This is a genomic window from Paraburkholderia rhizosphaerae, from assembly GCF_004366595.1.
In the GTDB taxonomy this organism is placed as follows: domain Bacteria; phylum Pseudomonadota; class Gammaproteobacteria; order Burkholderiales; family Burkholderiaceae; genus Paraburkholderia; species Paraburkholderia rhizosphaerae.
The window spans coordinates 1-55,002 of record NZ_SORE01000037.1 but is presented as its reverse complement, the minus strand read 5'-3'; the positions used below and the strand labels follow the sequence as shown (position 1 = coordinate 55,002).

46 protein-coding genes and 5 pseudogenes are annotated in these 55,002 nt (G+C 61.1%); 25 read left to right on the top strand and 26 right to left on the bottom strand.

Features of this window, described 5'->3' with window-relative positions; translation table 11 throughout:
- Positions 1-526: 526 nt before the first annotated feature.
- The 5 genes and pseudogenes from BX592_RS30980 to BX592_RS30960 all read right to left on the bottom strand — a co-directional run bounded on the left by BX592_RS30980 (position 527) and on the right by BX592_RS30960 (position 8,750).
- On the bottom strand, positions 527-2,833 hold the full coding sequence (locus BX592_RS30980) for an ATP-binding protein (RefSeq protein WP_208328002.1): 2,307 nt from the start codon (positions 2,831-2,833) through the stop codon (positions 527-529).
- A gap of 822 nt (positions 2,834-3,655) precedes the next feature.
- Complete coding sequence (locus BX592_RS30975; protein ID WP_134197100.1) at positions 3,656-4,300, bottom strand: hypothetical protein; 645 nt, start codon at positions 4,298-4,300, stop codon at positions 3,656-3,658.
- A gap of 176 nt (positions 4,301-4,476) precedes the next feature.
- Positions 4,477-6,576 carry a putative bifunctional diguanylate cyclase/phosphodiesterase gene (locus tag BX592_RS30970; protein ID WP_134197099.1) on the bottom strand — a complete coding sequence of 700 codons (2,100 nt, stop codon included), beginning with the start codon at positions 6,574-6,576 and terminating at the stop codon, positions 4,477-4,479.
- Between the two features lie 267 nt (positions 6,577-6,843).
- Positions 6,844-7,137, bottom strand: a pseudogene (locus BX592_RS30965) (carboxymuconolactone decarboxylase family protein); the annotation flags it as partial.
- A gap of 167 nt (positions 7,138-7,304) precedes the next feature.
- Positions 7,305-8,750, bottom strand: coding sequence for a DEAD/DEAH box helicase (locus BX592_RS30960; protein ID WP_134197097.1), 1,446 nt, complete (start codon positions 8,748-8,750; stop codon positions 7,305-7,307).
- A 101-nt stretch (positions 8,751-8,851) separates the two neighbouring features.
- Between BX592_RS30960 and BX592_RS35070 the strand changes: the two genes are divergently transcribed.
- Positions 8,852-8,929, top strand: coding sequence for a hypothetical protein (locus tag BX592_RS35070; protein WP_341804909.1), 78 nt, complete (start codon positions 8,852-8,854; stop codon positions 8,927-8,929).
- Between the two features lie 135 nt (positions 8,930-9,064).
- Here the strand turns inward: BX592_RS35070 and BX592_RS34965 are convergent.
- A pseudogene (locus tag BX592_RS34965) lies at positions 9,065-9,229 on the bottom strand (FAD-dependent oxidoreductase); the annotation flags it as partial.
- A 234-nt stretch (positions 9,230-9,463) separates the two neighbouring features.
- Between BX592_RS34965 and BX592_RS30945 the strand changes: the two are divergent.
- Positions 9,464-10,459 (top strand): flippase-like domain-containing protein, encoded by a 996-nt coding sequence (locus tag BX592_RS30945; RefSeq protein WP_134197096.1) that lies wholly within the window; start codon positions 9,464-9,466, stop codon positions 10,457-10,459.
- Positions 10,460-10,533: 74 nt separating this feature from the next.
- Here the strand turns inward: BX592_RS30945 and hpnJ are convergent, their stop codons facing one another.
- On the bottom strand, positions 10,534-11,958 hold the full coding sequence (gene hpnJ / locus BX592_RS30940; RefSeq protein ID WP_134197095.1) for a hopanoid biosynthesis associated radical SAM protein HpnJ: 1,425 nt from the start codon (positions 11,956-11,958) through the stop codon (positions 10,534-10,536).
- Positions 11,959-12,388: 430 nt separating this feature from the next.
- Here hpnJ and BX592_RS30935 point away from each other — a divergent pair, with 430 nt between their 5' ends.
- On the top strand, positions 12,389-12,859 hold the full coding sequence (locus BX592_RS30935) for a ribonuclease (RefSeq protein WP_134197094.1): 471 nt from the start codon (positions 12,389-12,391) through the stop codon (positions 12,857-12,859).
- A 194-nt stretch (positions 12,860-13,053) separates the two neighbouring features.
- Here BX592_RS30935 and BX592_RS30930 read toward each other — a convergent pair whose 3' ends face one another.
- Positions 13,054-13,968: an AraC family transcriptional regulator gene (locus BX592_RS30930; protein ID WP_134197093.1), complete on the bottom strand. Its 915-nt coding sequence runs from the start codon at positions 13,966-13,968 to the stop codon at positions 13,054-13,056.
- Between the two features lie 100 nt (positions 13,969-14,068).
- Between BX592_RS30930 and BX592_RS30925 the strand changes: the two genes are divergently transcribed.
- The gene (locus BX592_RS30925) at positions 14,069-14,812 is read left to right on the top strand and encodes an SDR family oxidoreductase (RefSeq protein ID WP_134197105.1); all 744 of its coding nucleotides are present in this window, start codon (positions 14,069-14,071) and stop codon (positions 14,810-14,812) included.
- Positions 14,813-14,842: 30 nt separating this feature from the next.
- Here BX592_RS30925 and BX592_RS34690 read toward each other — a convergent pair.
- Positions 14,843-14,995, bottom strand: a pseudogene (locus BX592_RS34690) (MerR family transcriptional regulator); the annotation flags it as partial.
- 4 nt (positions 14,996-14,999) lie between these two features.
- Between BX592_RS34690 and BX592_RS30915 the strand changes: the two are divergent.
- The 5 genes and pseudogenes from BX592_RS30915 to BX592_RS30895 form a co-directional block, all read left to right on the top strand.
- Positions 15,000-15,143, top strand: a pseudogene (locus BX592_RS30915) (3-oxoacyl-ACP reductase); the annotation flags it as partial.
- A gap of 141 nt (positions 15,144-15,284) precedes the next feature.
- Entirely contained in the window at positions 15,285-16,889 is a 1,605-nt protein-coding gene (locus BX592_RS30910) for a Na+/H+ antiporter (RefSeq protein ID WP_134197092.1), read from the top strand.
- A 137-nt stretch (positions 16,890-17,026) separates the two neighbouring features.
- Positions 17,027-17,983 carry a LysR family transcriptional regulator gene (locus BX592_RS30905; RefSeq protein WP_134197091.1) on the top strand — a complete coding sequence of 319 codons (957 nt, stop codon included), beginning with the start codon at positions 17,027-17,029 and terminating at the stop codon, positions 17,981-17,983.
- Positions 17,984-18,085: 102 nt separating this feature from the next.
- The gene (locus BX592_RS30900; protein WP_134197090.1) at positions 18,086-18,841 is read left to right on the top strand and encodes an SDR family oxidoreductase; all 756 of its coding nucleotides are present in this window, start codon (positions 18,086-18,088) and stop codon (positions 18,839-18,841) included.
- 166 nt (positions 18,842-19,007) lie between these two features.
- Positions 19,008-20,726 carry a tetratricopeptide repeat protein gene (locus BX592_RS30895; protein WP_166676516.1) on the top strand — a complete coding sequence of 573 codons (1,719 nt, stop codon included), beginning with the start codon at positions 19,008-19,010 and terminating at the stop codon, positions 20,724-20,726.
- Positions 20,727-20,895: 169 nt separating this feature from the next.
- On the opposite strand, the gene BX592_RS30890 is transcribed toward BX592_RS30895, so the two are convergent.
- The 4 genes from BX592_RS30890 to BX592_RS30875 all read right to left on the bottom strand — a co-directional run bounded on the left by BX592_RS30890 (position 20,896) and on the right by BX592_RS30875 (position 23,576).
- Positions 20,896-21,357, bottom strand: a complete 462-nt coding sequence (locus tag BX592_RS30890; protein ID WP_134197089.1) for a MarR family winged helix-turn-helix transcriptional regulator — start codon at positions 21,355-21,357, stop codon at positions 20,896-20,898.
- 146 nt (positions 21,358-21,503) lie between these two features.
- On the bottom strand, positions 21,504-22,217 hold the full coding sequence (locus BX592_RS30885) for an SDR family oxidoreductase (RefSeq protein WP_134197088.1): 714 nt from the start codon (positions 22,215-22,217) through the stop codon (positions 21,504-21,506).
- A 14-nt stretch (positions 22,218-22,231) separates the two neighbouring features.
- Complete coding sequence (locus BX592_RS30880; protein ID WP_243849813.1) at positions 22,232-22,663, bottom strand: hypothetical protein; 432 nt, start codon at positions 22,661-22,663, stop codon at positions 22,232-22,234.
- Positions 22,664-22,694: 31 nt separating this feature from the next.
- Entirely contained in the window at positions 22,695-23,576 is an 882-nt protein-coding gene (locus tag BX592_RS30875) for an NmrA family NAD(P)-binding protein (RefSeq protein ID WP_134197087.1), read from the bottom strand.
- A gap of 425 nt (positions 23,577-24,001) precedes the next feature.
- On the opposite strand from BX592_RS30875, the gene BX592_RS30870 reads away from it, so the two are divergent.
- Positions 24,002-24,676 (top strand): nitroreductase family protein, encoded by a 675-nt coding sequence (locus tag BX592_RS30870; protein WP_243849812.1) that lies wholly within the window; start codon positions 24,002-24,004, stop codon positions 24,674-24,676.
- A gap of 117 nt (positions 24,677-24,793) precedes the next feature.
- Here the strand turns inward: BX592_RS30870 and BX592_RS30865 are convergent, their stop codons facing one another.
- From BX592_RS30865 to BX592_RS30855, 3 genes are all read right to left on the bottom strand, one after another.
- Entirely contained in the window at positions 24,794-26,452 is a 1,659-nt protein-coding gene (locus BX592_RS30865) for an MFS transporter (protein WP_134197086.1), read from the bottom strand.
- A 289-nt stretch (positions 26,453-26,741) separates the two neighbouring features.
- The gene (locus tag BX592_RS30860) at positions 26,742-28,397 is read right to left on the bottom strand and encodes a methyl-accepting chemotaxis protein (RefSeq protein WP_134197085.1); all 1,656 of its coding nucleotides are present in this window, start codon (positions 28,395-28,397) and stop codon (positions 26,742-26,744) included.
- A 390-nt stretch (positions 28,398-28,787) separates the two neighbouring features.
- Entirely contained in the window at positions 28,788-30,368 is a 1,581-nt protein-coding gene (locus BX592_RS30855) for a complex I subunit 4 family protein (RefSeq protein ID WP_134197084.1), read from the bottom strand.
- A 455-nt stretch (positions 30,369-30,823) separates the two neighbouring features.
- On the opposite strand from BX592_RS30855, the gene BX592_RS30850 reads away from it, so the two are divergent.
- From BX592_RS30850 to oxlT, 3 genes are all read left to right on the top strand, one after another.
- Positions 30,824-31,072: a hypothetical protein gene (locus BX592_RS30850; RefSeq protein WP_134197083.1), complete on the top strand. Its 249-nt coding sequence runs from the start codon at positions 30,824-30,826 to the stop codon at positions 31,070-31,072.
- Positions 31,073-31,327: 255 nt separating this feature from the next.
- Positions 31,328-32,245: a S66 peptidase family protein gene (locus BX592_RS30845; RefSeq protein WP_134197082.1), complete on the top strand. Its 918-nt coding sequence runs from the start codon at positions 31,328-31,330 to the stop codon at positions 32,243-32,245.
- A gap of 310 nt (positions 32,246-32,555) precedes the next feature.
- Positions 32,556-33,848 carry an oxalate/formate MFS antiporter gene (gene oxlT, locus BX592_RS30840; RefSeq protein WP_208328001.1) on the top strand — a complete coding sequence of 431 codons (1,293 nt, stop codon included), beginning with the start codon at positions 32,556-32,558 and terminating at the stop codon, positions 33,846-33,848.
- A 138-nt stretch (positions 33,849-33,986) separates the two neighbouring features.
- Here oxlT and BX592_RS30835 read toward each other — a convergent pair whose 3' ends face one another.
- A complete protein-coding gene (locus BX592_RS30835; protein WP_134197081.1) occupies positions 33,987-34,322 on the bottom strand; it encodes a DUF4148 domain-containing protein in 336 nt (111 codons plus the stop codon).
- Positions 34,323-34,544: 222 nt separating this feature from the next.
- On the opposite strand from BX592_RS30835, the gene BX592_RS30830 reads away from it, so the two are divergent.
- From BX592_RS30830 to BX592_RS30810, 5 genes are all read left to right on the top strand, one after another.
- On the top strand, positions 34,545-34,919 hold the full coding sequence (locus BX592_RS30830; RefSeq protein ID WP_134197080.1) for a hypothetical protein: 375 nt from the start codon (positions 34,545-34,547) through the stop codon (positions 34,917-34,919).
- A 249-nt stretch (positions 34,920-35,168) separates the two neighbouring features.
- On the top strand, positions 35,169-36,092 hold the full coding sequence (locus tag BX592_RS30825; RefSeq protein ID WP_134197079.1) for a LysR family transcriptional regulator: 924 nt from the start codon (positions 35,169-35,171) through the stop codon (positions 36,090-36,092).
- A 32-nt stretch (positions 36,093-36,124) separates the two neighbouring features.
- On the top strand, positions 36,125-36,799 hold the full coding sequence (locus BX592_RS30820) for a response regulator transcription factor (protein WP_134197078.1): 675 nt from the start codon (positions 36,125-36,127) through the stop codon (positions 36,797-36,799).
- Between the two features lie 113 nt (positions 36,800-36,912).
- A complete protein-coding gene (locus BX592_RS30815) occupies positions 36,913-37,239 on the top strand; it encodes a hypothetical protein (protein WP_208328000.1) in 327 nt (108 codons plus the stop codon).
- A 202-nt stretch (positions 37,240-37,441) separates the two neighbouring features.
- Positions 37,442-37,714, top strand: a complete 273-nt coding sequence (locus tag BX592_RS30810; RefSeq protein ID WP_134197077.1) for a DUF4148 domain-containing protein — start codon at positions 37,442-37,444, stop codon at positions 37,712-37,714.
- 41 nt (positions 37,715-37,755) lie between these two features.
- Here the strand turns inward: BX592_RS30810 and BX592_RS30805 are convergent, their stop codons facing one another.
- From BX592_RS30805 to BX592_RS30795, 3 genes are read right to left on the bottom strand one after another with little or no spacing between them, the layout of a single operon-like run.
- Positions 37,756-38,445 carry a response regulator transcription factor gene (locus tag BX592_RS30805; protein WP_134197076.1) on the bottom strand — a complete coding sequence of 230 codons (690 nt, stop codon included), beginning with the start codon at positions 38,443-38,445 and terminating at the stop codon, positions 37,756-37,758.
- Positions 38,446-38,502: 57 nt separating this feature from the next.
- Positions 38,503-39,882: a sensor histidine kinase gene (locus BX592_RS30800; protein ID WP_134197075.1), complete on the bottom strand. Its 1,380-nt coding sequence runs from the start codon at positions 39,880-39,882 to the stop codon at positions 38,503-38,505.
- A gap of 43 nt (positions 39,883-39,925) precedes the next feature.
- Complete coding sequence (locus tag BX592_RS30795; RefSeq protein WP_134197074.1) at positions 39,926-40,603, bottom strand: response regulator transcription factor; 678 nt, start codon at positions 40,601-40,603, stop codon at positions 39,926-39,928.
- A gap of 327 nt (positions 40,604-40,930) precedes the next feature.
- Here BX592_RS30795 and BX592_RS30790 point away from each other — a divergent pair, with 327 nt between their 5' ends.
- Positions 40,931-42,205 carry a porin gene (locus BX592_RS30790; protein WP_134197073.1) on the top strand — a complete coding sequence of 425 codons (1,275 nt, stop codon included), beginning with the start codon at positions 40,931-40,933 and terminating at the stop codon, positions 42,203-42,205.
- Positions 42,206-42,217: 12 nt separating this feature from the next.
- Here BX592_RS30790 and BX592_RS30785 read toward each other — a convergent pair whose 3' ends face one another.
- Entirely contained in the window at positions 42,218-43,426 is a 1,209-nt protein-coding gene (locus BX592_RS30785) for a hypothetical protein (protein WP_166676515.1), read from the bottom strand.
- 168 nt (positions 43,427-43,594) lie between these two features.
- Positions 43,595-43,861 (bottom strand): DUF4148 domain-containing protein, encoded by a 267-nt coding sequence (locus BX592_RS30780; protein ID WP_134197071.1) that lies wholly within the window; start codon positions 43,859-43,861, stop codon positions 43,595-43,597.
- Positions 43,862-44,347: 486 nt separating this feature from the next.
- On the opposite strand from BX592_RS30780, the gene BX592_RS30775 reads away from it, so the two are divergent.
- From BX592_RS30775 to BX592_RS30750, 6 genes are all read left to right on the top strand, one after another.
- Positions 44,348-45,262: a carbohydrate ABC transporter permease gene (locus BX592_RS30775; protein WP_134197070.1), complete on the top strand. Its 915-nt coding sequence runs from the start codon at positions 44,348-44,350 to the stop codon at positions 45,260-45,262.
- A gap of 9 nt (positions 45,263-45,271) precedes the next feature.
- Positions 45,272-46,123, top strand: a complete 852-nt coding sequence (locus tag BX592_RS30770; RefSeq protein ID WP_134197069.1) for a carbohydrate ABC transporter permease — start codon at positions 45,272-45,274, stop codon at positions 46,121-46,123.
- A gap of 194 nt (positions 46,124-46,317) precedes the next feature.
- A complete protein-coding gene (locus BX592_RS30765; protein ID WP_134197068.1) occupies positions 46,318-47,607 on the top strand; it encodes a sugar efflux transporter in 1,290 nt (429 codons plus the stop codon).
- Positions 47,608-47,826: 219 nt separating this feature from the next.
- Entirely contained in the window at positions 47,827-48,690 is an 864-nt protein-coding gene (locus BX592_RS30760) for an MBL fold metallo-hydrolase (RefSeq protein WP_243849811.1), read from the top strand.
- Positions 48,691-49,155: 465 nt separating this feature from the next.
- Positions 49,156-50,277 (top strand): TIGR03118 family protein, encoded by a 1,122-nt coding sequence (locus BX592_RS30755; protein WP_134197066.1) that lies wholly within the window; start codon positions 49,156-49,158, stop codon positions 50,275-50,277.
- 467 nt (positions 50,278-50,744) lie between these two features.
- Positions 50,745-51,311, top strand: coding sequence for a VOC family protein (locus BX592_RS30750; RefSeq protein ID WP_134197065.1), 567 nt, complete (start codon positions 50,745-50,747; stop codon positions 51,309-51,311).
- 327 nt (positions 51,312-51,638) lie between these two features.
- Here the strand turns inward: BX592_RS30750 and BX592_RS30745 are convergent, their stop codons facing one another.
- The 4 genes and pseudogenes from BX592_RS30745 to BX592_RS30730 form a co-directional block, all read right to left on the bottom strand.
- Entirely contained in the window at positions 51,639-52,613 is a 975-nt protein-coding gene (locus BX592_RS30745; RefSeq protein WP_134197064.1) for an anti-sigma factor family protein, read from the bottom strand.
- 11 nt (positions 52,614-52,624) lie between these two features.
- A complete protein-coding gene (locus tag BX592_RS30740; RefSeq protein ID WP_075160886.1) occupies positions 52,625-53,158 on the bottom strand; it encodes an RNA polymerase sigma factor in 534 nt (177 codons plus the stop codon).
- 823 nt (positions 53,159-53,981) lie between these two features.
- The gene (locus tag BX592_RS30735; protein ID WP_134197063.1) at positions 53,982-54,680 is read right to left on the bottom strand and encodes a response regulator transcription factor; all 699 of its coding nucleotides are present in this window, start codon (positions 54,678-54,680) and stop codon (positions 53,982-53,984) included.
- Between the two features lie 138 nt (positions 54,681-54,818).
- Positions 54,819-55,002, bottom strand: a pseudogene (locus BX592_RS30730) (ketol-acid reductoisomerase); the annotation flags it as partial.

The window sequence follows — 55,002 nt, the reverse complement described above, 5'->3', positions numbered from 1 at the left end:
TGCGCATGGCATGGAATAACTGGGGTAAAAAGTAACCGTCTTTAGTTCCCAATGCAGCACAGGCAGCGATCCAGTGTGCTCAAATTAGCGCTTACTTTCATCTCGTCCCGTTGATGACCGGCGTAATGTGTCGCCGGCGATCGCGGTCATTGCCCCGGTACGGGTGTTCGCGCTTAGTCTCGGGTGCACGATTGAGCGCAACATCCGGCCGTTGACGATGGGTGTTGTAATCTCCACCGCGTTTCCCGTTTCGGTCGTGGTCTTGATGTTCTCAGGTAAGTCGCCCGTTCTGCTGATCCTTTTAGCCTGGCGCAGATGCCTGCGGTCGATGGTGGATAGACCTCTTCGCTTTGAAGCCAGACTGGCAAATCGCAAATTTGCCGTGGGGCGTGGAAACCTAAACGATCGAGAATGGATGCACTCGCAACGTTTTGCAAGGTGCCTCCCTGCTACACGCGGCGTGAACTCTAGTGCGATGCCGAAGGCGCATTGGACAAGTGAGCCTCTGTTCCGCCGACGCCTGATCTCAATCATGGCCCTTTTGTTTTTGCGGTCTCAACCCTTCATTGGACCTTACATCCGCCGCGTCAGGTCCAATTGTGCTGCACGGATGCACAGGGAGGGCAAGCTCAAACACAGCGCCGCAAAATACATTGGATCTTGCCGTTATCCGGCCGCCATGTGCCTCGACGATCGAGTGGCAAATCGACAAACCCATGCCTAAACCGCTGGCCTTGGTGGTATAGAACGGATCGAAGATTTGTTCGATCGCGTCTGACGGTAGTCCCGGACCGGAGTCCGCGACGGCGATCAACACGCTCTGCGTCGAATCCAGGCCCGTGCTAATCAGCAAGTCGCGCGGCGCTTTGTCTGTTGCGCTCATCGCCTCGATCGCGTTGATGATCAAATTAAGCATCACCTGCTGCAGTTGCACGCGATCTCCGTAGACTCGAGGCAAGTCCTTGCCCAGCTCCACATGCACCGAGACTCCCTGCTTTGCGGCTTCCGCACGCGTGAGCTCAATGACTTCACGCATCGCGTCGTTGATGTCCACCTCATCCTTGTGCGGCGGTACTTTCGCGATCAGCTCACGAATCCGGCCGATAATATCGCCGGCTCGCATCGCATCATTGACGATGCGATCAAGCGCCTGCCTCACCTGCTGCAAATTGGCCGGTTGCGCATCGAGCCAGCGCAAGGCCGCCGCGGCATTGACCGCCGCCGCGCTAATCGGCTGCTTCACTTCATGCGCAATCGAGGCCGTGAGTTGCCCCATTGTCGCAACGCGGTTCGCGTGTGCCAGCTCCGTTTGCATGTCACGCAGCGCCCCTTCGGCGCGTCTTTGTTCGGAGACGTCCTGCACTGTACCGAACAAGCTTCGGGCAGCGCCCGTCTCATCGCGCTTCAGGTCGCCCCGACTGCTGACAATACGCACTTCGCCGGTGGGCCGAATAACGCGATACTCGATGTCATAGAGGCAGGTGCCATCGATTGCCTTTGCCACCGCATTGATCCACTTTGGCCGATCCTCCGGGTGTATCCGATCCAGGATGGTGGCAGGCGTGAGCGGGTCGGCACCGGGAGTGATCCCGAAGATGCGATAAGTTTCGTCGGACCACGTTACGGTTTTCGTGTCGAGATTGCGTTCCCAGTATCCGACGTGCGCGACGCGCTGAGCGTCTTCCAGCTTGGCCTCGCTGCGGCGCAAACCTTCCAGCGTCTCCTTGAGGCGGACAGTCATCAGCGTGAAGGCCCGCGCGAGCAGCCCGATCTCGTCATTTCGCCGTATCTCCGGGATGTCCCCCCATTCGCCTCGGGCGACCGCTTGCGCGGTCTGCGTCAGAGTGCCAAGGGGCCGCAGAATACGTTTGACCACGAGGGAGCCGACGACGACGAGGAAAACGACGAGAACGGAGCCGATGCCGATAGACAGGGAGGCGGCACGATACACCGGGCCCAGAAAATCTGACGCCGGCAGCGCTGAAACGACGATCCAGTCAACCGGTATTTGAATATGATCGACAGCCGCGTAGACGCGCCCGATTTTCGGCGCGCTGAAGGAAAATATGCGTGGCCCTGGCGCCGATAAATGGGTGAGCTCGGGATGCCGATCGAGAAAGCCGGCTGTTTCACGAACGATCGGATCGGCAGCGTCGGGGGCGCGCACGCGCTTCTGTTTGCCATCCGAGTCAAAGGTGATGGGTGACACGCCTCCCGACGCGCCGACAAGTTGTCCGGAGGCATCGATGATGAAGACCCGCCCGTTTTGACTGACCTCGAGTGTTTGCAGGAATTCTGAAAGCTGAGTTAACAGGACATCCGTCCCACATACGCCGACAAAATTGCCGTCTTTGTCGAAGACAGGGGCTGCCAGTGACATGCCTAGGACAGGCTCGATGGCACCCATATAGACACCGGTCCATTGCCGTTTACGCGTCTCTTTCGCCCGCTGGTACCAGACCTTTCCACGAAAATCGACCGTATCCCCCGATTTACGTAACTTTCCGACCCTACCAGCTGGCAACGCTTCAAATTCCCGTATCACACCGGCCCGGAAGTCATCCGTCATCAGGAAGACGGTACTGTGGTCTGTCAGCGTTCCTGCGGACACCAGCCCGCCGGATTCGTTACCGAAGAACAACCAGTCGCCATCGGCGCCCTTATTCAAGGATGCGTACAGTTCCCTCGCGACGGCTTGCGGGTCGCCGAGCGGCACATTTCGTTGGACAAGCTCATTGCTTAATCGGGTGACAGCTCTTTCGGTGCTGCCGACGAAATGATTGAGTTCACGATGCACGCTCTGCGTCACTTCACGCAGAAGACGCTCGGACATAAGCGAGACAATGACTGTGCCTCCCCATATGCCCAAGCCGGTCAGCACAAGGCTTAAGACAATTGCGACCGCGGCCGCGGAGATAATTAAGCGACGCCGTAACATGAACAATCGTCCTATGGCGGAAGTCCGCCACGCTGGCCGGACGAACTACGGAGCTAATGCTACTACCCGGCATGACGGCACGCCGTAAGCGCCTCACGGACGGCAGGAAGCGCCTCGCCGTCGCCAGGTGTTCGACCCCGCCACCCCTTCCAGACGTTGTCATCGTCCTCCAATTACATCGATCAGATCCCCGGGATTCCCGACACCGACCTCAGAGGCCTGCCGCTTATCGCGATCCGGCATGTCGTGAGTGGACCTCGAAGATTATGTGCGGCGCGGCAACCTGCCACGCCAGCCACCGCAGTAACCGGTTCACGTGTGCGGGAAACCATTCGATCAGTTTCGACACGATCATTGCCGGTCGCACACGCGTCCAGACGACGTACGCTGTCCCGAAGCCGCTACCCGTCGAGCAGGCTGACGCCATCGACTGATGCCGACGCTAAGGTGGCTGACAACAGAGTCGGTTTCCTCTCCATTGCAGCTACCGCTGGCCGCCGCCCCTTACCGCGCGAGCGGTTTACTCCTCTGGCCGAACCCACCAGTCCGGTCACCGCTGACGGTCGTCGATAACACCGCTTCGCTGACTTGCTTTGACCGACTCCGACGTCGCTAGACAGGTCGATCGTGGAAGCGGCAACGAGGCATAGACCCCTGCATTCGATTCCCTCAGCTGCCTGATTAATTTGCCTCAGGAACAACGCCTTCCAAAGTAAATCAACTCCGGATGTTCTCCTCGCAATCTTCCCAGTATCGCAACGGATCACAATGCTGTGGATAGCGTAAGTTAAGCCACGCCGACAGCCTGCTCCAATCTGGATGATTTGTACCGGTCTGAGCGGACCAGATCGATGACCGCTCAAGAATTCGACCGTTGCCACGATCACGGACAAGCAGGCTGCCTAATCCGCTCGAACTGTTCGCCTGTGATTCGACCAGATACCGCGGCAGAATCTTGAGTTCAGCATCTGCAGCCCATCCGTACAACGCGCGGACCACGCCGGACGGATCGCGCAGCTCGATGGGTCCGCTTTCCGGGCGAACGGCTTTCCATCCTTCCGGGAATTCAGTGACAACCTCGTTTTCAGTTTCTCTGATCCACTTCACGCGCCATGCCCGGACCATTGCCTCGCGCATGTGAGACACCGACTCGTAGCCAGCAGGCAACGCGATCGCCTTCGGAAGCGTAATGAGGTTGTCTTTCCAGAGTTTCGTTTCGTCGTCGACGCGCTCGACCACGTCGAACGCTCCTGCTTCGAATGGATTCTCGGGGCGGCGCGATACTTTTACGTTCCCGCCGGGCAACCCCTCGAAGAGGCGCTCAGCATCATGGCGGGTAAGTTTTGTCTTCCCTTTCTTCATCAGTCTTCCTGCAATAAAGTTGTCTCGCTAGCACCTCGGTCCTGGCGACCGAAGCCGGCAGGCCGCTTCCGCCTAACCCTGTTTTAAGGTGTGCAATCGTATTCTGCCCTACCGCTCGCTACCGACCTCGCGAGCGACAATAGCGCCGCCTGTTCCGGATGACCAAGTCGCCCACCTTACCCTACGAACGTGGCGGGGGGACCGGCAGTCGCGACGATCCGGTCGGCGGCACGACGCAGGAATTCAAGACATTCGGCGGCAGGCAACGGCCGACTCAACAGGAAGCCCTGCATCTGATCGCAGCAAAGGCCGCTGAGCGTGCGGACTTGCGACTCCGACTCGACGCCCTCCGCGACGACATCGATCTGCAACGCGCGCGCGAGTGTCACAATAGCGGAGAGTAATGCGCTGCTGCGCTGGCCGCCAGTATCGAGATCACGCGTAAATGCCCCGTCAATCTTGATCTGGTCGAACCTGAAGCGCTGCAGATAACCGAGACTCGAATATCCGGTGCCAAAGTCGTCCATGGCGATGGTATAACCGCGCGACTGCAGGGCTTCGATCGTACTGCTCGTCCTCTCGATGCTCTGCATTGCGGTCGTCTCCGTGATTTCGAACATCAAGCGGCTCGGATCGACACCGGCTGCGCCGATCAGCGCGTCGATCCGGGCTATCAGGTCTGGTACGTTGAACTGGACCGGAGAAAGATTCACCGCGACAGAAATCGCAGGGAGCCCGTGCGTGTCCCATATAGCGATGTTGCGACAGACCTCGCGAAGCACCCAATCGCCGATCTCAACGATGAGGCCCGCGCGTTCCGCAATAGGGATGAATTCGAGCGGCGGGATCTCTCCGAGATCCGGATGATGCCAGCGAATCAGCGCCTCGACGCCCGTCACCGATTGCGATACGACACTGAACTTCGGCTGGAACGACACGCTCAGTTCGCCATCGCTCAACGCACGATGCAGATCGCGTTGCAGGGTCAGCGACCTGAGCGCCGTGTGATTCATTTGAGGCTCGAATACACGAAATGTATTGCGCCCGTTCTGCTTCGCGTTGTACATCGCGGCGTCCGCGCTATGCAGAAGTTCGTCGGCATTGCTGCCGTCACGAGGGTAAAACGCGATGCCGATACTCGCACCAACACGTAGCGGCAATTCGTTGACGACGATCTCTTCGCTCAGTCGTCGCAGCACGTCATTGGCGACCGCTTCAGCGGACGATGCCGCGACCCGATCCGCGAGCACGATTACGAATTCATCGCCACCGAGCCGGGCAACCATGTCGGTTGGACGCAAATTCTGGCGCAGACGTTCGGCGCACACTTGCAGCAAGTCGTCGCCCACGCCGTGGCCGAGCGAATCGTTGATCGACTTGAAACCGTCGAGGTCGATGAAAATCACAGCAAACAGCGATTCCGTGCGAGAGCATTCCGCAACCGACTGCGCGATACGCAACGAAAGCTGCTGGCGGTTGGGGAGATTCGTCAATGCGTCATGCGTACCCAGATAATGCAGTTGGCGGTTCGCGCGCTTAAGCGAGATGGATAGACTGCTCGTGTGGAAGCCGAGCAAGGCAAGCGTGCCGACCAGCATGACGAATGATGTCGCCGTGACGACGAGCGCAAGCCAGTTCGCATCAAGCTTATCGCCCGAGAGGCAAATGCTGCCAGCGGCGAAGTTCGCTGCGCTCATGCCCAGATAGTGCATGCCGGTGATCGCGAGCGCCATGATGCAAGCCGCGCCGAGCCGCTTGATGACGAGATTCTCCACATCTGGCATGCGCAGCGTGAAGGCAAGCCAGAGCGCCGCTATCGAGGCGGCGATCGCCACGCCCACCGAGAGCATGACTTTCCAATCTGTGTACTCGATTTCCGGGAACATTTGCATCGCGTGCATGCCGGTGAAGTGCATCGCAGCCACGCCGCCCCCCATGATCGTCCCGGCGACGCAAAGACGCGTGCGCGAAAGCGCGCCTCGGCTCGCGGTAGCAAGCGCGATCAGCGACACACTGATCGCAAGAAAGAGCGATGCTGCGGTGGTGGGGAAATCGTAGCCGACGGCGATCGGGAGCGAGAAAGCGAGCATGCCGATGAAGTGCATCGACCAGATGCCGACGCCCATGGATAGTGCGCCACCGACGAGCCATAGCGGCTTCCGTTTTGTGCTCGCGAGCGCATTCAGGCCACCAGACAGTTCGACGGCCGTGTAAGAGGCAAGGAATGCGACGACTAACGAAAGGCAGACCAGCAGCGGGTTGTAGACACCAGTCATCGGCTATCTCTTGTTTTTTGCATCAGTCTCGTTCGACCGGTTCTTTTTCTGTTGAGCCGGTTTTGGCATGTGCGCCGGGTCAGCGCGAGGGGCAACTTCCCGCTGTTCTATCGACAAAACAATCAAATAACTTTATGCGTCGGCCGGCAGTGGGTCCGTTATGACAAGCGGTTGCGCGCGGCGGCGGCCTCGGACTTCTATAGACCAGCAAGCGGTCGCCTCCGGTGATACCACGAGGCCGGCTGCAGTCCGATGCATCCAGCATCATCAGACTGCTGCCAGGCAGCCGCGTCGTCGAAAGCGATCACTCGTTTCCCGACAGGTCTCGGCACGCGTCCATTGCACAACCAGATATGCGAGCGCCGCTCCCGCGTTCATAGCAACCGCGACGCCGAGTGATTCTGCCATTTCCGCTTCCGTGACTCTCAGGTCCGTGGCTTTTTTGGCATGTTTCGCGATGCAGCTATCGCATCGGTTCGTGACGGCGACCGCGAGGGCGATAAGCTCCCGAGTCTTTGCACCCAGATGTCCCATCTGCGTGCCGGCCTCGTGAAGCATCCGTTTCGCTGATCGTCGGAACCCGCGACGGTGCACGCCGTTACGAGGTCCAGGCAATGCGCACTTGACGACCCGCAGCGGTAGTTCGTGATGAACCGATCAAATGACGGTTTCGTGCGAGAAGCGGACAGCCGGCCTGTTTCGGGACTTGCGTTACTCATCCCCAAAGATCAGGGTTCGCTTCTGCCGCGGCCACCAGCGGGTTTGCCAGTCGGCCTACGTGAACCCGCAGTTGGCTTGCTGGCGGGCTTGCTGCGTGGCTTTTGCACGCTGAATGGGCTACCGCTGGAAAAGCTCGTGCCTTTACCCGCGGCCACAGCGTGTTGCGCCGCAGGCTTGCTTCTATTTTCACCGTCTTGCGAGCGCGGTTTTTTGCTGAGCACCGGCAAGGGGTTCGGCGCAGCGTGCGGCACTTTAGGCTTCTTCGGTTTCTTAGGTTTCTTGATGATCTCGCCCGTCGCGCTAGTTTGCGGCACGCGGTGTTCGGCTTCAAAACCCGGCTGTTCTTCACGGGGCAGCGTTCGCCGGATCAGCGCTTCAATCGCGGCCAGTTGCGGCGCTTCGTCGGCACACACCAGGGACACCGCCACGCCGCTGGCGCCCGCGCGGCCGGTACGGCCAATACGGTGCACATAGTCTTGCGCCACGATCGGCAGATCAACGTTGATCACCAGCGGTAGGTCGTCGATATCCAGCCCACGCGCAGCCACGTCGGTGGCTACCAGCATTTGTACTTCACCCGTCTTGAAGCGCTCCAGCGCACGCAGGCGCGCGGGTTGCGGTTTATCGCCGTGGATGGTGTCGACCGCATAACCCGCTTCATCCAGCATGGCCGCCAGGTAATCTACGCCATTGCGGGTTTTGACAAACACAAGCGCGTGCTCCCAGTTGTTCTCAGCCACAAGATGCATGAAGAGGTCTGGCTTGTTCCTTTTATCCACCGGCACCACCCACTGCTTGATCTTGCTGGCCGTGCCATTGGGCGGGCTGACGCTGATATTGACCGGGGATCGTAAAACACCAGCCGCCATCGCGCGGATATCATCGGTAAACGTCGCGGAGAACAGCAGGGTCTGGCGCCGATCGGGTAAGGCAGCAAAGACGGTGTTGAGTTCGCGCGCAAAGCCCAGATCCAGCATGCGGTCGGCTTCATCCAGCACCAGCGTCTGTACCTGATCAAACTGTACGGCGTTCTGGCGATTGAGATCTAGCAAACGGCCCGGCGTGGCAACGAGCACGTCCACGCCTTTGCGCAACGTCATCATCTGCGGGTTGATACTCACACCGCCGTAGGCGGCAAGAAAGCGCAAGTCGAGGCCTTTGCCATATTTGATAAAGCTTTGCAGCACTTGTTCGGCCAGCTCACGCGTGGGCACCAGTACCAGAACACGCGCGCGGTTGCTGGACACCGCGGGGCCGTGTTGCACAAGCCGTTGCAACAGCGGTAACGCAAAACCTGCCGTTTTGCCTGTGCCGGTCTGTGCGGCCGCCATGACGTCCTTGCCACTCAGCACAGCAGGAATCGCCTTGGCCTGCACTGGTGTAGGCCTCTGGTAATTGAGATCGTGCACATTACGCAGCAAGGGATCGATCAGGCCAAGCGAGGCAAAAGGCATTCGTGTATTCCGGGCTAAAGTCGCAATTCTAGCGGTTACCACGTGAATCGTCGGTTTCCGGGCTACGAGGGATCTATTCCACCCCATTAAACGATAGGCTTTTGGGCGCCCTGCTTCGTCTTCTGGAGACGCTTGGCTCGCCGCTGGAGGCGCGGATTGTCGCGCCCCTCGCCTGTTGACACGGCCAGTGCGCCGCTCGTCACACGGTAAAGCATTCGGTATAGCGCTGCGGATAGGCTGACTTGAAATTGAAGGGGCTGGAAAACGAGGCATCGTGGTTGTGCAGCGGCTGCTGCCGGGCCGGTGGCTTGCGGGAACATCGGAATACGCATCGCGCCGAGTGCGAAAACGGTGTGCTGTCCGTCGACCGGTTGTGAGCGCAACCGTCCACCGATGCGCTCGGACGCCTCGTAAATGTCGAGGTTCGTCACCCCGCAACGGAACAGTTCGTGCGCGGCACCGACCGGCAGCAGGAACACGCAACGTCAGGGACATTGCGAACTCTGGCTGTCGCCCCTGTGCGATATAGTCTGATTTGCGACATTCGTCGCGAGTTTCTGGGTCATCTCGTGTGACGTGGCGCGGCTTGCGTTTCGAAGTCGACCGTGACGGCCTGTTGTCGGCCGTTCAGGACAAACAGGTAATCGGCTGATGAAGCAAAAGCGATTTGCGCGCACGAGCCGCGCTGTGCAGCACCTCTCATGGGCACTGGCATGATGAAGCATTTTGGCCGCATCGCGGCGCTCGTCGGCCTGATCGCGTCGCTGTGGCTCGTTTTGCGCGACAATCCCGCCGCCGTGCTCCACGCGCTGCAAACTGCTGGCGCCGGCTTGTTGCTGGCGGCGCTGGTGCACGTGCTGCCGATGCTCGTCAACGCTATCGATTGGCGCACACTGATCCGCCGCGGGCATCGTCCCTCCATGCTGACGATGCTGCATCTGGTGTGGGTACGCGAATCGGTAAATTGCATGCTGCCGGTCGCGCGCGTCGGCGGCGAGGTGGTCTCATTCCGGATGCTGCGGCTGCGAGGCGTACGGTCGTCGACTGCCGCAGCCAGCCTGATCGTCGATATGCAGTTGACAGTGATCAGCCATTTGCTTTTCACGATGTTCGGGATCGGTTTTCTGCTCACCAATGCGCAATCTGGCGCGGCGCGGTTCGCCGGTCAACTGGCGTGGGGGGTGGCGCTCCTCGCGCCGCTACTGGTGCTGTTCGCTCTGGTTCAGCATGCGAGTCCGTTCGAACGGATCACGCGCGTGCTCAACCGGATAACTAGCGGCAAGCTCGCCGCGCTGATCGGGCGATCGGCGCAAATCGATCAGACGATCAAGCTGATCTGGCGTCGGCGAGGTGTCGTGTTGCGTTACCTGTTCTTCTGGCAGCCGCTTCAATGCGTGCTGACTTCGCTGGAAATCTGGCTCGCGCTCTACTTTCTCGGTGCGCGGGTCAGCCTCGTCGAAGCGGTGGTCATCGAATCGCTGATCCAGGCGGTGAGCAGCGCGGCGTTTTTCGTGCCCGGCGGCCTGGGTGTGCAGGAGGGTGGCTTCATTCTGATTGGCGGCGCCCTTGGCCTCGATCCTTCGACATGTCTCGCGCTCGCGGGCGCGAGACGGATTCGCGACCTGCTGATTTACATTCCTGGACTTCTTGCGTGGCAGCGTGCCGAATCATCGAACTGGCTTGCCACGCGCCCTACGCGTCCAGGCTAAGCCGCACCGATGCGGAACCGGCGGTCGACATGCGGTCACGCCGCCGTTAGCGCTGTGCCTCGGAGCATAGTGGCTCATGCCTTGTGTTCCCTGAGAAATTTGAAGAACTGCGCGCCTTCTTGCAAGCGTCGTTTCATCATCTCCCAGCTGACCAGCATCTCGCGGACGATTTCCCAGATCTTCGTCGGCCTGAAATAGAAGCGTTTGTAGAAATCCTCCACGCCTAGATAGATCTCTTCGCGCGACAGATGCGGGTAGCCGATCGTTGAAAGCTGCGTCCCGTTGGAAGAATTGACAAGGGCGATGACCTTGCTTTCGCTCAGCCAGCCATTCTCGACCGCCTGTTTATGAAGGACCGTGCCCGGATAGGGCGCAGCGAGTGACACCTGGATCGTGTGGGGATTGATCTCTTTTGCAAACTGGATCGTCTTCTTGATCGTTTCGTGGGTCTCGCCGGGAAGCCCGAGAATGAAGGTGCCGTGGATCTTGATGCCGAGCTTGCGGCAATCGTCACTGAACTTGCGCGCCATATCGGTCCGCAACCCCTTTTTGACATTTACCAAAATCTGGTCGTCGCCGGATTCGTAGCCCACGAGCAAGAGCCGCAAGCCGTTATCTTTCATCACCTTGAGGGTCGAATAAGGCACATTCGCTTTCGCGTTGCACGACCACGTCACGCCTAGTTTGCCGAGACCGCGAGCGATCTCTTCGGCTCTCGGTCTCAGGTCGGTAAAGGTATCGTCGTCGAACATGATCTCCTTGATCTCGGGCATGTTGTCCCTGATCCACTTCACCTCTTCAAGAACGTTCTCGACCGAACGCGTGCGATAGCGATGCCCCCCGACCGTATGCGGCCAGAGACAAAACGTGCACCGGGATTTGCAGCCTCGCCCCGTGTAGAGCGACACATACGGATGCTTGAGGTAGCCGCTGAAGTAATTTTTGGTCGTCAGGTCGCGCTTGTAGACCGGCGCGACGAACGGCAACTGGTCCATGTCTTCGAGAATGGGCCGGGCTTCGTTGTGCACGATTTCGCCGTCGGGCCGACGATAGCTGAGACCGAGAATCGACTCAAACGGGAGCCCCTGCGCGATGTCTCGACAGGTGAAATCGAATTCTTCACGGCACACGAAGTCGATCGCCTCGCTCGCGGTCAGCGAGCCCTGAGGATCGACGGCGACTTTTGCCCCGACCATCCCGACGAGGATAGTGGGTCGACGTCGTTTTAAATGCTCCGCGAATCGGGCATCGCTCGCGAATGACGGTGAGCTTGTATGAATGATGACCAACTCGTACTGCTGCGCAATGTCAAGAGACGCCTCCAGAGACAGCCCATCTGCGGGAGCATCCAGCACGCGGCTATCCTCGACCAGCGCAGCGGGCTGGGCAAGCCACGTTGGATACCAGAATGATCGAATCTCGCGCTTCGTCTGGAAGCGTGAGCCCGCTCCGCCGTCGAAGCCGTCAAACGAAGGTGCCTGCAGGAACAGCGCTTTCATGGATGCCCTCGCAGAAAATGGTCCGTCTATGCGAGATCAGGTCACCCGCAGGGAGTTGCCGGGCGTCGCTTGTTTGCGATCTGATTCACGCTTCCGAAGATATGGCGGGTGCTGGATAGCTGGGGTGAATACCGCCTCTGCCGGGAATTCAGGCGACAGACAAGCAGGCTATCGGTCCAGCATGATTCTTTTAGAACCACGCAGCATTTGAAGTGACACTGCGAAGCTGCGGCTCTCATTGCGGAGCAATGAGAGCCGCTCAAGAATACTACGACTCGCCGTTCCCGATGTCGAAAAATGATGACCTCTTCATCTCTGACGACTCTGCGAGGCGAGTGTCCGGTCGAACATTGATTCACTTAGCCATTAGCGATACCTTTACATCGATCCTGGTCGTCCACTTCTGGTCAACAAAAGGAGGAACCGTTTCGTGAAAAGAGTGTGGGTTTTCCCCTGCATCGTCGTCATGAGCGCGCTCCTCGGAGGATGCAGCAAGGAAGGATCGCGAAACGGCACCGACGCATCGGCGGCATCCGCGGCGTCCGCGAGCGAGGCACCGGCACAGGGCGCGAGCGATACGCCCGCGGCGTCAGGCGCGAAACAAACGGGCGCGCTGGGCACCGTCACCCATGCACAGTTGCCCGCGGAAGCAGCCGAAACACTGCGGCTGATCAAAGCGGGCGGCCCCTACCCGTTCAGCGAGGACGGCGTCCTGTTCCGGAACAGTGCGCTTTTGCTGCCCGAGCATCCACGCGGCTACTACCATGCGTATACGGTTCGTACGCCCGGCTCGACAGATCGGGGGCAGCGCAGGATCGTATGCGGCGGACCGCGCAAGCAGACCAATGACTGCTATTACACCGACGATTACTATGCGAGCTTCAAGCGCATCGCAGAATGAAGACAGCGGGAGCTGACTGTCCGCGCATTTGATCCGGAAGCGACATTCACCATTCTCAATAGCCGCGTCCAGTCCGGAGAGCCAATTAATTCTGTGATCGGATTTGCGGTGGCACACTGTGAGGTGCGCACCGCGCGCAGCTGGGTGTGGCTGGGCATGCTCGACAGGTCCAACGCCCGCTCATGCGACTTCGACTACAACGACGAAGCTCGGCTTTGCTCCTGGGCATACCGCGTCGGCGACAGCCCGACGTGGCGGGTGAATGCAACGCTAAAGGTGCTCCCGGAACTGTAGCCGACGCGTTGCGCCACCTCCGCAACACTGCATTCGTTACGCCGCAGCAATTGCCTCGCCATCGCCATGCGCCACGCGAGCAGGTACTCGATCGGCGCGACGCCCACCGCACGGCTGAATCGCTCGAAGAACGCCGAGCGCGACAGTGCCGCCTCTTTCGCCAGTTGCGCAACGGTCCAGGGCTCGGTCGGGTTTTCATGCATGCGACGTATGGCTACCGCGAGGCGCTCATCGGCGAGCCCGCGCAACAGGCCAGGCGACGCCGCCGTGCCCGCGGTGGATCGCAGGGCTTCGATCAGTAGCACCTCCAGCAGTCGTGCCAGCACGACATCCCGCGCGGGCCGTTGTGCGCGAGATTCGTCGCCCACTAGTTGCACGAGCGTGGCCAGCCTCTTCTGTGCGCGAACGTGCACCAATTGCGGGAGCAGCGAAACGAGCAAGTCCGCGTCGGGCGAGCCGAATGCGAAGTGGCCCACCAGCAATCGAACATCAGGCGGGCCGCTTTGAACACCGACTCTGAATTCGCCTGGGGACAACGCAACCGGAGCGGTATCGAAGTCCTTCAACTTCACCGGCACGAGGCTCGACATCGTGAAGTCATTCGCCGCGGGAATCAGCACAAAGTCGCCTTCCTCGAGGGCGATTGCCTTTTGGGTGTCTACCGCGAGGCGGCAGGAACCTTCGAGGATCACGCAGTAAAAGGGCTGCCCGACTTCCGAGCGGCGCACGCCCCAGGACCCCGCGCCGTTGACGACTTTCGAGAATCGCGCGCCAGGTTGGAGCAACGTGACGACCTCGGCCAGAGGATCGGTCATGACCGGACTCTCGCAAATGAAATGTGGACTTTCGATTGTAGCAAGTCCAGCTGTGGCGGCTTATCGTTTCGGTTCCGCAATCCACCTGCAGGGTGTCCTAATGAAAACCGTCCTCATCACCGGATGCTCGTCCGGCTTCGGCCTCGAAACCGCCCGGTATTTCCTCGATCGCGACTGGCAGGTCATCGCCACGATGCGTACGCCGCGCGAGGATCTCATGCCGCGTTCCGAACGCCTGCGTGTACTCGCCCTCGACGTGACCGACCCGGACAGCATCCGCAACGCCGTGCTGGCCGCAGGGCCGATCGACGCGTTGATCAACAACGCGGGAATCGGTATGCTGGCCGCGCTCGAAGGCACCTCGATGCAAATTGCCCGCGAGGTCTTCGAGACGAATACATTCGGGACCATCGCGATGACGCAGGCGGTGCTGCCTCAGTTCCGGCAACGCAACGCAGGCGTGGTCGTGAACATCACGTCAAGTGTGACGTTGAAGTCGCTCCCTCTGCTGTCGGTGTATACCGCGAGCAAAGCGGCGATCAATGCGTTCACCGAGTCTCTGGCGCTGGAACTGCAACCGTTCAACGTGCGCGTAAGCCTGGTGCTGCCTGGCCGGGCGCCGGACACTTCGTTCGGCGAAAACGCGCGCTCCCGCATGCAAGGCAATTCCCCTGACGCGTACGCGGCCTTCGCACAAAGTATCTTCGCGAGAATGGGACAGCCTTCGCCGGTGACGCGGGCGCGAGATGTAGCGGAAGCGGTGTGGCGCGCGGTGAACGACCCATCGTGTCCGGTCCGCATTGCCGCTGGCGCCGACGCTGTCGCGTTGGCCGAATCGAGCTGAACCTGAACGTTGTCAAACCGCCGGTCCGTCTCAGTCGACCGGTGGGAACGCGCCTTCCGACAAGGTCTTGATGAGCCTCATGCGGCGCCGCTGCAGATCCGCGATCTGACGATCGATGGCTTCGAGGCGTTGCCGTTGGACTTTGGTGATCTGATCGCATGAACGTGCGCCTTCGATCAGCAGCCTGTACGCGAAATCCGGCGCATTGCACCCGCTGGCCCGCATGGGAGAAATGAGCGAGATTGTCGAAGCGATCCTGTATCTGGATTCGGCGTCATTCGTGGCGGACGGAATTCTGCATGTTGATGGTGGCCAGATCGCCGGTCATTGAGTAATCTTCATGCGCTCGTCAGCGCTGCCTGCGCGATAGCGGCAGTTTGTCATTGCGGCCAAGACGGCTTGCGATGCGACAGCAACCTGGCGATCGAACATCGCGGTACAAGAATGCGCACCACGATAACAAGGACACTTCATGCACGCTGTCACCGCATTCAATCTGATGCTCGTCTTGCTGATCGCGATTATCGCGCTTGAAGTGCTCGCGAAGCGCGTGGGCCTGCCGCCCGCTGCCGCACTGCTTGTCGGCGGCGTAGCGATGGCTTTCGTGCCCGGGTTGCCGCAGTTCGACCTGGACCCGGAACTCGTGCTCGTCGTGTTCCTGCCACCGCTGCTGATGTACGGCGCTTACTTCTTCGTATGGGACGACTTCAAGCGCAACCTGAGCGGCATCCTGCTGCTCGCGATCGGCGCGGTGGGCTTCACCACGCTGGTGGTCGGCGTCGCCGTGCATTTCGTCGTGCCGGATCTGCCGTGGGCCGCATGCTTCGCGCTCGGTGCGGTGGTTTCGCCTCCCGATGCCGTCGCGGCCAAGGCGGTGCTCCAGCGCGTCGCGCTGCCGCGCCGTCTAATGGTGCTGCTCGAAGGAGAAAGTCTGCTCAACGACGCGGCCGGCATCGTCCTGTTCCGCTTCGCGCTGACGGCAGCGTTGAGCGGCGTGTTTAGCGCGCCGCACGCGGTCGCGAGCTTCGCTGGGCTAGCGCTCGGTGGCGTCGTCGTTGGGGGCGTCGCGGGCTTCGTTGCCGTCAAGCTGATGCACGCGCTCGAAGACGATTACCTCGTCATCACCACATCGATACTCACGTCCTGGGTCAGCTATGTCGCGGGAGAGATGCTCGGCGTATCGAGCGTTATCGCGACCGTCGCGTGCGGCATGGTCGTCGGCTGGCATCAGCACGAGGCGCTCACGGCCTCGCAGCGCATGCGCGGCACCGCGTTCTGGCAAGTCGTTGTGTTCGTGCTGGAGGCGCTCGTCTTTGTGCTGATCGGGCTGTCGTTGCGGGGCATCGCGGTGCGTCTCGGCGGTATGGGCGACGCGTTCTCGCTGCTCGGCCCCGCGACGCTCGCGGTAATTGCCGTCGTAATCCTGTCGCGCTTCGTCTGGGTGTTCGGCATTGAATCGCTGAAGTGGATCGCGTGGACCGTGTCGCGACGCAAGACTACCGGTAACGGCGAACCCGCCGCCGCAGACTGGGCCGCCGCGACGGTCGTCAGCTGGGCCGGCATGCGCGGCGTGGTCACGTTGGCGGTCGCGCTGTCCCTGCCGGAGACGATGCCGGGCCGCGATCTCATCCTGTTCGCGGGATTTGCGGTGATTCTCGTCACCGTGCTGCTGCAGGGCGCGACGATCGGCCCGCTGATCGCGTGGCTTTCACTGCAGCGCGGCCACGAGCGCCAGTCAGGCCATTTGAGCGAGCCGCAGGCGTGGGCGCGCCTGGAGGCGGCGCAGCTCGCAGCGATTCAGCCGCTCGTGCGCGACGCGAATGGCGAAGTGATCCATCCACGCTTGCTGGAGCAGTACACATACCGCGCCGAGCTCACGACGCGCTTCGAGGGCATGGAGGCCTTTCCGACTGAAGCTCGCCACGCGCATTACGACATTGTGCTCTCCGCGATCGCGGCCGGACGTGCGGAGTTGCTCCGGCTTCATCGCGCCGGGCAGATCCATGACGAGCTTTTACACGCGCTGGAGCGCGACCTCGATCTGCAGGAAATCATTGCCATTCATTCGCGAAGCTGATGAACCGGGAAGTCGCGATCCCTGGTGACGCAACGTGCGTTTGTCCGCCTCCGCCTCGCCCACCTCCTTGCACGGGCTGCGTGACCGACTGCGTGCGCGTTTGCTAAGCTAACGGCTCCGCCCATCAGAGAGCCGCCGTGGACGAACTTCGAGCGATTTCCACCTTTATCCGCGCTGCGGAACTGGGCAGTTTCAACCGGGCCGCGCACGCGCAGGGCAGCACACCGCAGGCAGTTAGCAAGGCGATCCGTCAGCTCGAAGAACATCTCGGCGTGCGGCTCTTTCACCGCACGACGCGCAAGAGCGCATTGACCGATGACGGAGCGCGGCTGCTGGAATCCGTGCGCGACAGCATGGAGGGCGTGCGCGCCGCGATGAGCCGCGTGCGCAGCGCGGCTTACGAGGACGAGGGGCCGATTCGCATCAGTGCGGCCGGCGCGGTCGGCCGCAAAGTATTGATGCCGGTCATCGCCGAATTCAGCGCGCTCTATCCGGCGGTCACCTTCGACCTGCTGCTTGAAGATCGCCTGACCGACGCGGTCACCGAGCGCATCGATGTCGGTTTCAAGGCAGGCAATGCGCCGGTCTCGCAGGTCGTGTCGCGTCGGTTGTTTCCCATTCAGCTCGTCGTGTGCGCGTCTCCCGGCTATCTGTCAACGCGCAATGCGCCTGCGCGCATCGACGATCTCGCGGAGCATCGTTGCGTGGGCTATCGCCAACCCGGCACTGGACAACCGATGCCATGGGAGTTCCATGTGGGCGGCGAGACCGTGTTCAAAACTATGTCGCCCGTCGTGTGCTGCAGTGACCCGGAGGCGGAGATGCAAGCCGTATTGGCGGGTGTGGGAATCGGGCAAATCGATAGCGTCAACGCGGCCGCGCCGTTACGTGCGGGACAGCTGGTGCCGCTGCTCGTCGGGTCGACGAGCGAACGCATGGGGCTCTATATGTACTACGCGCAACGGACCAACATGCCGCGCCGCGTGCGCCGTTTCATCGACTTCTCGATCGATCGGTTAGGTGTCACGGGCGAGTTCCACGTGCCAGTGAGCGCGTTAAGAAAAATGGCGAAGCTAAACGGGAGTCGACGCTGATTGGTAACCGACGGTTGCCAGTCAAACATCCGGCAACGCACTACTCGACGACGTTAGCCGTCGACACAATGGCTCCACTTTCACCACAACTGGGGCCTGCAAATGAACACCCTCTCGGTCGTCACCGGCGCGAGCCGCGGCCTTGGCCGAAACACCGCGCTGAACATTGCGCGCAAGGGCGGCGACGTCGTGCTGACCTATCTCGACAACCAGAACGCCGCCGCCGAAGTCGTCGCCGAAATCGAGGCGCTGGGCCGCAAGGCGATTGCGCTGCAACTCGATACCGGCCGCGTATCCACCTTCGCGGATTTCGCCGGCCGTTTGCGCGACGCATTGCGTACGAACTGGCGGCGATCCGCATTTGATCACCTTGTGAACAACGCCGGACACGGCGATTTCGCAGCGATCGCGGACACGACAGAAGCCCAGTTCGACAAGCTGGTCGATGTCCATTTCAAGGGGGTCTTCTTTTTGACGCAGGCGTTGCTGCCGCTGATCGAAGATGGCGGACGGATCGTGAACCTGTCTTCCGGACTCACTCGCATGTCCGCACCGGGATGGTCCGCGTATGCAGCGGTCAAGGGGGCAGTCGAAGTTCTGACGGTGTACATGGCAAAGGAGCTGGGGAGCCGTAAGATTGCCGTCAACGTCGTTGCGCCGGGCGCCATCGAGACCGACTTCTTCGGCGGAGCTGTGCGCGATACGCCCGAGTTCAATCAATTTTTTGCGGGAATCACGGCGATGACGCGCGTCGGCGTGGCGGACGATATCGGCCCGATGATCGCCAGTCTGCTCGGTGCGGACAATCGCTGGGTCACTGCGCAGAGAATCGAAGTGTCGGGCGGACAAGGCATCTGACGTTTGCGGCTTCGGTAAGCGTCCGTTCACACGATCCGATCGACATCAGGGATAATTTCGATGCCCGTTGCTGGCCGACAGCCATTTTCGGCATGCGTGATCGTATCAATCGGATCTTGTCAGTCCTGGAGACGATCGGCATTACAGCGTTGATCACGGATCGCCTATGAGCCATCACAAAGTCCAACCCCGTCAACTCGATGCAATGCTGCATCAGGCCGTAGCCATGCAGCAAAACGGCGCGCATACCGAAGCGGAGGAGATCTATCGGCAGATACTGGCCCTGCGCCCGATGCACATCGATGCAATCCAGTTGCTCGGCGCCCTGTCATTGCAGACGGGGCGCATCGATGAAGGCATCGAGCTGCTGAAAAAGGCCGTATCGATCAATGGCAAATTAGCGCCGCTTCATTCGAACCTCGCATACGCGTACAACACACAGCGCCGCTTCAACGATGGACTGGCCAGCGCGAATCGGGCGCTGGCGCTGGAAGCGGGTTTTGCCGACGCACTGAACAATCGCGGCAACGCCCTTGCCGGACTCAACCGCGCAACCGAAGCGCTTGCAAGCTTTGATAAAGCGCTCGCGCTGCAGCCCGGGTTCGCGCAAGCATGGAATAACCGGGCCTGTGTGTTGAGGGACCTCGGACGTCCTGCCGATGCGCTGGCAAGCTGCGATCAGGCCATCGCGTTGCAGTCCCGCTATGCCGATGCGTGGAGCAATCGCGCAAATGCCCTGAGCGATATGAACCGTCCGCTGGACGCGCAAGCGAGTTATCAGCGCGCGCTCGAACTTGCGCCCGGGCTCGTCGACGCATGGAACAACCTCGGCGTCACGCTAGTCGACATGAAGCATCACGACGAAGCGCTGCAGTCGTACCAGCGCGCGCTCGCGCTGGTACCGGATGCAGCGGAGGCGCATTGGAACTACTCGCTGTGTCTGCTGCAAATGGGGCGGCTTGAAGAGGGCTGGCCAGAATACGAATGGCGTTGGCAGCGCGAAAGGACGCGGGCTTCCCGGCGCGGCTTTGCTCAACCGTTGTGGCTCGGCGAATTTCCGCTCGCGGGCAAGACGATCCTGCTGCACGCCGAGCAAGGGCTTGGCGACACGCTGCAGTTTTGCCGCTATGCGCCGCTCGTTGCTGCGATGGGCGCGAAAGTGATTCTCGAAGCGCCTGGCGAACTGATACGGCTGCTCGCAACACTCGATGGCGTCGCCGACCTTGTCGAAGCAGGCCAACCGTTGCCACCGTTTGACTGCCACACTCCACTGCTGAGTTTGCCGCTCGCGTTCGGGACTGAACTCGCGAACATACCGTGCGCGACACCTTATCTCTTCGCGGACCCTGCTCGTGCGCAACGCTGGGCCGCGCGGCTCGCGAGCACCGACGCGCGCATGCCGAAGGTAGGCCTCGTCTGGGCGGGAGGCAACCGTCCGCACGTCGCGGAGTTTCGGAAGGCCGATGCGCGGCGCTCAATGGCGCTCGATACGCTAAAGCCGATCCTCGATGTGCCGCACGCTCGCTTCTATAGCCTGCAAAAGGGACCCGCCGCACAGCAATTGCGCGAGCGCCCGGATCTGGCCGCATGCGTCGTCGATCATACGGACGAGTTTGAGGACTTCGCGGACACCGCTGCGTTCGTCGACACTCTGGATCTGGTGATCACCGTTGATACCGCCGTCGCGCACCTGGCGGGTGCAATGGGCAAGCCGGTGTGGATCATGAATCGTTTCGACACGTGCTGGCGATGGTTGCTTGATCGAGACGACAGTCCATGGTACCCAAGCGCGCGATTGTTCAGGCAACCGGCGCTGGGCGACTGGAATAAGGTTGTATGGGCAGTGCGCGATGCGCTGAGCGCGGAAGATATGTCGAAGAAATAAGCCCGAAGAAATAAGCGCGTGTTCCAGCCCCGATCACATCATGTGCTTTTGCGCTGGTCCCAATCCTGCGCGGTCATGACGATACGAATAGCCAGATGGGACATACTGTTTATCGGATCGACGCCGCACCGGGTGCTTGTCCGGCAGCTCTGGCGATACGCGCGCAGCGTTAGTCCACGTCAGAGCCTACCGTCACGTCGCCGACGACCACGTCTCTCAGGCCCTGCCGCAGCGCGGCGACATGCTCTACTCCATTTAATTGCTCGAACTCACGCTGCGCTTGCTGCCAGAGCGGTGCCGCTCTCTCATGCAGACGCCGCCCCTCTTCAGTTAGCTCGATCAGGCGGCTTCGGCCGTCCGCCGGCGACGGCCTGATCGTGACGAAGCCGTCACGCTCAAGAAAGCCAACCATCTTCCCCATCGCCGTCCGTTCGATATCGAGCCGTTCGGCAAGGGCGTTGACCGCTGCGCTTCCTGCTTCGCGTAGTGCGGCCAAAGTGAGGAATTGCGTGATGCGCAGACCCGTCGGCTCGAGACGGCTGTCGTAGAAGCGGGATATCTGCCTGCTTGCCTTCCTGACCGCGAAGCAATTGCATTGATCGATTCCAAGTGGTTGATCGGACGCCAACATCTGTTTCCACTCCTGCTTTCAGTTGATTGTCAGCATGCTATGCGCACGCATGAACGTACGGTAGCCTCTTCCGATAAACGGTGAGCACCGGAAGCGCTGGGTTCGCTGCGATCTGCGCGCTTCATCGCCGACTCCCGCGATCGCGTTCAAAGCCCCGCCGGCGGCGTGATGTAGCCGGGTGTTTCAGCCGCAAGCGTGTTCTTCAGCAGCACCGTTCCCTTGTCCGCCATAATTTCGCTCTTGCCGGCGGCGAGAGCGTCATAGGTCTGTCGCACCACGTCGTCCGCGCTGGCTTTGGGCACATCGATGCCGTTGGTCAGGTCGGTATCCACGAACCCGACGTGCAGGCCTAGAACCTGGACACCTTGCTCCTGCAGATGAAAGCGAAGCTGATTCGTATAACTCCATGCTGCTGCCTTTGATACCGCATATGGTGTCAAATACGGCCGTGGAAGCCAAACGATGTCGGAAAGCACGTTGATAATCGCGGCATTCGGCCTCGTCACCAATATCGGCTCGAAGGCCTTTGTGACGCGCACTACCCCGTAGTAGTTGGTGTCCAGCATGCGCGCGGATTGCAATTCGATGTCGGCCGCCAGCGGCCCGTCGATCAACGCAGCAATGCCGGCGTTGTTCACCAGCACATTCGTATCTGCCGCCAGTTTCGCGGCGGCGGCAATCGATGCCGAATCGGTAACGTCGATCTGGACCGGCACAATGCCCGGCTCTTCAAAGCCCTTCGTGTTACGCATGCCCGCGTAGACCTTCGTCGCGCCGCGGCGACGTGCTTCTCGCGCAAAAGCGAGGCCCAGGCCGCGATTGGCGCCGGTGATAAAGACGGTGGCGTTCTTGACATCCATGACAAGCTCCTTTTTTAAAGCCGCGCGCCTCTGTTGGGGGCAACTTCCGCCGCGGGCCTGCGAGTTCGTGGTTCAAAGAAAAGGTTTTCCGGAAACTGCTTTGAAAGCACCTGCCGCAGTTGAGCGGCAAGCGTCAGCACCGCGCCAAGCGGGCTCATCCGCACGCTAACGCGCGGCACCGAGCCGTCCGCATTGTGGTCGATTACAACGGCCGCGCTCAGGTTCTCGCCGCTCGTCAGAACGGCCTCGTACTCGAGAATAAGCCGCGAACCGACAGTCTCGACAAACGTGGGCGTCTGCGACGCGTAGAACGCGCCGACGGCGTTGACCACTAGCCGGATTTCGTCGCGCCCTGTGACGGGGCCACGCAACACCGTGCTGACCAACTCGGCGTCGGCAGTCAGATCGTCAAGAAATGGGTGACGCTCATCTTGAGCGGGTGACATTTTTCATACCTCGACGGGTTTCGGGTGGTGCTCACGCAAATACATCACGGTTCCGAGCGACGAACTGCTGGACCGACAGTGGTGGCATTCCGGTAATTTTCTCGATGACATCATTGGTTCCCGAGAAGATGCCATCACGATAGTTCTGCGCGACCTCGACCAGATGCTGCGTGAGAAACGGCGGAAACTTGTACAGATTCTCCATCCTGGTCCGAAACTCGTCGATGGAAATTGGCGCATAGTCGATCCGCGCTCCAAGAACCTCGCTCATCGCGCCGGCGATTTCGGTGTGGTCCATTTCGACAGGACCATGGAGTGTGTAGATCTTGCCTTCGTGGCCTTCGGGCCTGGCGAGGACGTGGGCGATCACCCGCCCCTGGTCATCGCTGGCGATGGGTGCGTGACGGCCGTCGCCAAACGGGAATTCGATCTTCTTCGTGGCCCAGATCTCCTTCGCAAAATGCGGATAGACGAGCCATTCGGCAAAGAAGGTGGGACGCAGATGCGTTGTCGGAACGCCCGACCAGTCAAACACCTGCTCGGAAACCCAGTGATCCTGCGCCGCGTGGCTGCTGGACTCCCGACGCGCGGAAATCTGCGACATATTGACGATCGCCGTAACGCCGGCCTCCTTCGCCGCCTGCGCGAAATAGGCGGAAGCCCCGACAATTCCTGGCGCGATCGGATGGAGAAAATACGCCGATCTGATGCCTTCCATGGCCGCGCGAATGTCATCGATGTCGGTGAAGTCCCCGATGGCAATATCGACTCCGCGCTGCCTCAGGGCTGCCGCCCGATCGTCATCTGTTCGCACATAGGCCCGCACGCTCTTGCCCATCTTGAGCAGTTCATCGATAGCGGCGCCTCCGGTCCGTCCAGTTGCACCGCTTACCAGTATTTCGGCCTGATTCATCGCTTCACTCCGGTTAATTTAAGAGCATATGCTCCATTTAAACCAATGTAGAAGCATATGCTCTTATTGTCAAGCCGTTTCTGGTCGCACGCCCGTAGCTCGATCATCATGTCGGCCGCTGCTCCAATCAGACCTGATCTGCGGAACCAGATCGCAGGCACCGAGCATTAGATGCGAATCGAGCCTAGCCGACGCGTTTGCTGCAAACGATAGAGAAGGCCTCATTTACGACAGTTTGATCTCCGTAACGCATGAGGCACGAACCGCGTGTCTAGAACTGTGCCATGCAGCACGGATGGGAAGCGCATCGTCGGTTCGAAGCCACTTGAGCTTATCGAAGAATTAATTGAGCTGATTCCGTCTCGATACAACTGCTGCCTGGCCGTAATCTAAACCCATCCCAACACTTGAATGAAAGGACAGTTATGAGCACCGCCATCTTCGAAAACGCTCGCACCCGCAATGCTTCCGAAGGTCTCGTCATGACCAATGCAGTCATCAGAACCATGCTGAGTCGCAGCGCTACGAAGTATTACGACGCCAACGCAACGCTGACCGACGAACAGATTGCCGCTCTTGTCGAAATCGGCACGTCGGCGCCGACTTCGTTCAACCTGCAGAACTGGCGATTCATTGCCGTGCGTTCGCGCGAGGCGAAGCAGCGGCTACGCCCGATCGCCTGGAACCAGGCGATCAGTTACGAAGCGGCCGTGACATTCGTCATCATCGGTCAGCTCGCTGATGCGAGCACTGTACCCACGGTGTTTCGCCCGATGGTGGAAGCGGGCTACATGGCGGCGGACCATATTCCCGAAGCGGAAAAAGGTGCCCGCGGCATTTACGACGACAATCCGCAGCAGCAGCGGGACGAGGCGGTCCGTAGCGCTACATTCGGCGCGGCGGCGATCATTTACGCCGCCCGGTCGATGGGTTGGGGTTCGACGCCGATGATCGGTTTTGACGCCGCCGCGGTGAGAACGGAATACGGTCTCAAGAACAACGAGATCCCCGTGATGCTTCTCGCGGTCGGCCCGATGCGGCAGGGGAACTGGCCGTCGAAGCCGCGCCGGCCCGTACTCGATGTCCTGAGCTTCCGTTGAACCGTGGAGCGTGCGACGTAACGGTGCGGGTGTGTCCCATGGCGGGGCGCACCCGCACTTACGGCGGTTGATGTTCAGAATGGCGACACCTGAACCCGAATCGATCCGGCGGTGCGATCACTCCGCCTGCGCCGCTCCTTTAGCAGGCGGCCGCATCGCGCCTTCGGGCGGCCCAGCCAACGCCGACGCCCCTTCCGCCGTTTCTTCCCCATACTCAACCCGCACCGACGGCACAAACCACGCAAGGCACAACCCAATCACCGCAGCCGCCGCCGCAAGCGACAAGCCCACGTGAATCGACTCAATCAGCGTGCGACGCGCCGCCTCCATCATCGGCCCACTCGCATGACCCGCCATGATCAGGTGCTCGATCAGCGCGGCCTGCTGCGACTGATCAACACGCAAATCGGGGCTCGCGAACGACTGCAGCCATTGTGTCGCCTGATATGAATCGAGCGAACGGTGTACGCCACGCACATAAAGATGGCTCAATAGCGCGCCGGTCATCGCTGTCCCCAGCATGCCGCCGACAATCCGCAGCGACTGCAGCAACGCGGTCACCGCGCCGAGATGATCGCGCGCGACGATCTGCTGCGAGCAGATCGTCAGATTCGTCGCGACAAGACCGAGGCCAAGGCCGCTGAGCGCCATGCACGACATCCACACGTAATGCGGCTGATGCCCGGTAATCCCGACCAGCGTGAGGCATGACACCGCAAACAGCGCAAAACCGATATACATCAGCGCGTTCGCACGGCGCAGACGCGTGACGATCCGGTTATTCAGCACGCTGCCGACCGTCGTCCCCAGTAGCAGCGGCGTGATCAGCATGCCGGAATCGTGCGGCGACATCGCATAGCCGCCCTGGAACAGCAACGGCACATAAAACACCAGTGAAAACAGCGCAAAACCGCCGAGTGCGGACATCGCAAACAGCGCGGCCAGACGCCGGTCGAGCAGCATATCGACCGGCACCACCGGGTAACCCATCCGCTTTTCCCAGAACCACAGCGTGCAGCCGCACGCGACGGTGATCGCGAACAGCGCGGCCGTCAACGTGCTCACGCCTTCCTTTGGCAGCAGTTCGATCAGCAGTTGCAATGCGCCGAACGTCGCAGCGACGACAAACGCGCCGAGCCAGTCGAGCTGCACCGGCCCCGCCTTACGCAGATGCTTCAGCGGCGGCACGAAACGCAGCACGAACAGCAGCGAAGCGACGCCGACCGGCACGTTGACAAAGAACACGAAGCGCCAGCTAGCCGATTGCGTCAGCATCCCGCCGAGCGTCGGCCCAACGATATTCGCGAGCCCGAACGCGGACGTGACGAACACCAGCCAGCGCAGCCGCAGCTTCGGATCGGGAAACAGGTCGGCCACCGTCGCAAACACGGTGCCGATCAGAATGCCGCCGCCGATGCCTTGCAAGCCACGCGCGATCACCAGAAACAGCATGTTCGTCGCGATGCCGCACAACACGGACGCGCCGGTGAACAGCGTGATCGCGGCAACCAGAAACGGTTTGCGGCCGAACAGATCGCCGAGACGTCCGAAGATTGGAATCGTAATGACCGATGCAAGCATGTATGACGTCGCGACCCATGCGTACAGATCGAAACCCTTCAGGTCTGCGACGATACGCGGCAGCGCGGTGCCGACGATGGTCTGATCGAGCGCGACCAGCATCGCGACGAACGCAATGCCGAGCATCGCAAGCAGCGATTCACGAAACGGCAGCAACTGCCTGCCAGGCTGATAGGCGGCGATGGCGGGAATCATGATGGTTCGGCAAAGAAGAGTGAGGACACAAAGCAGCACAGCGCGCGGGCGCTGTGCAGACTGTGGCACCGCCGTTGAGAATCGGCAAGTCACGCTCCGTCAGTCGCAGAAAGCGCGAAAAAATGACAGACGATTATGACGCCGCCCACACCGCTTGATTAGCGGTGCGAGGCAGCAGCGTGGGCCGTCGACGTCGTTGGCACTGCTTGCCCTATTAACATGATCTTTGCCGCGTTTATTCCCGCGCGTGCGTCACAGCGCCGCCAGGCCGGCGCCGCCGTGCGGCGGGTCAGGCCAGCGCCGTGTAGCCGTTCGCGTCCGCGCGACGCGCCGCGCCCGTCGGGCGGCCCTTCGGACTGCGCAGCTCCCGCCCGTCGTCTTCCCGCAGACGAAATGCTTGCAGCGCGTTTTGCAGAATCACAGCCTGCTCGGTCAGCGAATGCGCGGCGGCCGCCGCTTCTTCGACGAGCGCCGCGTTTTCCTGCGTCAACGTATCCATGTGCGTGACCGCGAGGTTCACCTGTTCGATGCCCGAACTCTGCTCGGCCGCCGCGGCGGCGATTTCGCGGATCAAGCCGGTCACCTTCGCGATCGCGGTGCGCGCCTCGTCGATCGTGCCGCCGGCGTTTTCGACCAGTTGCGCGCCGCTGCCCACCTTGCTGACCGCGTTGCTGATCAGCTCGCGCACTTCCTTTGCCGCTGTCGCGCTGCGGTGCGCCAGCGAGCGCACTTCCGCGGCGACCACCGCGAAGCCCCGCCCATCCTCGCCGGCACGCGCCGCCTCGACCGCGGCATTCAGCGCGAGGATGTTGGTCTGGAATGCGATGCCTTCGATCACCGCGATGATTTCGACCATCCGCTGCGACGCCGCCGAAATGTCGCGCATCGTCGTGACCGCATCGGCGACCATCGTGCCGCCATCGACGGCGATCTGCTCGGCCTGTACCGCCAGCTGGCTCGCCGTTCGCGCGTGCTCCGCCGTTTGACGGACCATCGACGTCACCTCCTCCATGCTGGCCGCCGTTTCCTCCAGCGACGCCGCCTGGTTTTCAGTGCGCGTCGACAGATCGGCGCTGCCGGTCGCGATCTCGCGCGCACCGGTCGCGACGCTATCGGCGGCTGCACCGATTTGACGCACGGTGCCGGTCAGCGCGTCGCGCATCCGCTGCATCACATGCAGCAGGCTGTCGGTCTCATCGCCGCGGCCTGCGCCCTGCCCGCGCATCTCGATCGCGACGGTCAGATCGCCGTGCGAAATCGCATTGGCCACTTGCGCCGCGTAACGCGGGTCGCCGCCGATCGTGCGCAAAATACTGCGGTTGATCAGCCAGACAAGCGACGCAAGCACAACCGCCAGCACGATAAACACGCCGCCGACCACATACAGCGACTTCATGAATGCCGCGTCGATATCGTCGACGTAAGCGCCGGTCGCGATGATCCAGTCCCACGGCGCGTACCGCACCACGTAACCGATCTTGCCGACCGCCTCGGTCGAATGCGGATGCGGGAACACATAGTCGACGAAACCGCCTTGCGGCGACTGCGCGACCTTCGCGAACGTCACATAGTGATGGCGGCCGTCGGCGTCCGCGGTGCCCGCCAGCATCTTGCCATTCGACTCCGGCTTGATCGGATGCATCACCATGCGCGGCGTCGAATCGATCACGAGCAGATAACCGTCCTCACCATAGCGGATGTCGCGCAGCCGCGCGAGCGCCTCCTTGCGCGCGTCGGCGTCAGACAGCGCGCCGCTTTTCGCAAGCGCTGCATACTCGCCGACAATCGATAAACCAACGTGCGCGACATTGTTCAGGTCATGCTTGCGTTCGTCGATCCGCGTCTGCCGCGAAAGCCATGCCGCCGACACGGACACCAGCAACAGCGCGATCAGGCTGACGACCAGCGGCAACCACAGCTTTTGCGCGAAACCCAGCTTCTGCATTCCTGCGTCTCCTTGTTTATTTATGGTGAATCGAGCCGCACTTCTTGAATAGCGCATATCGCTTTCGCGGATGAGCCGGTGCCTGTCGCGGCGCAAACGCATGAGTCAACGCGAGCGCGACGTTACCCGTTCCGTATAACGACCGGAACGCGTGGAGGATTTGTAGAGGGAAACCCTTGTCTCGCGGATGAAAGCTGCGGACAACGGGGATAGGCGCCAGGCGGCGCCCGGTGGTCGGACCACCTGGATCAGCGCAGCTTAAATGCCGATGCGCGAAGCAGTTGGCGACCATGTGAATCGGTCAGCAAAGCAGCACCGCGATTGTCGCCGGCGCGGCGGGCGGCAGCGTGCGGGCGTCGCGCCGCGCGCTGCCGTATGACGCGAGTCAGGTTAGCCGCGCGGGTCGCGCTCGGCGACGACGCTGCTACGCGTCGAAGAAGTCGCCGGCGCGAGGTGCGCGTCGGGCGCAACGCGGCTATCGGCGACGCGCGTCGCGCCGTTCGCCACCGTGCCCTCAGCCTGCGCGAGCACTTCGCCGGCCGTCGCATCGATCGCATCGGTAAACGGCTTCGGATCAATGCCGATTGCCAGCACAAGCATGGCCATCGCACCCAGCAGCACGAACTCGCGCTTGCTGACGTCGGCGAGCTTCGCCACCCGTGCGTTCGCGACCGCGCCGAAGATTACGCGCTTGGCCATCCACAGCGTGTATGCGGCACTCAGGATCAGAATCAGCGCGGCTGCCGCGCCCACCCAGAAGTTGAACTGGATCGCGCCCATCAGCACCATAAACTCGCCGACGAAACCGGACGTGCCCGGCAAGCCGACATTAGCCATCGAAAACAGCATCATGAACACCGCGAAGCGCGGCATCGTATTCACCACGCCGCCATACGCGTCGATCGAACTGCTTTGCGTGCGGTCGTACAGCATGCCGGAGCACAGCAGCATCGCGCCGGACACGATGCCGTAAGAAAGCATCTGCACCACCGCGCCTTCCATCGAGATGCGCGTGAACACGAACAGGCCCAGCGTCACGAGACCCATATGCGCGATGGCCGAATACGCAAGCAGCTTGCGGATATCGGTTTGCACCAGTGCGACGAGGCTCGCGTAAATCACCGCGACGAGCGACAGCGTAATGACCGCCGGCGCAAAGAAATGGCTCGCTTGCGGCACGATCGGCAGCGCAAAGCGCAGCAGACCGTAGCCGCCGATCTTCAGCATGCCGAGCAGCACGGCGGCCGCGGTCGGGCCTTCGAGGTGCACGTCCGGCAGCCACGTATGCACCGGCCACATCGGCACCTTCACCGAGAACGCCGCGAAGAAGCACAGGAAGATCAGCACCTGCGGCATGAAGTCGAGCTGCAGCGAGCGCCATTGCGCGAGGTCGAAGCTATGCGACTGCGAGTACAGGTAAAGCATCGCCGCGAGCATCGCGAGCGAGCCGGTCAGCGAGAAAAGAAAGAAGCGCAGTGCCGCATGCGCGCGATTCGATTGCCCCCAGGTGCCGATCAGCAGATACAGCGGGATCAGCGTTGCTTCGAAGAATACGAAGAACAGCATGCCGTCCTGCGCGGTGAACACGCCCTGCATGAAGCCCGACAGCAGCAGGAACGCGCCGAAGTACTGCGCGGTGCGCTTCGTGATCGACTCCCACGACGCGATCACGACAATCACGGTCGTGACCGCGGTCAGCACCGTGAACCACAGCGAAATACCGTCGACGCCGAGATGCCACGCGATGCCGAACGACGGCAGCCACGCCTTGTTCTCGACGAACTGCATCGCCACGACGTTGTTGCGAAAGCCCTGGACGAGCGGAATGGCCGGCACGGCACTGATCAGCGCGCCGACGAGTGCGATCCAGCGAGTACGATTCAGCGCGCGGTCGGAACCAGCGCGCAGCACGACGATGCCGGCGACGATCGGAATCCAGATCAGCAGGCTGAGAAGCGGAGGGAATTGCATGAGATTGACTGGGGACTTTTAAACACAGCGACAGCGATTGTCGCAACCGTAAGTGAATGAATTACAAATGGATTGCGGAAGTAGTTTGAGAAGGCAGAAAAAACTGGCGGGCGCTATCGAATAAGCCCGTAGGGTTAACGAGCATACCTGTTAACTCAACCTTTTGCAGCGCACCAAAAAACAGCGAACCACGCAACGAGTCATTGCCATGGGTGGGGGTTGTCAGAGTGATCGCTCTTGTGCTCCGCACAACGGACAACGCTTTGGCGAAATTGCACGGCCGCGCGTTGCAAAATCTTTAGGCAGTGGCGAGACTTTTTGTCGCGCATAAGTGTCGTCGAATTGCCACGCGATTGAGCCGATCGGCTACGAATAAAATCAGAAAAAAACGGGAAATCCCTGGCACGGAATGCACTGTGATCGCGTTAGGCTGTCGCAAGGGAGGAGACACCCGAATGAGACGAGCTTTCAATATTGCAGTCGTCGTGCTGGTTGGCTTTCTGATTGCTGACCGGGCCATGATGCGCGTAGAGGCGCACGAGCAAGGATCCATCAGTTGCGCGGCCGGCGCGGACCTCGTGCGGCTCGACGCACTGAGTCGAGGCTTTTCCGATGCGGCGGCGAGCAACCAGGGCGAAGCGTTCAAGTCCGGTTGCTTCGTAACCGGCCGCGCACAGGTCGGTGATCTGATCGCGCGGGATTGAGCGGAACTGAGCGCTTCGCGGCGCAAACCGGGCGGCGTCCTTGCAGGCGCCGCTTTTTTGTTCGCGTCGCGTTTCCTCTCCGATTGCTGCCTGATCCGCGGCGGGCGCCAGTTATCGGCGGCGGCGCGCGTCGTCGTTCTTCGAGCGCGCACATCCCCGCGCATCCCGCGCATCGTTGACACGCCTGTCAGCGGGCTGCCGCTATCCGGCACAATAGTGAAGAGCTGAAGGACGACTCCGCGAAGGAACACGCGTATGCATCTGAAAGGAAAGACTGTCGGTGTGATCGCGCCGGCCGGCGTACCGGATAGGGACAACGTCGCGCGCGGCATCGCGCTGCTCGAGAGCTGGGGGCTCGAGGTGCGCGTCGGTGCGCACGTCACCGACCGTTTCCGCTATTTCGCCGGCACGCATGAAAACCGCCGAGCCGATCTGGCATGGGCGCTCACCGACCCTTCGATCGACATCGTCTGGATTGCGCGCGGCGGCTATGGCTGCGTGCATTGTCTGCCCGCCATTCCGGCAACGCTGCCGCGCGCGAAAACCGTCATCGGCTTTTCCGATGCGACGTCGCTGTTTTGCGCAATGCACGGCATGCGTGACGCGCGGCTGATTCACGGGCCATCGCTGGGTAGCCTCGCCGCGCATGTCGACGACGCATCGCGGCAAAGCGTACTGACCGCGCTGTCCGGCGGGGTCGCGCCGGCCATTGCGCTGCAGCGCCTGCACGGCCCGCATCACAAGGTGAGCGGCCGGCTGCACGGCGGCAACATCACCACGCTCGCCAGCGTCGCCGGCACGCAGTGGCAAGCGGATTGCACCGACGCGATCGTGCTGCTCGAAGACATCACCGAACTTGCTTACCGGCTCGACCGCAGCATCACGCTGCTAAAAGAAAGCGGCACATTCGACGGCGCGCGAGCGTTCGTGCTCGGCGAGTTCGTGCGTTGCCCGCTGCCCGAGAACGCGAACTATACGTTGCACGATATATTGGTCGATCTGCTTGCGCCGTTCGATGTTCCGATCTTCGCCGGCTTGCCGGTCGGACACGCTGCGCAAAATCACGCATGGACCTACGGCGCGCATGCACACATAGAAGGCGCGCAGCTCGTGTTCGACGCATCGCACGACGCGAGCCTTGCATCGCCGTTACAGCACGCACATCAACAGTGAACGTAGCACTGCGCTGAACGCACCATAACGGGGCCTACGCACCGCGCGCAATCATTGCGTCTGTTCTTCTGCTACGCGGCGACGCATTTCACGCGTGCCGCACAGTCAATCCGCGCGAACCGCAATTCGCGCGTCAATCCGCATGTCGTTTACTGAACTCGCCGGTGCACCGCGCCGCGCGATCGCACTGGCATGTTTCTCGCTCACGTTGACACGCTTGTCCAGGACCCGAATAACAAACGGACTACACAGCGCCTACAAAGCGCAAGACAAACCGCGCCACACGCAACCTCGCAACGGAGAACTATTGATGAACACCCCTGTGCAGTCGCTCGATCAAGCCGCGTCGTCCGGCGTACGGACCGCGGCCTCCACACGATGGCTGCAGCTCGCGCTCGGTCTGATCTGCATGATGACAATCTCGAGCCCGCAATATGTATGGACGCTGATGACCAAGCCGCTGATGGCGAAGCTTGGCATCTCGCTGCCGGAAGTGCAGGTCACGTTCTCTATTCTGGTGTTTCTGCAGGCCTTCTTTTCGCCGTTTCAGGGCGCGCTGATCGACCGTTTCGGGCCGCGCAAGCTGATCTCGATCGGTACGCTGCTCGCGGGCGTCAGCTGGATGTTCGCATCGCACGCGTCGAGCACGACGATGCTGTATCTGACATATGGCGGCCTGGGCGGTCTTGGCACCGGCATCGTCTATGTCGGCGTAGTCGGCCTGATGGTCCGCTGGTTCCCGGATCGCCGCGGCATGGCGGCCGGCGCGGTGGCCGCCGGCTACGGAATGGGCGCGATCGTCACGACGTTTCCGATTTCCGCGTCGCTCGCCGCGCATGGGATCGAGTCGACGCTGTGGCTGTACGGGATGATCTTCGCGATCGTCGGCTTTATCGCATCGCAAGGGCTGCGTGTGCCGCCTGCGGCTACGACCACCGTAACCGGTGTGCGGACGTCGTTGCCGGTCGCGCGTGAATTCCGTCCGTCGGAAATGCTAAAGACGCCGATTTTCTGGCTGATGTTCGCGATGATGACGATGATGTCGACGTCCGGCCTGATGGTTACCTCGCAAATGGCCAGCTTCGCCGCCGACTTCGGTGTCAGCAAGGTGCTGGTGTTCGGCTTCGCCGCGTTGCCGCTAGCGTTGACGATCGACCGCTTTACGAATGGCTTGACGCGCCCGCTGTTCGGCTGGGTCTCGGACAAGTTCGGCCGCGAAAACACGATGGGCTTCGCGTTCGCCCTGGAAGGCATTGCGATGACGCTGTGGCTGCTCACGCGCGACGATGCGGTGCTATTCGTGCTGCTGTCGGGCGTCGTGTTCTTCGGCTGGGGCGAGATCTTCTCGCTGTTCCCGTCGACGCTGACCGATACCTTCGGCGCGCGCTTCGCCACCGCGAACTATGGATGGCTGTATATCTCGTTCGGCGTCGGTTCGATTTTCGGCGGTCCGCTCGCCGCACTGCTGCATCAGCATACGGGCAGCTGGATTCCGGTATTCGCGTGCGCGATCACGCTCGACATCGTCACGGCGCTGCTTGCACTATTCGTGCTGAAACCGGCCCGTGCGAAGTTCGTGCGCACGCAACGCGGCGTTATCTGATCACACGACGCGATAACCCGTCGCAGTCACTACACGAATACAGGCAAGCCGTTTCGCGCATCCCGTCACGACGGGAACGATCACTGCGCGAAACGGCGCGCGCCGTTTGCGACCGACCCGCGCGGCCGCAACTCACGATCAATAGAAGCCATCCGCGCTGCCGTAGATAATGCGCGAGGTCGGCACCTTCACGCTCTCCCCCAGACAGTCGGCGCGATATTTGAGCCTGAGCCGCGCTTGCGCCTCCTGAATAGTCGACGGATAGTAGTTGTCGTCGCCCGAAGACGGATCGTAGCCGACGGATTCCAGCTCACTCAGTTCCTGCATCAATTGCGCGTGCGTAACCGGCCCATGCAACGGCTTGAAAGGATAGTCGTTGCATTCGTTCGGTGTCAGCTTGCTGCTTGCCGACGCCACGCCGCTAGCCAGCAGCACGCAAACCGCCACGGTGGTTTTGATCCAGAGAGTTTTCATGTCATGCGCTCCTTGCGCCTTGTTGTGACGATGCAAGGATGGGGCGCTTGACGTATCGAACCACCATGAAACGGATGAACTTTTTTTTAGTCTGCGTTTTGCAGGTTGCGACGCGTGGTCTCGATGAAAGAAGTTTCATCATTTCACTGCGCCTCTTCCACTTGCGGCGCGCCCCTTCACGCGCATACTTTTTCCGTTTAGCGCACGTCAGGAGCGAACGATATGCATCACCCCATGCAAGTGGAACTCGTCAATGACTACAGTGGTCAGGCGCTGCGTGTGTCGATCGACCGCAGTGTCGCAATGCTCGACGCACCCGATCTCGATGCATTGATCGAACATCTCGCGCTGTTGCGCGCGAAGATGCACCCGGAAATTCCGCAGCAGGTATCCCGTCAACATAAGTACGTGATCGAAATCGACCCGTGCTGGTACACCGAGAAGAACGCGATATTCGAAGGCGCGGTGATGTTCTTCCGGCACACCGGCTTTAACTGGACCGGTTTCGCGGTACCGAAGGAAAGCCTCATCAAACTGATCGATGCGCTGTCCCAGCATGTCGACGAGTGCCAGGAAACGTACAGCATGCCGAACTGATCAGCACCGCTGACACGCCTCCCGCATGCGCGCGTCCCGCGCGTGCGTCCCGATTCAATACCCGCTCGCACAACGCGCAGGCACGGCTCGAAGCCGTCGCCTGCGCGTTGGCGTTCGCATTTTTCAGGCACCTCTTCGCGTCGAACCACAAGCAATCCGAATCATAAACAATCGTTCACATTGGAGGCGATCCGCTGTTAATCGAGCTGAACGATCATTCGCAACGTCCAACGATCAGGGCTTGCCGATATGAACCAACTCCAATCCATGCGCGTTTTCATGCGTGTCGTCGAACTGAACAGTTTCTCGGTTGCCGCACGCCAGCTCGGCATGTCGGCCGCGGCGGTCACACGCAGCGTCAATACGCTTGAAGCGCATCTGAATACGCGTCTGATCAATCGCTCGACGCGCAGCTTGTCGCTGACCGAAGCGGGCGGGCGCTACCTTGACAGTTGCCGCGCGATCGTCGCGAACATCGATGAAATGGATGCGAATCTCACGCGCACCGCGCACTCGCCGCATGGCACGGTGCGCATCGCCGCATCGACGACATTCGCGAGCACCGAACTTGTCGCGCTGCTCGCTGACTATCGCGCAGCCGAGCCCGGCGTCGACTTCGATGTCACCACGTTCGAAGCGGGAATCGATCTGATCGAAGGCGGCTTCGACGTCGGCTTCACCGACGACGATCGTCTCGTCGGCACCTCGGTGGTCGGCCGCATGCTGCTGCAGTACCGCAGTGTGCTGGTTGCGTCACCGGCGTACCTCGCGCAGCGCGGCATGCCAGTCACTCCGTCGGCGCTCAATACGCACACGCTGCTCGGCCCCACGACCGGCGCTGCGCGCGCATGGGAGTTCACCGACGCGCACGGCGCGTATCGCGTGCCGGTGCGCTACAGCCTGCGCGCCACCGACACCGCGATGCTGCGCGCCGCCGCGCTCAATCATATGGGCATCGCCTTGTTGCCTGCACCGGCGGTCGCGCGAGAACTTGCAAGCGGCACGCTGTCGCAAGTACTCGAGCGGTTTCCACTGAACGACGGCGCGCGGCGCTTTTCGATTATCTATTCGGGCCGCAATCATCTCACCGCCAAAGTACGCGCGTTCGTCGAGTTCGCCGTCACACGTTTCCGCTCCGATGAACGGAAAACCTCGTTGCGCGCAGTCGCATAACGCCGCTCGAACCCGACGGAAAGCAGACGCGTATGGCCAGAATCCTCACCATCGAAGACGACGAATGGATAGTCGACGACATCGTGCGCGCATTGAGCGCCACCGGGCTCGCGGTTGATGTTGCGCGCACCGGCCGCGAAGGCCTCGTCAAGGCGATGTCCGACGCTTACGACGTGATCACCGTCGACCGCGTGCTGCCGGACCTCGACGGTCTGAAGATCGTATCGACGATGCGCGGCGCCGGCATCGACACGCCGGTGCTCGTGATGAGCGCGCTGGATGGCGTCGAACAGCGCATCGAAGGTTTGCGCGCCGGCAGCGACGACTATCTGATCAAGCCGTTTTCCGCCGATGAAATGTCCGCGCGCGTCGAAGTGCTGTTACGCCGCCGTCCGCGCAGCGAGCCGGAACCAGTGGTGCTGCGGGTCGGCCCACTCGAACTCGACCGGATGCGCAGACGCATCACCGCGCGCGAACGCATCATCAGCCTGCAGCCGACCGAATTCCGCTTGCTCGAATTCATGATGCGCCACGCGGGCCAGGTGATGACGCGCACGATGATTTTCGAGGGCGTGTGGGGCGGCCGCTTCGACCCGGGCACGAACCTGATCGACGTGCATATAGGCCGCCTGCGCAAAAAGCTCGAAGCGGATGGCGACCCGCCGTTGATCCGCACCGTTCGCGGCTCCGGTTACCTGCTAGGGTAAGCGCGCGATGGTCGTCGCGTTCAGACTCGTCGCTCGCACGCGACATCTCACTTCCCCCTGCCCTTGCCTCGTTGCTGAACCGTGATCAGGGAGCGCTTGCCCGGCTCGTGACGATGGGCGATCAGTCGACCTTCGTGAACGCCGCCGTCGGCGGCGTCGCGCGCGAAGGGCTGCTCGCGTTTCAGCAGCTCGAAGACAATCTCGCGCTGCTGCATCATTTCGGCGACGAATCGGTGCACGACAACGATGCGCTAGACGCCGCGCAACGCACGCTGGACCTCGCGATGTCGCGTTACAAGGACGGCATGGTCAGCTATTTCGATGGGGTGACCGCGCAAACCACTGCCGACGCGCGGATCGCATCGTCGGATGTGCACGCACGCAGGCTGACGTCATCGGTCGGTCTGATCCAGGCGCTCGGTGGCGGCTGGCAATACTAAAACGGCGATGCGCACAGCACCCCTGTTGCGCAGGACGCGCATCCGACATAGCACAGCGCGCCGAAAGCCGCTAAATGAACGAGTTTTCATCGTCATACGGCCGAACCGCTACGGGCTCCTTCTTACACTAACTCTGACCGCTGCCGATGTACTCGCATTGATCGACGCGGTCCCCTTCTTTCAACTTTACGAGGAACTTTCGATGAAACTCGCCCTTGCCATCTGCGCATTAGCCGGCGCCGCGCTGTGCAGCCCGGTGTTCGCCCAGACCGCCGCGCCGGCGACCCCGGCCGCAAACGGCGCGACTGCACCCGCCGCACCGTCATCGTCTGTGTCGCAGGCCGGACAATGGACGCCGCCGTATGGTCAGCCCGTGACCGGCCTGACTCGAGCACAGGTGTATCAGGATCTCGTGCACGCGGAAAAGGACGGGCAGTATCAGTATCTGAACCAGACGCTGTACTCGCACGGTTGAGCACGCAAGATGCGCGCGATGAGATCGGGCGCGCGCTACGCTCAAGCTTCGGCGGACAGCTGATAGCCGTAGCGGCTGACCGTCTCGATGCGCACCTGAGGACAGCGCCCGGCGAGCTTGCGGCGCAGCCGCGATACGACAAGGTTCACACATGCCGGATCGACCTCTTCCTTCTCCGACCACGCGTAGCGAATCAACTGATCGCGCGGCACCGGCGCATCGAAGCGCCGCAGCAGGCATTCGAGCAACTGGTACTCACGCCTCGTCAGCGCAACGCGACCCGCGCCCGCGACCAGCTCGCGGGTGGCCGCATCGAGTTGCACGGTGATCTGCGCCGCGCTGCTGACCGGTTCGGCCGGCAATGCGACGGTGATCCGTTGCATCGCAACGATGCGCTCGTGAATTTCGACAAACGAGTAAGGCGGAGTCAGGCACACATCCGCACCCGCGCGCAGCAAACGGACCCGCTCCGCCGCGGGCAGCCCGCGCACCAGCGCGATGATCACCGGCGCTTCGTCCACGCTCGATAGCGCGGGCAGCGCGTGCAGTAGTTCGGCCTGCGACGCCGGCTCCATCGCGAGCGCGACAATCGCGTCGAACGGATCGTGCGTGGCGAGAAACACCCCATCGCGGATGTCGTCCGCACGCTGCACGCTGTGCGCGCTTTCGCGAAAGGCCTTATGAAGCCATGTGGCTTCCGGATGCTCCGGGGAAACAAGAAGAATTCGCATGCAGTCAGTGACGAAGTTCGATTGGATGGGTCCGGCGCCGCTACCGTCGCTACCTCGCTACGCCAGCGTGTGCGGCCAGCATTCGACCGTCACACACGTGCCGGGCTCGGCGCTGCCGATACGGGCGGAAAAATCGTGAACTCGCAGGACCGCCGAGACGATACCGAGGCCCAGTCCCGATCCGGCGATATGCCGGGTCTGTTCACCGCGATAGAAACGCTGCATCACCGCATGGCGTTCTTCGGCCGGAATACCGGGTCCGTTATCGATGACCTCCACTTGCGGGCCATCGCGGGTTTGCTCGAGGTTTACACGCACCGCACCGCCAGCGGGCGTGAACTTCAGCGCGTTGTCGAGCAGATTGCTCAATGCCTCGAATAGCAACGCGCGGTCGCCATGCACGACCGGAACCGACGCCGCGTTGACGGTGAGCGTGATCGACTGGCTTTCGGCAAGCGGTTCGTATAACTCGCAGACATCGCGCACCAGCTCGTCGAGCTGGATTTCCGCAAATCCGCCACGCCGTTTCAGCGTGCCGATTTCCGAAATGCGCAGCATCGCGCGAAAGCGCTCCAGCAGATGATCCGTTTCCGTACGCGCGCGAGTGAGCATCGGCAGCCACGCGAGGGTCGTGTCCTCGCGCGCGCTTTCGTCGATATGCGCGAGCAGCGTGCGGACATGGGCAAGCGGCGTGCGCAAATCGTGCGCAATGCCGTCGCATGCTCCTTTGACTTCGGTCATCAGTCGTTCGACTTCGTCGAGCATGTGATTGACGAGGTGCGACAGCAGGTCGAGTTCGTCGCGGCCGCCGACCGGCAAACGCTGGTTCAGATCGCCTTGCGCGATCAGTTGCGTGACGCGACGGATTTCGCGCACGCGCCGCATCTGCCGCATCGCCAGCACCAGTCCGCCCGCGACACCCGCCGCGAGACAAAGGCCGCTACTGACAAACAGCGCGTTGAGGATCGTGTCGCGAATCAGGATGATGTGCGTCAGGTCGCGCGCGACCAGCATCACTGCGCCGTCGCGACGCCGATCGGCCATGGCGCGCACGACCGGCGCGCCCTGCGGACTGCTCACCGGCAGCGTGTTCTCGAGCGTGACGCCCGTGCGATCGGTCGGTATACCGGGCGGCAGGTGCGTCACATCGCCGGCGAGATGCTCGCCGTTAGCGCCGAACAGGCCGTAATACGCGGCATGCATCCGCTCGCGCTCAAGCCGGTGCCCGATGGTTTCGGCAAGCTGCGCGCGCGGTATCGCATCGAAGTACCTCAGCTGCCAGTCCATCACGACATCGCTCTGCCGCTCCATCTCGCCGGTGACGACCCAGCTCATGAAGCCAAGCAGCAGCACCACCGATACGGCGAAAATCGCACCATACATCAGCAGGAGCCGGAACGTCGTGGTGTGCCAGCGCCGGCCGACATCAGGCGTCATGCCACGAGACCCTTGAGAGGACAACGTGCTCAAATATTGCCCCCTAGCCGAACATGTAGCCGGACCCACGCACCGTCTGGATCACCGCGTGCACACCGGGCGGATCGATCTTCTTGCGCAGGCGGCCCATATGCACGTCGATCAGGTTGGTGCCCGGATCGAAGTGGTAGCCCCAGACCGCCTCGAACAGCATCGTGCGCGTAATGGTGCGACCCGCGTGACGCATCATGTATTCGAGCACGCGGTATTCGGTCGGCAGCAGCGCGATTTCCTCGCCGTCGCGACGCACCTTGCGTGAGACCAGATCGAGTTCGATCGGCCCCACCGACAACATCGCGTCCGATTGCGGCATCGGTGCATTGCGTCTGCGCAGCAGCACCTCGAGCCGCGCGACCATTTCCTCGGGATCGAACGGTTTGGTCAGGTAATCGTCGCCGCCCGCGCGCAGGCCTCGCACCCGTTCATCGACATCGCCGAGCGCGCTTAGCATCAGCACCGGCGTCATCACGCCGATGCTGCGCATGGTTGTCAAAATAGTCAGCCCGTCCATGCCCGGCAGCATCCGGTCGAGCGTGATCACGTCGTAGTTATCGTTAAGCGCATTAACCATACCCTCTTTGCCATTGTCGATCCAATGCACGGAGAAGCCTCTCCGGCTGAGTTCGTTGACGATCTCGCCAGCTGCGATTTCGTCGTCTTCGATCGTGAGCACTCTCAACATAGTGATTCAATCGCCTCGCGCGTCGTCACGGCATTCTCTCCAACCGATGCGGTCCGTCTAGCGTTCGCCCCCATTCGTTACTGTCAGCTTACGTGACGCTATCCATCTGAACCGTTGCAATTAGATGAATAATTTTTCATCTTCGGGCGGCACCCAGCGCCAGTAAGAGGCTACCCGGTAATTCAGCTTTTCGCAAAACTGCATTGCGCGCATCCAACTATGTGGCATTGCTATATTTCGCCGGGAAATATTTGGGCGGCATAGCGCCGCACGCGCCGCAACGGCGCGGACAACTGGTTTTTCACGGGTGACATTGAGGAGACGCGTATGAGAAGACGGCATTGGGTCGCCGCCTTGGTGCTGGGTTCGCTGTTCGACATCGCGCATGCGGACGACGGCAATAGTGTGACGCTTTATGGGGTATTGGACGTCGCGGTGGGGGTGGTCGAACATAACCCGAATGCGAGTGCTGCGTTTCCGACCACGGTCAATCCTGTCAGTAAGGTCAGCACACAATTTCAGAAGCCTGTCTTTGGGCTCTTCAACGGCGGTATTTCGGATCCGCGCTGGGGGATACGCGGTAACGAGAATCTCGGCGGCGGATTGCATGCGTTCTTCGACCTCGAATCGGGCTTCAATTTGCCTAGTGGACAGTTGAATAACGCCGCCGCTTCGCTTGCGGGTCCGAAAAACACGGTTGGGGCCGCATCCGCTCTGAACGGTCAGTTCTTCAATCGCGCCGCTTACGTCGGACTGCGAGACGATAAGTTTGGTTCCATCGCATTCGGCCGCTCGACCACATTCGGCTATGACGTGATTACGTCGTACGACCCGTTGTTCCAGTCGCAGTTGTTCTCACCGCTCGGTTTCTCGGGATCGTATTCGGCCGGCGGCATTACGGAAGGATCACGAACCGATAACAACATCAAGTACACGAATCAGATCGGCGACTTCAACTTCGGTGTTTCCTATAGTTTGGGCGGCGTCGCGGGACACTTCGGCGACGGCTCGACGTTCGGTGCGGTAGCCGGTTATCAGAACAACTCGTTCGGTATTCAGGCAACTTACTACCAGGCGCGCGATATCGTCCATTCGGGCTTGCTAGTCGGCGCCAATGCGATCGACAGCCCGCTGATCGGCCAGAACGTCGGTACGCTATCGCTGGACAACGACTACGACTATATGATCGCGGCGAAGTACAAATTCGCCAACGCGACGATCAAGGGCGGCTATGAGCGCTTCGTGATCAAGCCGCCGTCAGATCCGGCGCCGGCCGGTACGATCGCCGATTATTTCGGCTTCTCGGGTACGCTAGTCAACACGACGACGACCACCTCGACTAACGTCTACTTCTTCGGCGGCGACTATCAGTTCACGCCGAGCTTTGACGTCGCCGCGGGTATCTACGACACGCAGACCGAACAGTCGCAAGGCGTGGCGGGCGGCAACCAGTGGCAATACTCGGTGCTCGCCGACTATCACTTCACGCGACGCACCGATGTGTACGCCGGCTACATGTTCTCGAAGTTCAACGGCGCGGCATTCAATGGCTTTCAGTCGACGAACTATATTCTTGCGACAGGCTTGCGCACGATATTCTGAGGCCCCGATCGATCACGACTGTCTGACCATTGGCGAGTCGTGATCCGGGAACACAGGTGTCGACTGGCCGGGCGTGAACATCTGCGAGTAGAAGATCCGATGCCGGGCATCGGGACGTAGCGCAATGTCGTGGTTGGAAGGCGGCAAGCGATATGTCCCATCGACGTCCCGGCCAAAGTAAGTCGCCACGACGTTGCCCGCTTTCTCCGAATAGGTCAGCGCGATCGCGCGGTCGAATTTACGCATTGGCTGAGCCGGTACGCTCGAAGGCCAGTTAAAGGTCTGCGGCCAACGCGCGACAATCGTGACCGTGTCCGTGTCCGGAGATCGGGCCTTTTCTTCGTTAAACCTCTGCTGCATGAACGGCAGCATGTTTCCCGCAAGCCACTGCGCGCGCTCGTTCATCGCATTTCCGTAGTAGTCGACGACAACGGGATTGGTTGCTGTTCCGGGCGGCAATTCCGATGGCGCAGGTTGACCTCCGCAGTTTCCATGCGCGATTTCGAATTTTTCGATCGCGGGAGTCAGTGCTTTTTCGTAAAACGGCGCGAACCAGTTAATGACGGGCGTTGCATTGAGCGATGCAAGCGTATGGCTCTGTTGCACTGCTGCCGCTTCAGTATCCTTACCTTCTTGCTGTAGGGCGTTTTGCTGATTCGCTAGTCCCCAGGCCCGATATGCGTCGCCGACTTCGGGTAGCATGAGCGGCACAAATGCGACGGCGGGCGAAAGCGGCGCCAATGCCATCGCGACTCCGTTCGCGAGCGTATGGACAGACGCGTTTGCGAAATCCCATTTAGCCTGTTCAGAATCCGGATTCGCGCCCATCTTCTGGCCCGTCTTGACCATGTCGTCTACCCCAAGGCCCATCCCGACACCGGCTCCAAGCGTCATCCCCGCGGCGTAGGCGGGCCAGCTGAAGGCGTCGCGACTAGCCCACATCGCGTACTCAAGACCTGTCATCGTCGATTGGTTGGCCAGGTTAGCGTAATTTTCGGGCACCGGGCTTTGCGCCGTACGCTCGTACACACCAGGCAGCGCCAACCCGCCCACGGTCAACCACGTACCGTGGTACCCCCCCGGTGCACGTGCACGCGTGTCGCCGGGATCTTCGGCGTGCGGCGACCCATTGCGCTGGGCCGGTCCGCTGGTCACCGCGCTAGCCGCTTGCTTTTGCACCGGCCCTCCCGGTGCCCTGTTTTTTGCGTTGTTCGCCGCCACTTCCTGCCTCGCCCGGGTCACTTCCGGACTCTCATTGACAGCTCCGGACGACGCCGCGCCCCCAGCGCCAATAGACGAAACTCCCACACGGCCACCTTTGACTTGAATGAACGGATAGCCCGATTCTATTCAGACGATGCGGCTGGAGGTCCTATCTGTTCACCAGGTTCAATGGTGGGCGTACACGGTACGGTTCAACCTCGCGATCTGTCCGTCACGCTGCGCCTGTACCAGTTCCCGATAGACCTGCGCGCGGGTCTTTTCCATGCTCGTGAGGTTCGTGGTGGTCGGCGCGGGCGACTGCGACATTTGCGACGCTTGCGCCGGTGTGATGTTCTGCGGTTGCGATGGCGCTTCGACGTTCGTTTGCGCGCGAACGGCCATGCTCGAAGCGAGGGTGATGATTGCGGTCAACGTCGTAATGCTAGCCTTCATGAGAAATTCCGTGCGTTAAGTGAAACACTGTCCTGTCGATAGCCGGGCACGCAATTTTCTTCATCCGCGTCCGCGGCACCGTACATCGCGCGGGCATCGACACTTCAATAACGCCTCAGTTTTCCCCGTTCTTCCATTAAAAAATCTCAACGTGAATGAAGGTATCGCATGCCCGTGGCCGCGAACCTGAGAAGCTTGTCAGCAAAGCCGATTCATTATCGTCAGCATTGCCAAACAACCTGAACAATACGTGCACGCTGATCGCCGCCAGCGCGCCGTCACAACGGCACCCAATGCATCGAGTACATCGAGCACGCTACCCACATATTAAGACGACCGTTCAAAGGTTGCGTGAGCCGAACGGCTCAGCTACTTTTTTCGTCTATGTCCCAACCCGCTTGAACTCGGGCCAGAGCTGGCCGGAACGCCCGAACACGCGCCACGTCCAGTTGTGCCCTGCGCAGTTGTCTCGCGCGAGGAAACCGAATGTCCACGACCCTGTCCGAACCTGCCGCCGGCGCGAGCCGCCCGCCGCGCAAGCGCCGTGCGCCGCTGAGCCGGCGGCGCAATCGCGCGGCGCTGCTGTTTCTGCTGCCCGGCGCGCTGATCTTCGCGCTCTATGTGGTCTACCCGGTGCTGAGCAGCATCGTGCTCAGCTTCTACAACTGGGACGGCATGACACCGCGCACCTTCATCGGCCTCGCGAACTACGCGGAGCTGCTGCGCTCCGACACGTTCTACGTCGCGTTGAGAAACAACGTGCTGTGGCTCGTGCTCTTTCTGCTCGCGCCGCCCATCGGCCTCGCGTTCGCGCTCTATCTGAATCAGAGCGTGCGTGGTATCCGGCTCGTGAAGTCGCTTTTCTTCGCGCCGTTCGTGCTGCCGGGTGTCGTTGTCGGGCTCGTGTTCAGCTGGTTCTACGATCCGACCTTCGGTCTGCTCAAGCTCATTATCGGGTACGGCATTCCGGTGCTCGGCGACCCTCGCTACGTGACCTACGGCATCATCTTCGCGGCGCTATGGCCGCAAATTCCGTTCTGCATGATTCTGTATCTGACCGGCCTCACCGGCATCAATAGCGAGGTGATCGAGGCCGCGCGCATGGAAGGCGCGAAAGGCTTCCGGCTGCTGTGGCATGTGATCCTGCCGCAACTGCGACCCGCCACGTTCATGGCGTTCGTGCTGACCGTGATCGGCGCGCTGCGCAGCTTCGATCTGATTTCGGTGATGAGCGGCGGCGGGCCATTCGATAGCTCCACCGTGCTCGCCTATTACATGTACGACCAGGCGATCAAGTACTACCGCGAAGGCTATTCGGCATCGATCGCGGTGGTCCTGTTTCTGATCATGCTCGCCTTTATCGTCTGGCAGCTGCGCCGGCTTGTGCGCAGCGAATCCTGAGGAACCACGATGTATCCGATGCCCGTTTCGCGTTGGCGCCCCGGCAGCCGCCTGCTGTACAAGATATCGCTGCCCTGCGCGCTGCTGCTATGGCTGCTGCCGTTGCTGGCGGTGTTGACCACCTCGATCCGCTCAAGCGATGAGCTCTCCGCCGGCAATTACTGGGGCTGGCCGAAGCAGTTCGCGCTGGTCGAGAACTACCGCGTCGCGCTCACCGAGACGCCGATGCTGCATTACTTCCTGAACAGCGTGCTGATCACGCTGCCGTCGGTTGCGGTGGCGATCTTTCTCGCGTCGATGGCTGGCCATGCGCTAGCGAATTACCGGTTTCGCGGCAATATGGTGCTGCTCGCGATATTCGTCGCCGGTAACTTCGTGCCGGTGCAGATCCTGATGATTCCGGTCCGGCAGCTGACGCTCGACTTTGGCCTCTATAACACGGTCTGGGGGCTGGTCCTCTTTCACATCGCATTCCAGACCGGTTTTTGCACGCTGTTCCTGCGCAATTTCATCCGCCAGTTGCCGTACGAACTGATCGAAGCCGCACGCGTCGAAGGCGCGAGCGAATGGGCCGTCTACGCGCGCATCGTGTTGCCGCTCGTGCGTCCGGCGCTCGCCGCGCTCGGCATTCTCGTGTTCACCTTCGTGTGGAACGACTACTTCTGGGCGTTGTGCCTCACGCAAGGCGACGACGCCGCGCCGATCACGGTCGGCGTCGCCGCGTTGCGCGGCCAGTGGACGACTGCGTGGAACCTTGTGTCGGCCGGGTCGGTGCTCGCGGCGCTGCCGTCGGTGCTGATGTTCTTCGCGATGCAGAAACACTTCGTCACGGGCCTGACGTTCGGCGCGACGAAGGGATAAAAAAGGAAAGACCCCACCGCAACCACCCGAGGGCGAGCGCTTTTTTACGCGTGCGGCGCGTCGTTCCGCCGTATGCGGACTCGCGCGCGATGCGGCATGCATCGAGCAACAGACGCCGCGCCCACCGCCCGTCACATTGCGCGTTACCATCTCGCTCGGCGCACGTTCCGCGTAGCGCCCTGCCCCTTCAATCAATGAACGCCCGACTCGCCGAACTCGCCCGCATTCCGTTCTTTATGCCGCTCGCGGCCGCGACGCTGATGCTTGGCGTCGCGATGTCGTTCACGGCGCCGTATCTATCGCTGTTCGGAGTCGAGCAGGCCGGCATGACGCCGCTGATGCTCGGCATCTTCATGACACTAATCGCGGCAAGCGGCGTGGTGACCAGCGCATGGGCGGGCAAGTGGACCGACCGGCACGGTCATCATCGGTCGCTGCTGCTTGGCGCATTGGTGCTCGCCGCGCTCGGCTATCTGCTGATCTGCTTCGTGCGCGATTACCGGGCGCTGCTCGTGATCGGCGTGGTGTTTCTTGGCTCGAGCGGGTCGGCGCTGTCTCTCGTGTTCGCATTCGGCCGCGCCGCTTTGCCGGTGCGCGACGAAGGCGAGCGCGCGTTCGCCGCGGCGACGCTGCGTACGCTGCTATCGGTCGCATGGGTTTTCGGGCCGTCGCTGGGTGCGCTGGTGCTCGCGGCGGCGGGCTTTCATGGGCTCTTCCTGTTCGCGGCAGCAAGCTTTGCCGGCTGTGCAGCGATCATCTGGCGCATGCACGAAGTGCCCGGCGGCGACCTGCATAGCGCGCCCAATCATGTGGCCGGCGATCCGGCCTCGTCGCTCGAAGTCACGACGCCTGAGCCGGAAGTCCCGCTGCAGCCGGACTACACGCACGCAACCGCGCCGATGCGGCAGATCTGGCGCTCGGTGCTTGCGTTGACGCTAATCGGCCTCGCCGCGAACGCGACGATGATCGTGCTGCCGCTTTACATCGTGCGTGGACTACATGGCACCCGCATCGACGTATCGATCATGCTCGGCCTTGGCGCCTTCCTCGAAATCCCGATGATGCTCGCGCTCGGCGCGCGCGGCGGGAGGCTCAACAAGCTGCGCTGGCTGGCGGCCTGTAGCGTCGTGCACGTGATCTACTTCATCGCGATGGCGGCCGCCGGTTCGGTCAACGTGCTCATTCCGATGCAGAGCCTCAGCGCGTTTGTCGTCGCGGTCACCTCGTGCCTCGGCATGACTTATGTGCAGGACCTGATGCCGACCAAACCGGGTGCCGCGACTGCACTGTTCTTTAACGCGTCGCGAGTCGGCTCGATTCTGTCCGGCGTGCTGTCCGGATTGCTGGTCGCCGGTATCGGCTATCGCGGCACTTTTCTCGCTTGCGGCTGCCTCGCGGCCGGTGCATTCGTATTGTTCGCAGACCCGCCGTGGTCGCGCGGGATGCGCTACGTGCGCGATCTGTGGCGTAGCCGCCGCGCTTAGGACGCGGCCATTCCCTATATCCGTGCGGATACGTCGAGTCGTTGCGTATCCAACAAACGCTGTGCGAATCCGCAAGACATACACAAGCCAAACGCCAACAATTGTGCTTTTTCCACGGCCACGGCACACGCCGGCGCCGCGCCGCTGATCGAGATCCCGCGCGGAATCGCCGCACGTCGAGGCCTGTCGTGTCGAGGCAAAAAATTGGCATTGAGAACTGTGAATCATCAGATTGGCCGCGTATCCATTACGCGTGTCACTGAAACCGCGTATACGTTGCCGCTGTCGTTCCTGTATCCGAACTGGCGCACGATCTGCTGCCCGGAACTGGGCCGTCTGCTGTCGCCGGCCACGCTCGACGTGCGGCAGGAGGAAGTGATACTGAGCGTGCATACATGGGTGGTCCGTACCGGTGGACACACGCTGCTGATCGACACCGGCATCGGCAACGGCAAGTATCGCCCGTTCAATGCGCGCTTCGACCAGTTGCAAACGTCGTTTATCGACCGACTCGCGCTCGCAGGCGTGCAGCCTGCCGATGTCGACTATGTGCTGCTCACGCATCTGCATGCGGACCACGTCGGCTGGAACACGCAGTTCTCCGACGGCCGGTGGATGCCGACGTTCCCGCGCGCAAAGTATGTGTTTCCGCGCGCTGAAATGGAGTTCTTCGCGACACGCGCGGGGGAGAGCCGCAGGATGGTGTTCGAAGACAGCGTGTTGCCGGTCGTCGAAGCGAATCAGGCCACGCTGATTCCCGAAACGGGCGGAGAATTTCTCGACGGCATTGAATTCCACCCGACGCCCGGACACAGCATCGCGCATATGGCCATCTCCGTGCGCTCGAACGGCGACGAAGCGCTCTTTTGCGGCGACGTGATGCACAACCCGCTGCAGGTGTACCGGCCCGACTGGTGCTCGAACTTCGCGCTCGACAAAGCACGCGCACGCAGTTCACGACGCTGGCTTCTCGATTACGCGGCCGAGCGAGGCGCACAGCTGTTTACCGCGCACTTCCCGGAGTCGTCTGTTGGACGGGTGACGCGCAACGGGGACGCGTTCGCATGGCGATACAGCGCGTAAGCGCTCTATCTTGCAAGATGCTTTCACCGCGCAGGTCGCGGGCGTACTGATGCGTGGGAGCAGCATTCGGCGAGCGCCATCGTCACGCAGGTGCAAGGCCTACGCGGATGCCATCGTACGATCGGCGCAAAGCGTCCGGGCGTTTCGCCGAGACGCTCCTCCAGTTGCACAATCGACCTCGACGCGGCTGGCTGCCCGACATCCAGCAGATGCACACCGTCGGACAATGAGTCGGCCTCTATCACGCTGACCAAGGTTTCCATCGCCGTCAAACGATCCACCAGCCGCTCCTGTTCGAGCGCCGGTCATATCGCTCGCGATGCGACGGTGCCATGCCGCGGCGATCGGAGCATGGGCCTCACCCGGCCATGCATTGCAAATAGTCTCGTCGTAGCAGGAATAAAGCGCGTCTGAACTTCGTTCAGTGTTCCGTAACGACCACCCGGTTATCCGAGGAGTGCGGCCATGAAGTCTGTGCTTAAGGTGTTGGGCACCGTCGTCGGCGGTGCGTCTTTGTCGATGCTCGTTGCGTGCGGCGGCAGCGGTTCCGGGTCGGGCAGCAGCACCATGCAAACGTTCGCCGAAACCCTGCTGGTTTCGGATGGCGCGGTCCCCGCCGCACATACGGACCCCAACCTGAAGAATGCATGGGGCGTCGCGTTCAATCCAAAAGGGTTCGCGTGGGTCGCCGACAACGCGACCAATGTCGCGACGCTCTATGACGGCAATGGTGTGCCGCAGCCGCTTGTCGTCAGCATTCCGGATGGTATGAATGGGCCGACGAATCCGACCGGCATCGTATTCAACGGCACGGCCGACTTCATGATCAGCCAGGGCGGCAAGAGCGGCGTGGCGGCCTTTATCTTTGCTGGCGAGGGCGGCACCATCACCGCGTGGGCGCCTGCAGTCCAGCCCACCGCCGCGCTGATCGAACACGATGACGGCCCGGGCGGCGCGGTCTATAAGGGACTTGCGCTCGCGTCCAATAACGGCAACAACTTTCTGTACGCGACTGACTTTCACAACAACAAGATCGACGTGTTCGACAGAACCTTCACGAAGGTGACGATGCCTGGCAATTTCCACGATCCATCGCTACCCGCCGGCTTTGCACCGTTCGGTATTCAGGCAATCGGCTCGAGATTGTTCGTCACCTATGCGCAGCAGGATGCCGCTGCGCACGACGACGTCGCAGGCGCCGGACTCGGCTTCGTCGATGTTTTCGACACCGCAGGCAATTTCCAACAGCGCTTCGTATCAGGCGGTCCGCTTAACGCGCCATGGGGCATCACGCAGGCGCCGTCGAATTTCGGCTCGCTCAGCAACGCGGTGCTGATCGGCAACTTCGGCGATGGCAAGATCAATGCATTCGATCAGTCGAGCGGTCTGTTCATGCGGACGCTCAACACTGCGAACGGTAGCGCGTTCGTGCAGGGCGGACTGTGGGGAATCGCGTTCGGCAATGGCCTCGACAATCAGCCTACCAATACGCTGTTCTTTGCCGCGGGACCGAACGATGAAACGAACGGCGTGTACGGACGTATCGATGTGCAAAGCGTGATGACGTCGTCGATGCCGATGATGTAGCGCTACGTGCGCGGCCCTAACGTCACGGGCCGATCCGCCCGCGCGCCCAATGCCGCACTGCAACGGACGCGCGCGTCTGCAACGGATGCAACAGGATAGTTGCGTCCGCTACGATTCTGTTTCCTCGATGTAATGCGTATGTCACCCCCTCGCGATGAATGACGCGCGTATGAAGCCCTGCAATTCCGTATCGGAAACGTAGATGTCTTACCGATCTTCCCAGCGGTATACGTCGATTTGACACGTACCAAACGGTGCGCTTCCTATGCATCGATGGGCGCGCTCCGCCATGCGTATTTGCCCAGGAATAATCGTCTACTCCAGTTGTTTTAGCTGAGCAGCGTGCATTTTGACGTCGAGCAGAATCGGAGCGTCACAGGGAGTTCGGCCAGTTGCGTGCCGGCAAGGCTGCGAGGCGCAAGACGCGCCACCTTGTGTTTATATCCAGCAGCAAAGGAGTTGAAGCAATGATGAATCAGTCGGTGAAAGACAAGCCCGTGCGACCGTTGAAGAAGCTTCCGATGCGTCTGCATCACCATGCCTTTACGACGGACAACCACCAGCGGACTCGCCACTTTTACGAACACGTTCTTGGTTTGCCGCTCGTCGCTTATGAAGTCGAACGCGAGCGCATCGGCGATACATGCGTCGATCTCGGCTATGCGTTTTACGAATTAGGCGATGGCAGCACACTCGCGTTCTTCACATTCGACGACCCTGAAAAACAGGCGGCATGGAAAGAAAAAGAGCAGTCGCTCTTTGTGCACATCTCGCTGCTCGTCGAAGCCGCGACTCAGGATGAAGTCGAGCAGCGTCTGACGCGCGCCGGTTTCGAGCCGCTGATGCTGCAGCATGGTTTCTGCACGTCGCTGTACATCAAGGATCCGAACGGCCTGATGCTTGAGTTCAGCGTCGACCATGAAGACACATTCGGTGTGGTCGAAGCGATGACCGCTTCTGTACGCGAATGGATGCAGGGCGGTCGCAAACCGGGTAGAAGCCTGCCGTTCAATGCGGCCGCGAACCTGGCGTGATCGCGCACGCGCGGCATGCCGTGCAATCGATGAGCTGAACGTCACGCACCCGCACCGCTCGGCGGGCAAATCGCACACCGTTCTTCCGGCGAGAAAGTATCTACGGAAATTGAGAATCCGCTCAAACTCTGTTCCGCTACACTTTTGGGTAAGTTCTATTGGCGTTGGCGCTACTCGAGTTGCAGCCGTCGTAGCCTGAAATGCACGACGTGCGCGACATCGTGCACGCGCGGCGAGCGGACGGGAGCCGCTGCATACGGTGCTCGCGCCAGCGGCCGACTCCATACTGAAGGTCGGCCACGCAGTTCGATAGACGGATGCGAAGTATCAGGTCATGCTCGCAAGCACGGAATCGAGGAATGCCTTACCGAATAGCTGGCCGCTGCGATCTTCCGCCAGCATCTTGCCGAGGTCGGGCAATGCAACGCCGTCGCGTTTGCCGATCAGCGCATAGCCGAGCTGCGCGCGTCTCCACGTGATCACGCTCATGTCGTCGATGCTTTGCTCGGCGATCGGATGGTCCGGCTTCGCTTCTTTCGTCACGCATAGCGCGACCGGCGCGCCCGATCCCGTTGCCGGCAGATAGACAATCTGCACGAGCGGCCGGCCATGGAAGCGCAAGCGCTGCACCCGCTTGAACGTCAGGCCAGACGAGGTCAGGTCGGGCACATGCACATCGAGTCCGTCCTCGTGCCGGATTTCGTCGACGATACGCGCGGACTGCACCATATCCGGCTGCACTTCGGCAAGCGTTTCGTGCGCGTAGAGCTGCTGGTATCCCGCAGCCGCGACGACCCATGGCGACGCGCCGCCCGCAAGCGATGCAAGCGGCGTGTTGTCGAACATGCCCGAGCCTGAGCGTGCATCCGCGGCTAGTCTGAACACGGCGCCCCAGCAGAACGCGCCGGCGACGAACGCGACCGCAAGCCACGCGGGTGCAATGCGGAACGCTCCCCCACGCGGCAACTGCCACGCAGGCGGCACGCCAGCGGTAACCGGAGGCGGACCCGCGGAATTCGCGCCAAGGTGTATCTCGCCGGCCGGTGCGTCGGTGTCATCGTCGAACTGCGCGTGCACTTCACCGCGCGCGATACGACCGACGAGCGCCACCAGGCGTTCGGGCACCTCCGGCAGCTTCTGATGCGCGAACGCGTTCTGATAAGGCAGCCGAGACGCCCGAAGCAGTGCGACACGTTCCGCGAGTTCAGCCGACGACCCGATCCCCTCTTCAACCTGTTGCTTCTGGTCGGACGGCAGCATACCGTCGACGTACGACAACAACAGGACGTCGTCAATCTTCATTCCCCGTCTCCTTACCCTTTGATGCTGTCTTTCACTTTTTGATCTTGTCGCGTGCCGAACTGACTCCCAACGGCCTGCCGCGCGCGCGACAGACGGCTCATGATGGTGCCTACCGGAACACCGAGAACCTGGGCCGCCTCCTGATAACTCAGCCCTTCGACGACTACCAACAGCATAACGGTGCGTTGCGCATCGGGCAATCGCTCGACTGCGCGGACGATCTGCCGGTTAAGCGCATCCGCCTCGGGATCCGGCGCGGAAGGATCCGCGACAGTCTCCAGGTAGCTGTCGTCCCACTCCGCACTTGTCCTGCTGCGCACGCTGCGCGCGCGCAATTCGTTGATCCATGTCGTGTGAACGATCGAATACATCCAGCTCAACGGCGATGTATCCGGCTTCAACTGATGTGCCCGCTCGAGTGCGCGCAAGCACGCGCGTTGCACCAGATCTTCCGCATCGTGCTGATCTCGAGAGATGCGTAGCGCGAACGCCCACAACCTCGGCAGCAATTCTGGAAGGATGCTGGGAAAATCTGCGACGCTCATCGGCGTAATTCCTCGCGTGACGTTTCTGTTCTGTCGACTCTGCGCAGCTTTGCAGCAGTCGGCGGCAAACGAAGTTTAGCGTCGATCGCAAACGTTTGCTGTTGCATCCTTTCCGATCCTGACTAACGCAATTAGAAAAAGAAACGAAGGCAGTCATTGTTGATCACCAGTCCGATTGCAAGCCAATTACCGGGTTGTCGTGACAGAAAACGCTGGTTCCCTATTGGACGCACGGAGCACAAGCCGCTTGCATGATCGTGCGGTAAATAAACCCGCCGAAGCACCGCCAGCAGCGTCTCCAGGGTGTCGCGAAATGTGTCCGGTTTGCCTAACACCATTCGTATTTGTGCCGTCAACGAACCGTATCCACGCGCCCACCCCTACATCGTTTCGATATCCTTGCGACACATGTTTTTGCACATTGCACCCGGCCTGCAGTTTGTCAGCCCAGTACCCGCCTTGCGTCGACGCATCTGCGGAAAAACCTTGCAGCATGCCGGTCTTCCCATTCAGACGTGACCTTAACCAAAGCGCATGTTTACGGCAACCGAACATCATTCGTTTAAGGAGAAGCAACTTCATCGCCTAACGAAATGCATTACAAATTGATACGAAAAGTCCGACATCCGCAGGGTCGCGCAAAGCAACTCGCTTTCAATCACTTTCAATTCATGCGCAACATTCATGCGTTGCTTCACTTAAGTCCGGAAAAAATCATAAAGCGAAAATCCGCCTGAAATACCTGTCACGCCCTTTAAAGCCGGGCAATCTGAATTACCAGCCTTTATTGCATCGGCCGATCAATCACGACTGCAAGACTCATTCATAACGCCAGCACATATCCGGCACCGCGCACCGTCTTCAACACCGACTCTTCACCCGGCACATCGATCTTCCTGCGCAGTTTGCTCATATGCACCTCAATCAGGTTCGTACCCGGATCAAAGTGATAGCTCCAGACCGCTTCGAACAGCATCATGCGGGTCACCGTCTGTCCGACGTGACGCATCATGAATTCGAGTACGCGGCATTCGGTCGGCAGTAGTGGGATCTCAGCGCCATTGCGCGTTACCCTGCGCGCCGCGAGATCAAGCGCAAGCGGCCCGGCTCGTAGCAGCGATTTCGCGCGCGCGGTAGCACCGATGCCGGGCTCCTGGCTGCGACGAATCAACTCCTTGAGACGTGCCATCAACTCTTCCGGGTTGTACGGCCGCGTCAGATAGTCGTCGCCTAGCGCCCGCAGGCCGCGCATTCGTTCGTCGACGTCACCGGGAACGTTGAGCATCAGAACCGGCGTTTGCACCCCGACAGTGCGCATCGCGGCCAGGATGCTCATCCCGTCGATGCCGGGCAACATGCGTTCGAGCGTGATGGCGTCGTAACCGCCGCCGATTGCGCGCGCTAACGCTTCACGTCCATCGCCGACCCAGTCGACAGAGAATCCGTAATTTTTCAGCTCCGCGACGATTTCAACGCCTGCTTTCGGGTCGTCATCGATCGTCAGTACTCGCGATCTCGTCATCGTTTTACCATCCCGAATCTGCTTATCCCTTAGGCGGCCATCCGTCGCCGGCTCGTCTGATCCGCTTTACGTCCTCGCGCTTTACGTCACTGCCCTCAAGTTTTCTTCTCATCCGTTTTCGCGGAGATCGTTCATTCGCTAGTTCTTCGACTGGTCGACCAGCTTGTTCTTCGCGATCCACGGCATCATCGCGCGCAGCTTCCCACCGACCTGTTCGATCTGGTGCCCGGCCGTCAGGCGACGGCGCGACTGCAGCGTCGGCGCACCCGCGCGGTTTTCGATGATGAAGCTCTTCGCGTACTCGCCAGTCTGGATGTCCTTC

Coding starts and splice junctions, on each gene's coding strand:
- BX592_RS30980 (WP_208328002.1), bottom strand. CDS start 2,833: ATGTCCGAGCGTCTTCTGCGTGAAGTGACGCAGAGCGTGCATCGTGAA.
- BX592_RS30975 (WP_134197100.1), bottom strand. CDS start 4,300: ATGAAGAAAGGGAAGACAAAACTTACCCGCCATGATGCTGAGCGCCTC.
- BX592_RS30970 (WP_134197099.1), bottom strand. CDS start 6,576: ATGACTGGTGTCTACAACCCGCTGCTGGTCTGCCTTTCGTTAGTCGTC.
- BX592_RS30960 (WP_134197097.1), bottom strand. CDS start 8,750: ATGCCTTTTGCCTCGCTTGGCCTGATCGATCCCTTGCTGCGTAATGTG.
- BX592_RS30945 (WP_134197096.1), top strand. CDS start 9,464: ATGATGAAGCATTTTGGCCGCATCGCGGCGCTCGTCGGCCTGATCGCG.
- hpnJ (WP_134197095.1), bottom strand. CDS start 11,958: ATGAAAGCGCTGTTCCTGCAGGCACCTTCGTTTGACGGCTTCGACGGC.
- BX592_RS30930 (WP_134197093.1), bottom strand. CDS start 13,968: ATGACCGATCCTCTGGCCGAGGTCGTCACGTTGCTCCAACCTGGCGCG.
- BX592_RS30925 (WP_134197105.1), top strand. CDS start 14,069: ATGAAAACCGTCCTCATCACCGGATGCTCGTCCGGCTTCGGCCTCGAA.
- BX592_RS30910 (WP_134197092.1), top strand. CDS start 15,285: ATGCACGCTGTCACCGCATTCAATCTGATGCTCGTCTTGCTGATCGCG.
- BX592_RS30900 (WP_134197090.1), top strand. CDS start 18,086: ATGAACACCCTCTCGGTCGTCACCGGCGCGAGCCGCGGCCTTGGCCGA.
- BX592_RS30895 (WP_166676516.1), top strand. CDS start 19,008: ATGAGCCATCACAAAGTCCAACCCCGTCAACTCGATGCAATGCTGCAT.
- BX592_RS30890 (WP_134197089.1), bottom strand. CDS start 21,357: ATGTTGGCGTCCGATCAACCACTTGGAATCGATCAATGCAATTGCTTC.
- BX592_RS30885 (WP_134197088.1), bottom strand. CDS start 22,217: ATGGATGTCAAGAACGCCACCGTCTTTATCACCGGCGCCAATCGCGGC.
- BX592_RS30880 (WP_243849813.1), bottom strand. CDS start 22,663: ATGTCACCCGCTCAAGATGAGCGTCACCCATTTCTTGACGATCTGACT.
- BX592_RS30875 (WP_134197087.1), bottom strand. CDS start 23,576: ATGAATCAGGCCGAAATACTGGTAAGCGGTGCAACTGGACGGACCGGA.
- BX592_RS30870 (WP_243849812.1), top strand. CDS start 24,002: ATGAGCACCGCCATCTTCGAAAACGCTCGCACCCGCAATGCTTCCGAA.
- BX592_RS30865 (WP_134197086.1), bottom strand. CDS start 26,452: ATGATTCCCGCCATCGCCGCCTATCAGCCTGGCAGGCAGTTGCTGCCG.
- BX592_RS30860 (WP_134197085.1), bottom strand. CDS start 28,397: ATGCAGAAGCTGGGTTTCGCGCAAAAGCTGTGGTTGCCGCTGGTCGTC.
- BX592_RS30855 (WP_134197084.1), bottom strand. CDS start 30,368: ATGCAATTCCCTCCGCTTCTCAGCCTGCTGATCTGGATTCCGATCGTC.
- BX592_RS30850 (WP_134197083.1), top strand. CDS start 30,824: ATGAGACGAGCTTTCAATATTGCAGTCGTCGTGCTGGTTGGCTTTCTG.
- BX592_RS30845 (WP_134197082.1), top strand. CDS start 31,328: ATGCATCTGAAAGGAAAGACTGTCGGTGTGATCGCGCCGGCCGGCGTA.
- oxlT (WP_208328001.1), top strand. CDS start 32,556: ATGAACACCCCTGTGCAGTCGCTCGATCAAGCCGCGTCGTCCGGCGTA.
- BX592_RS30835 (WP_134197081.1), bottom strand. CDS start 34,322: ATGAAAACTCTCTGGATCAAAACCACCGTGGCGGTTTGCGTGCTGCTG.
- BX592_RS30830 (WP_134197080.1), top strand. CDS start 34,545: ATGCATCACCCCATGCAAGTGGAACTCGTCAATGACTACAGTGGTCAG.
- BX592_RS30825 (WP_134197079.1), top strand. CDS start 35,169: ATGAACCAACTCCAATCCATGCGCGTTTTCATGCGTGTCGTCGAACTG.
- BX592_RS30820 (WP_134197078.1), top strand. CDS start 36,125: ATGGCCAGAATCCTCACCATCGAAGACGACGAATGGATAGTCGACGAC.
- BX592_RS30815 (WP_208328000.1), top strand. CDS start 36,913: ATGGGCGATCAGTCGACCTTCGTGAACGCCGCCGTCGGCGGCGTCGCG.
- BX592_RS30810 (WP_134197077.1), top strand. CDS start 37,442: ATGAAACTCGCCCTTGCCATCTGCGCATTAGCCGGCGCCGCGCTGTGC.
- BX592_RS30805 (WP_134197076.1), bottom strand. CDS start 38,445: ATGCGAATTCTTCTTGTTTCCCCGGAGCATCCGGAAGCCACATGGCTT.
- BX592_RS30800 (WP_134197075.1), bottom strand. CDS start 39,882: ATGACGCCTGATGTCGGCCGGCGCTGGCACACCACGACGTTCCGGCTC.
- BX592_RS30795 (WP_134197074.1), bottom strand. CDS start 40,603: ATGTTGAGAGTGCTCACGATCGAAGACGACGAAATCGCAGCTGGCGAG.
- BX592_RS30790 (WP_134197073.1), top strand. CDS start 40,931: ATGAGAAGACGGCATTGGGTCGCCGCCTTGGTGCTGGGTTCGCTGTTC.
- BX592_RS30780 (WP_134197071.1), bottom strand. CDS start 43,861: ATGAAGGCTAGCATTACGACGTTGACCGCAATCATCACCCTCGCTTCG.
- BX592_RS30775 (WP_134197070.1), top strand. CDS start 44,348: ATGTCCACGACCCTGTCCGAACCTGCCGCCGGCGCGAGCCGCCCGCCG.
- BX592_RS30770 (WP_134197069.1), top strand. CDS start 45,272: ATGTATCCGATGCCCGTTTCGCGTTGGCGCCCCGGCAGCCGCCTGCTG.
- BX592_RS30765 (WP_134197068.1), top strand. CDS start 46,318: ATGAACGCCCGACTCGCCGAACTCGCCCGCATTCCGTTCTTTATGCCG.
- BX592_RS30755 (WP_134197066.1), top strand. CDS start 49,156: ATGAAGTCTGTGCTTAAGGTGTTGGGCACCGTCGTCGGCGGTGCGTCT.
- BX592_RS30750 (WP_134197065.1), top strand. CDS start 50,745: ATGATGAATCAGTCGGTGAAAGACAAGCCCGTGCGACCGTTGAAGAAG.
- BX592_RS30745 (WP_134197064.1), bottom strand. CDS start 52,613: ATGAAGATTGACGACGTCCTGTTGTTGTCGTACGTCGACGGTATGCTG.
- BX592_RS30740 (WP_075160886.1), bottom strand. CDS start 53,158: ATGAGCGTCGCAGATTTTCCCAGCATCCTTCCAGAATTGCTGCCGAGG.
- BX592_RS30735 (WP_134197063.1), bottom strand. CDS start 54,680: ATGACGAGATCGCGAGTACTGACGATCGATGACGACCCGAAAGCAGGC.